Annotated in this window: 56 protein-coding genes and 3 tRNA genes (1 of these 59 only partly in view); 35 read left to right on the forward strand and 24 right to left on the reverse strand. The window is 67.4% G+C overall.

Features of this window, described 5'->3' with window-relative positions; all coding sequences use genetic code 11:
* From FS787_RS11305 to FS787_RS11315, 3 genes are all read right to left on the reverse strand, one after another.
* Positions 1-524: DUF3618 domain-containing protein (locus FS787_RS11305; protein WP_144672540.1), on the reverse strand; the 524-nt coding region annotated here is incomplete at its 3' end.
* An 18-nt stretch (positions 525-542) separates the two neighbouring features.
* Positions 543-956: a phage holin family protein gene (locus FS787_RS11310; RefSeq protein WP_186329176.1), complete on the reverse strand. Its 414-nt coding sequence runs from the start codon at positions 954-956 to the stop codon at positions 543-545.
* A complete protein-coding gene (locus tag FS787_RS11315; RefSeq protein WP_144672541.1) occupies positions 953-1,807 on the reverse strand; it encodes an ATP synthase F0 subunit B in 855 nt (284 codons plus the stop codon). The genes FS787_RS11310 and FS787_RS11315 overlap by 4 nt, the downstream gene beginning before the upstream one ends.
* A gap of 203 nt (positions 1,808-2,010) precedes the next feature.
* Here FS787_RS11315 and FS787_RS11320 point away from each other — a divergent pair, with 203 nt between their 5' ends.
* A complete protein-coding gene (locus FS787_RS11320) occupies positions 2,011-2,931 on the forward strand; it encodes a spermidine synthase (protein ID WP_144672542.1) in 921 nt (306 codons plus the stop codon).
* A gap of 28 nt (positions 2,932-2,959) precedes the next feature.
* Here FS787_RS11320 and FS787_RS11325 read toward each other — a convergent pair whose 3' ends face one another.
* Positions 2,960-3,874 (reverse strand): LysR family transcriptional regulator, encoded by a 915-nt coding sequence (locus tag FS787_RS11325; RefSeq protein ID WP_144672543.1) that lies wholly within the window; start codon positions 3,872-3,874, stop codon positions 2,960-2,962.
* Between the two features lie 142 nt (positions 3,875-4,016).
* On the opposite strand from FS787_RS11325, the gene FS787_RS11330 reads away from it, so the two are divergent.
* On the forward strand, positions 4,017-4,766 hold the full coding sequence (locus FS787_RS11330; RefSeq protein ID WP_144672544.1) for a 3-hydroxybutyrate dehydrogenase: 750 nt from the start codon (positions 4,017-4,019) through the stop codon (positions 4,764-4,766).
* 28 nt (positions 4,767-4,794) lie between these two features.
* Here the strand turns inward: FS787_RS11330 and FS787_RS11335 are convergent, their stop codons facing one another.
* From FS787_RS11335 to FS787_RS11350, 4 genes are all read right to left on the reverse strand, one after another.
* Positions 4,795-5,031 (reverse strand): helix-turn-helix domain-containing protein, encoded by a 237-nt coding sequence (locus tag FS787_RS11335; protein WP_144672545.1) that lies wholly within the window; start codon positions 5,029-5,031, stop codon positions 4,795-4,797.
* 17 nt (positions 5,032-5,048) lie between these two features.
* On the reverse strand, positions 5,049-5,306 hold the full coding sequence (locus tag FS787_RS11340; protein WP_144672546.1) for a hypothetical protein: 258 nt from the start codon (positions 5,304-5,306) through the stop codon (positions 5,049-5,051).
* Positions 5,307-5,496: 190 nt separating this feature from the next.
* Entirely contained in the window at positions 5,497-5,814 is a 318-nt protein-coding gene (locus FS787_RS11345; protein ID WP_260982515.1) for a hypothetical protein, read from the reverse strand.
* 11 nt (positions 5,815-5,825) lie between these two features.
* Complete coding sequence (locus FS787_RS11350) at positions 5,826-7,322, reverse strand: amino acid permease (protein ID WP_260982516.1); 1,497 nt, start codon at positions 7,320-7,322, stop codon at positions 5,826-5,828.
* A 281-nt stretch (positions 7,323-7,603) separates the two neighbouring features.
* Between FS787_RS11350 and FS787_RS11355 the strand changes: the two genes are divergently transcribed.
* The 5 genes from FS787_RS11355 to FS787_RS11375 all read left to right on the forward strand — a co-directional run bounded on the left by FS787_RS11355 (position 7,604) and on the right by FS787_RS11375 (position 13,905).
* A complete protein-coding gene (locus FS787_RS11355) occupies positions 7,604-8,443 on the forward strand; it encodes an IclR family transcriptional regulator (RefSeq protein ID WP_260982517.1) in 840 nt (279 codons plus the stop codon).
* A gap of 230 nt (positions 8,444-8,673) precedes the next feature.
* Positions 8,674-10,383, forward strand: a complete 1,710-nt coding sequence (locus FS787_RS11360) for a urocanate hydratase (protein WP_144672547.1) — start codon at positions 8,674-8,676, stop codon at positions 10,381-10,383.
* Positions 10,384-10,501: 118 nt separating this feature from the next.
* Positions 10,502-12,094 (forward strand): histidine ammonia-lyase, encoded by a 1,593-nt coding sequence (gene hutH, locus FS787_RS11365; RefSeq protein ID WP_144672548.1) that lies wholly within the window; start codon positions 10,502-10,504, stop codon positions 12,092-12,094.
* A 151-nt stretch (positions 12,095-12,245) separates the two neighbouring features.
* The gene (locus FS787_RS11370) at positions 12,246-12,488 is read left to right on the forward strand and encodes a hypothetical protein (protein ID WP_144672549.1); all 243 of its coding nucleotides are present in this window, start codon (positions 12,246-12,248) and stop codon (positions 12,486-12,488) included.
* A gap of 112 nt (positions 12,489-12,600) precedes the next feature.
* The gene (locus FS787_RS11375) at positions 12,601-13,905 is read left to right on the forward strand and encodes a sodium:proton antiporter (RefSeq protein WP_144672550.1); all 1,305 of its coding nucleotides are present in this window, start codon (positions 12,601-12,603) and stop codon (positions 13,903-13,905) included.
* A gap of 22 nt (positions 13,906-13,927) precedes the next feature.
* Here FS787_RS11375 and hutG read toward each other — a convergent pair whose 3' ends face one another.
* Together hutG and FS787_RS11385 are read right to left on the reverse strand one after the other, a co-directional pair.
* Positions 13,928-14,929: a formimidoylglutamase gene (gene hutG, locus FS787_RS11380; RefSeq protein ID WP_144672551.1), complete on the reverse strand. Its 1,002-nt coding sequence runs from the start codon at positions 14,927-14,929 to the stop codon at positions 13,928-13,930.
* Positions 14,930-15,078: 149 nt separating this feature from the next.
* Positions 15,079-16,521: an NCS2 family permease gene (locus FS787_RS11385; protein ID WP_144672797.1), complete on the reverse strand. Its 1,443-nt coding sequence runs from the start codon at positions 16,519-16,521 to the stop codon at positions 15,079-15,081.
* Positions 16,522-16,642: 121 nt separating this feature from the next.
* Between FS787_RS11385 and FS787_RS11390 the strand changes: the two genes are divergently transcribed.
* Positions 16,643-17,329: a copper resistance CopC family protein gene (locus tag FS787_RS11390; RefSeq protein WP_144672552.1), complete on the forward strand. Its 687-nt coding sequence runs from the start codon at positions 16,643-16,645 to the stop codon at positions 17,327-17,329.
* A gap of 6 nt (positions 17,330-17,335) precedes the next feature.
* Here the strand turns inward: FS787_RS11390 and FS787_RS11395 are convergent, their stop codons facing one another.
* Entirely contained in the window at positions 17,336-17,962 is a 627-nt protein-coding gene (locus FS787_RS11395) for an FAD-binding protein (protein WP_186329187.1), read from the reverse strand.
* A gap of 428 nt (positions 17,963-18,390) precedes the next feature.
* Between FS787_RS11395 and FS787_RS11400 the strand changes: the two genes are divergently transcribed.
* From FS787_RS11400 to FS787_RS11415, 4 genes are all read left to right on the forward strand, one after another.
* Complete coding sequence (locus FS787_RS11400) at positions 18,391-19,428, forward strand: universal stress protein (RefSeq protein ID WP_144672553.1); 1,038 nt, start codon at positions 18,391-18,393, stop codon at positions 19,426-19,428.
* 213 nt (positions 19,429-19,641) lie between these two features.
* Positions 19,642-20,805, forward strand: a complete 1,164-nt coding sequence (locus FS787_RS11405; protein WP_144672554.1) for a hypothetical protein — start codon at positions 19,642-19,644, stop codon at positions 20,803-20,805.
* A 7-nt stretch (positions 20,806-20,812) separates the two neighbouring features.
* Positions 20,813-21,829, forward strand: a complete 1,017-nt coding sequence (locus FS787_RS11410) for an ABC transporter ATP-binding protein (protein ID WP_144672555.1) — start codon at positions 20,813-20,815, stop codon at positions 21,827-21,829.
* A gap of 106 nt (positions 21,830-21,935) precedes the next feature.
* A complete protein-coding gene (locus FS787_RS11415) occupies positions 21,936-22,736 on the forward strand; it encodes an ABC transporter permease (RefSeq protein ID WP_260982538.1) in 801 nt (266 codons plus the stop codon).
* Positions 22,737-22,784: 48 nt separating this feature from the next.
* Here the strand turns inward: FS787_RS11415 and FS787_RS11420 are convergent, their stop codons facing one another.
* The 5 genes from FS787_RS11420 to FS787_RS11440 form a co-directional block, all read right to left on the reverse strand.
* On the reverse strand, positions 22,785-24,296 hold the full coding sequence (locus tag FS787_RS11420) for a C40 family peptidase (protein WP_144672556.1): 1,512 nt from the start codon (positions 24,294-24,296) through the stop codon (positions 22,785-22,787).
* Positions 24,297-24,513: 217 nt separating this feature from the next.
* Positions 24,514-25,434, reverse strand: a complete 921-nt coding sequence (locus FS787_RS11425; protein WP_144672557.1) for a cation diffusion facilitator family transporter — start codon at positions 25,432-25,434, stop codon at positions 24,514-24,516.
* A 10-nt stretch (positions 25,435-25,444) separates the two neighbouring features.
* Positions 25,445-25,891: a metallopeptidase family protein gene (locus FS787_RS11430; protein WP_144672558.1), complete on the reverse strand. Its 447-nt coding sequence runs from the start codon at positions 25,889-25,891 to the stop codon at positions 25,445-25,447.
* A 20-nt stretch (positions 25,892-25,911) separates the two neighbouring features.
* Entirely contained in the window at positions 25,912-26,907 is a 996-nt protein-coding gene (locus tag FS787_RS11435) for a DMT family transporter (RefSeq protein WP_144672559.1), read from the reverse strand.
* A gap of 98 nt (positions 26,908-27,005) precedes the next feature.
* Positions 27,006-27,887 carry an ArgP/LysG family DNA-binding transcriptional regulator gene (locus FS787_RS11440; protein ID WP_144672560.1) on the reverse strand — a complete coding sequence of 294 codons (882 nt, stop codon included), beginning with the start codon at positions 27,885-27,887 and terminating at the stop codon, positions 27,006-27,008.
* A gap of 69 nt (positions 27,888-27,956) precedes the next feature.
* Between FS787_RS11440 and FS787_RS11445 the strand changes: the two genes are divergently transcribed.
* The 17 genes from FS787_RS11445 to FS787_RS11525 all read left to right on the forward strand — a co-directional run bounded on the left by FS787_RS11445 (position 27,957) and on the right by FS787_RS11525 (position 41,675).
* Positions 27,957-28,559 (forward strand): LysE/ArgO family amino acid transporter, encoded by a 603-nt coding sequence (locus FS787_RS11445; RefSeq protein ID WP_144672561.1) that lies wholly within the window; start codon positions 27,957-27,959, stop codon positions 28,557-28,559.
* A 54-nt stretch (positions 28,560-28,613) separates the two neighbouring features.
* Positions 28,614-29,252: an FMN-binding negative transcriptional regulator gene (locus FS787_RS11450; protein ID WP_144672562.1), complete on the forward strand. Its 639-nt coding sequence runs from the start codon at positions 28,614-28,616 to the stop codon at positions 29,250-29,252.
* Between the two features lie 160 nt (positions 29,253-29,412).
* A tRNA-Glu gene (locus FS787_RS11455) sits at positions 29,413-29,485 on the forward strand.
* A 96-nt stretch (positions 29,486-29,581) separates the two neighbouring features.
* A tRNA-Asp gene (locus tag FS787_RS11460) sits at positions 29,582-29,655 on the forward strand.
* Positions 29,656-29,703: 48 nt separating this feature from the next.
* A tRNA-Phe gene (locus FS787_RS11465) sits at positions 29,704-29,779 on the forward strand.
* Between the two features lie 822 nt (positions 29,780-30,601).
* Positions 30,602-32,194: a glycoside hydrolase family 68 protein gene (locus tag FS787_RS11470; RefSeq protein ID WP_144672563.1), complete on the forward strand. Its 1,593-nt coding sequence runs from the start codon at positions 30,602-30,604 to the stop codon at positions 32,192-32,194.
* A 145-nt stretch (positions 32,195-32,339) separates the two neighbouring features.
* Positions 32,340-34,277: a glycoside hydrolase family 32 protein gene (locus tag FS787_RS11475; RefSeq protein WP_260982518.1), complete on the forward strand. Its 1,938-nt coding sequence runs from the start codon at positions 32,340-32,342 to the stop codon at positions 34,275-34,277.
* A 153-nt stretch (positions 34,278-34,430) separates the two neighbouring features.
* On the forward strand, positions 34,431-34,913 hold the full coding sequence (locus tag FS787_RS11480; protein WP_144672565.1) for an Asp23/Gls24 family envelope stress response protein: 483 nt from the start codon (positions 34,431-34,433) through the stop codon (positions 34,911-34,913).
* Entirely contained in the window at positions 34,910-35,101 is a 192-nt protein-coding gene (locus tag FS787_RS11485; RefSeq protein WP_024367397.1) for a hypothetical protein, read from the forward strand. The genes FS787_RS11480 and FS787_RS11485 overlap by 4 nt, the downstream gene beginning before the upstream one ends.
* Positions 35,098-35,478: a hypothetical protein gene (locus tag FS787_RS11490; RefSeq protein WP_144672566.1), complete on the forward strand. Its 381-nt coding sequence runs from the start codon at positions 35,098-35,100 to the stop codon at positions 35,476-35,478. Before FS787_RS11485 ends, FS787_RS11490 begins: the two co-directional genes overlap by 4 nt.
* A complete protein-coding gene (locus tag FS787_RS11495; RefSeq protein ID WP_144672567.1) occupies positions 35,475-36,149 on the forward strand; it encodes a DUF6286 domain-containing protein in 675 nt (224 codons plus the stop codon). The genes FS787_RS11490 and FS787_RS11495 overlap by 4 nt, the downstream gene beginning before the upstream one ends.
* Positions 36,146-36,757 carry a hypothetical protein gene (locus FS787_RS11500; protein ID WP_144672568.1) on the forward strand — a complete coding sequence of 204 codons (612 nt, stop codon included), beginning with the start codon at positions 36,146-36,148 and terminating at the stop codon, positions 36,755-36,757. The genes FS787_RS11495 and FS787_RS11500 overlap by 4 nt, the downstream gene beginning before the upstream one ends.
* A gap of 231 nt (positions 36,758-36,988) precedes the next feature.
* On the forward strand, positions 36,989-38,272 hold the full coding sequence (locus FS787_RS11505) for an ABC transporter substrate-binding protein (RefSeq protein WP_144672569.1): 1,284 nt from the start codon (positions 36,989-36,991) through the stop codon (positions 38,270-38,272).
* Positions 38,273-38,279: 7 nt separating this feature from the next.
* On the forward strand, positions 38,280-39,317 hold the full coding sequence (locus FS787_RS11510; RefSeq protein WP_144672570.1) for a carbohydrate ABC transporter permease: 1,038 nt from the start codon (positions 38,280-38,282) through the stop codon (positions 39,315-39,317).
* Positions 39,314-40,201: a carbohydrate ABC transporter permease gene (locus FS787_RS11515; RefSeq protein WP_144672571.1), complete on the forward strand. Its 888-nt coding sequence runs from the start codon at positions 39,314-39,316 to the stop codon at positions 40,199-40,201. The genes FS787_RS11510 and FS787_RS11515 overlap by 4 nt, the downstream gene beginning before the upstream one ends.
* A gap of 10 nt (positions 40,202-40,211) precedes the next feature.
* Positions 40,212-40,466, forward strand: coding sequence for a hypothetical protein (locus tag FS787_RS11520; protein WP_144672572.1), 255 nt, complete (start codon positions 40,212-40,214; stop codon positions 40,464-40,466).
* A 90-nt stretch (positions 40,467-40,556) separates the two neighbouring features.
* On the forward strand, positions 40,557-41,675 hold the full coding sequence (locus FS787_RS11525; protein ID WP_260982519.1) for a LacI family DNA-binding transcriptional regulator: 1,119 nt from the start codon (positions 40,557-40,559) through the stop codon (positions 41,673-41,675).
* 111 nt (positions 41,676-41,786) lie between these two features.
* Here the strand turns inward: FS787_RS11525 and FS787_RS11530 are convergent, their stop codons facing one another.
* Together FS787_RS11530 and FS787_RS11535 are read right to left on the reverse strand one after the other, a co-directional pair.
* Complete coding sequence (locus FS787_RS11530; protein ID WP_144672573.1) at positions 41,787-42,704, reverse strand: hypothetical protein; 918 nt, start codon at positions 42,702-42,704, stop codon at positions 41,787-41,789.
* 49 nt (positions 42,705-42,753) lie between these two features.
* Entirely contained in the window at positions 42,754-43,560 is an 807-nt protein-coding gene (locus FS787_RS11535; protein ID WP_144672574.1) for an exodeoxyribonuclease III, read from the reverse strand.
* 167 nt (positions 43,561-43,727) lie between these two features.
* On the opposite strand from FS787_RS11535, the gene FS787_RS11540 reads away from it, so the two are divergent.
* From FS787_RS11540 to FS787_RS11555, 4 genes are all read left to right on the forward strand, one after another.
* Positions 43,728-45,227 carry a CoA-acylating methylmalonate-semialdehyde dehydrogenase gene (locus FS787_RS11540; RefSeq protein ID WP_144672575.1) on the forward strand — a complete coding sequence of 500 codons (1,500 nt, stop codon included), beginning with the start codon at positions 43,728-43,730 and terminating at the stop codon, positions 45,225-45,227.
* Positions 45,227-46,312, forward strand: a complete 1,086-nt coding sequence (locus tag FS787_RS11545; protein WP_144672576.1) for an enoyl-CoA hydratase/isomerase family protein — start codon at positions 45,227-45,229, stop codon at positions 46,310-46,312. The genes FS787_RS11540 and FS787_RS11545 overlap by 1 nt, the downstream gene beginning before the upstream one ends.
* Positions 46,305-47,237, forward strand: a complete 933-nt coding sequence (gene mmsB, locus FS787_RS11550) for a 3-hydroxyisobutyrate dehydrogenase (protein WP_144672577.1) — start codon at positions 46,305-46,307, stop codon at positions 47,235-47,237. The genes FS787_RS11545 and mmsB overlap by 8 nt, the downstream gene beginning before the upstream one ends.
* A 113-nt stretch (positions 47,238-47,350) precedes the next feature.
* On the forward strand, positions 47,351-48,130 hold the full coding sequence (locus FS787_RS11555; protein ID WP_144672578.1) for an enoyl-CoA hydratase: 780 nt from the start codon (positions 47,351-47,353) through the stop codon (positions 48,128-48,130).
* Positions 48,131-48,271: 141 nt separating this feature from the next.
* On the opposite strand, the gene FS787_RS11560 is transcribed toward FS787_RS11555, so the two are convergent.
* Positions 48,272-48,700 (reverse strand): DUF1761 domain-containing protein, encoded by a 429-nt coding sequence (locus FS787_RS11560; protein WP_144672579.1) that lies wholly within the window; start codon positions 48,698-48,700, stop codon positions 48,272-48,274.
* A gap of 172 nt (positions 48,701-48,872) precedes the next feature.
* Between FS787_RS11560 and FS787_RS11565 the strand changes: the two genes are divergently transcribed.
* The gene (locus tag FS787_RS11565) at positions 48,873-50,267 is read left to right on the forward strand and encodes an MFS transporter (RefSeq protein WP_144672580.1); all 1,395 of its coding nucleotides are present in this window, start codon (positions 48,873-48,875) and stop codon (positions 50,265-50,267) included.
* 81 nt (positions 50,268-50,348) lie between these two features.
* Here the strand turns inward: FS787_RS11565 and FS787_RS11570 are convergent, their stop codons facing one another.
* The 3 genes from FS787_RS11570 to FS787_RS11580 are packed head-to-tail and all read right to left on the reverse strand — an operon-like array spanning position 50,349 to position 53,564.
* A complete protein-coding gene (locus FS787_RS11570; RefSeq protein WP_144672581.1) occupies positions 50,349-51,203 on the reverse strand; it encodes a LuxR C-terminal-related transcriptional regulator in 855 nt (284 codons plus the stop codon).
* Between the two features lie 48 nt (positions 51,204-51,251).
* Positions 51,252-51,791, reverse strand: coding sequence for a MarR family winged helix-turn-helix transcriptional regulator (locus FS787_RS11575; protein WP_144672582.1), 540 nt, complete (start codon positions 51,789-51,791; stop codon positions 51,252-51,254).
* Positions 51,792-51,827: 36 nt separating this feature from the next.
* A complete protein-coding gene (locus FS787_RS11580; protein ID WP_144672583.1) occupies positions 51,828-53,564 on the reverse strand; it encodes an AMP-binding protein in 1,737 nt (578 codons plus the stop codon).
* Between the two features lie 265 nt (positions 53,565-53,829).
* On the opposite strand from FS787_RS11580, the gene FS787_RS11585 reads away from it, so the two are divergent.
* A complete protein-coding gene (locus FS787_RS11585; protein WP_395940344.1) occupies positions 53,830-54,963 on the forward strand; it encodes an acyl-CoA dehydrogenase family protein in 1,134 nt (377 codons plus the stop codon).
* A gap of 39 nt (positions 54,964-55,002) precedes the next feature.
* On the opposite strand, the gene FS787_RS11590 is transcribed toward FS787_RS11585, so the two are convergent.
* Both FS787_RS11590 and FS787_RS11595 read right to left on the reverse strand, forming a co-directional pair.
* Positions 55,003-55,677: a response regulator gene (locus FS787_RS11590; RefSeq protein WP_144672585.1), complete on the reverse strand. Its 675-nt coding sequence runs from the start codon at positions 55,675-55,677 to the stop codon at positions 55,003-55,005.
* Positions 55,674-55,905, reverse strand: the 3' end of a protein-coding gene (locus tag FS787_RS11595; RefSeq protein WP_144672586.1) for a DUF4118 domain-containing protein. 2,444 nt of this gene lie beyond the right edge of the window; 232 of the gene's 2,676 nt are visible here — the last part of the coding sequence; its start codon lies beyond the right edge, outside the window — the gene reads right to left on this strand; the stop codon is at positions 55,674-55,676. The genes FS787_RS11590 and FS787_RS11595 overlap by 4 nt, the downstream gene beginning before the upstream one ends.

Raw genomic sequence — 55,905 nt, forward strand, 5'->3', positions numbered from 1 at the left:
GCCTTGACGTGCTCGGTGGCGTCGGCGGCGGTTGCCTTGACGTTCTCCATGGCTTCCTGGGCCGGCTCCCGGAGCCCCTCGGCCACGTTCTTGGCGGCCTCGGTGAGTTCCGTGGTGAGCGGTTCGGCCGCGGTCTTCAGGGCATCCGCGGCTTCGCGTTCCTTCTGGCTGGCCGGGATCAGGGAGGACACCAGCAGGCCGGCGCCGAAGGCGATCAGGCCTGCCGCCAGCGGGTTGCCCTGTGTTTTGGTCTTGACCTGGGCCGGGGCGTCCCCGATCGCGGTACCGGCGTCGCTCAGGTGCGTCCCGGCGCTGCCGGCGGCCGAGTGCATGGTGCCCGCGGTGTGGTCGGCAGAGCCCGTGACCTTCTCCTTCACACCGAAGACGGCGTCCTTGACCTTGTCAGTTTGGCGCTGGACGATGTGGGACGGGGTGACCTTGTCCGCGACGGCATCGACGTTCGTGCCCAGCCGCGCGCGGGTTGCTTCAATATCTGCTCGGATGACATCCGGGTTTTCACTCATCGTGTTTCCTCGCTGAACTTAAGTAGTGGGCTTGAGGGTGGGCGGGATTTCCTGAAGCGTCTCGGCGGTCTGGGGCATGCCTTTGATCGCGTTGAGTTCCTTGCGGCCCATGGCCGCCAGGATGGCTGCGACGACTCCCCAGATGACGGCGACGACGACGGCGGACCAGCCGAGCCCCATGAGAGTCCCGAGCGCCCACCAGAGCGCCAGGGACAGGAACAGGAGAACGAAGTGGCCTGCGACGCCGGCGCCCGCCAGCATCCCCGCGCCCTTGCCGGCACGGGTCGCGGACTGCTTGAGCTCCACCTTCGCCAGCTCGACTTCCTGCCGCATCAGGGTGGACATGTCCCGCGTGACATCACCCAGCAGATCACCGAGGGAGGCCGTTTCGGCCTTGGCGTGGGCCGCGGTGTGAGGCATTTCGCTGGTCATCGACGGCCACCGTCAAACGGATCATCCCGGAAGGGATCGTCGCGGAGCGGGTCCGTCGCCACGGGTTCGGAGTCCCAGCGGTCCTGCCGGCTGCCGTTGCCGAGCGGGTCGGCGTCGAGCGGACTGGGCGGGTAGGTGTCCGCCAAGCCCGCCGTCGTGGTTTCCGGTGCCGGCATCTGAACGGGCGGCGGCGGAACGGCCATCCCGGTGTCAGGGACCCGGGTGGCGGTGGTAACGCCGGTGGCAGTGGGTTCCGGCGCTCCGGCGCTCAGGCTCCGGCTGAGGCGTCCAGCCAGGACGCCGGCGCCGGCCGCGAGCAGGAGGAAGGTGCCGGGCCGCTGGCGGGCAAAGGACTTCACCTCGGTCAGCAGGGACCCCGGATCGCGGCCATCGAGCCAGGAGGCCACAGCGGAAGACCGCTCGGCGGCCTGGCGCACCAGGTCGGTGGCCACGCCGGGCTCCGTGGAAGCGGAGGCCATGCTGTGAAGCTCGCTGGAAACGGAGCGCAGCCCTTCAGCGACCTTCTGCTGCTGCGTGCCGGCCTGGTCAGTCAGGTCGGACTTGGCCTGCTGCAGGAGATCCTTGGCGTTCGTCTTGACCTCGGCGGCGACGTTGGTGGCTTCCGTCTTGGCCGTCTCCGCGACGGTCTGAGCGGAATCAGCGGCCTGGCGTTTGACGTCTGCGGCCTCATCCTTGGCCACATCGGTCCTGGAGGTGGCGCCGTCGTTGAATGTGCCTGAGTCGCTGCCGTTGGGAACCGGAGGGAAGGTGGATTCCGGTCGGAGGGGCGTCTGCTGGGTGGCCGTAGGCGTGCGGAAGCTGCCGTCCTGGGGCCATTGGTTCTCTGTCATCTTCGCTCTCTTTCAAGATCGGCTGCTGATCACGAACCAGCAATAACTGGGGAACTAATAGTAAGCATGATTACTATCAAATAGTAAGCACCCTTGGTTTTAATTCTCAAGGGTTGCCGGGAAGTCGGACCCGCCTGGCCGCTGCGGATGGCGCCGCGGCCGGTGAACTAGGCTGGAAACATGAGCAAAACGGTGCGTGGCTGATGGCGAACCGGCGCAGGGCTGCCGGCCGGAACAGCACCGAAAGGACGGCCGGAGTGGTGGACGTGCCGAAGGGCGGCCGCCCCGAGGGGCCTGTGGAGGGCATCTACTACATCGATACCGGTGACTGCGAGCTCATCGCTGACCAGGACAACTCCAGCGGCTGGCTGCTGCGGATCAACGGCGTCATGAGTTCGCATATCGATCTGGCGGATCCGCTGTTCCTCGACTTTGAGTACATGCGCTGGATCGCGGCCCTGGTGGAGTCGCGCTGGCCCCGGGAACTGCGGCCGAAGATGCGCGCCCTGCACCTTGGCGGGGGAGCATGCTCACTGGCGCGCTACTTCCACGCCGCCTACCCCGATGCCCGGCAGGTGGTGGTGGAACTCGACGGCAAGCTGGCCGAGTACGTCCGCGGCTGGTTTGACCTGCCGAAGGCGCCCCTTATGCGCCTGCGGGTGGGGGAGGCGCGCGAGGTGACCGAAAGCCTGACGCCGCAGACCCGTGACCTGGTCATCCGCGATGTTTTTGCCGGCTCGCTCACTCCACGGCCGCTCACCACCAGGGAGTTCAACGAGCACGCGCGGCGCGTTCTGGCCCCCGGCGGGATCTACGTGGTGAATTCCGGCGATGCCCCGGACCTGAAGAACGCCCGCGAGGACGCCGCGACCATTGCCGAGACTTTCAAACACACCGTGATTATCGCCGACCCGGCGATGCTCAAGGGCCGGCGCTACGGGAACATGATCATGGCCGGGAGCGATGTCCCGTTTGACGATGACCCCGGCCTGGCGCGGCGCCTGCTGGGCGGCGCAGTGCCCGCGCACATCTGGAACGACGCCAAGGTGCGGGCCTTCGCCGCCGGCGCCCCGGTCCGCCATGACCCGAAAACTGTGGACCCGGCGTCGTCGATTGCTCCGTAACGGCCCTTTTGGCGCCCCAAAACGGCGCCTACGGAGCAGCCGATGAGCCGCCGCGGCCCATGAGCGCCTCGCGGTGGGCCTTTGTCTGCTCGCGGAGCGCCTGCACCACCGCTGCGACGGCGGGGCGGCGCATGGAGTCGGGCCGCAGGACCATCCAATACGGCAGCAGTTCGGCGAACTCGTCCGGCAGGAGCCGGACCAGGTCCGGGTGCAGGTCCGCCGCGAAGCACGGCAGGAACCCGATGCCGGCGCTGGCGCGCGTCGCCTCCACATGGACGAACACGTTGGTGGAACTCAGGCCGTCCCGCATGGTCGGGACCAGCCGGCGCGGGGCGTCCAGGTCGTCCACCTGAAGCATGGAATCGACAAAGTACACCAGCGAGTGGGTGGTCAGTTCCTCGATTGTTGTGGGAGTGCCGTACTCGGCAAGGTAGTCGCGGGAGGCGTACATGCCGAGCATGTACTCGCCGAGCCGGGCCGCCGCAGCCCGGTGCACCTGCGGTTCACCCACCACCACCTCGATATCCAGCCCGGAACGCTGCTGGAGCGCCCGCCGGGTGACAGTGATGATTTCGACGCTCAGCCCGGGGTGGTCGCGTCGAAGCCTGGCAACCGCGGGGGCCGCAATGTAGGCGCTGAAACCGTCCGTCGCGGTCATCCGGACGACGCCGGTGATGGGGTCCGGGGTCCGGCCGGGCTGTTCGAGGCTCCGGATCGCCGCTTCCACCTGCTCAGCCACCTTCACCGCCTCCGCGCCCAGGTCCGTCAGCTCCCAGCCGCCGGACGCGCGGGACAGCACCCGTCCGCCCAGAGCCTTCTCCAGCGCGGCAATCCGGCGCGACACCGTGGTGTGGTTCAGCCCCAGGGACTGCGCCGCCGTGGTGAACTTCGCGGAGCGGGAGACCGCCAGAAGTACAAGCAGGTCATCGGGGTTCGCATTCATATCTGCAATTCTGCACATAAGGGGTGCTTGTTTGACCATTGAATCGCCCACTTTGTGCGGCAATACTCAGTGAAGCTGCTCAGTGCTGTGCATCGCACTTCCTCTGGGCCGTTTAAGACCGCGAAACTTGAGGAGTGCAGACATGGAGAGCAGCTTGAACGGGCGCAAGGCCCTGGTCACCGGCGGAGCCGGCGGGATCGGCGCTGCCAGCGTCCGCGCCCTCGCAGCACGCGGCGCCAAAGTGGTGATCGCGGATGTGGATGAGGCCGCGGCCTCAGCCCTCGCCGACGAAGTCGGCGGCACCTCCTGGGCGGTCAACCTGCTCGACGTCGAGACCCTCCAAGCGGTGAGCCTGGACTGCGACATCCTCGTCAACAACGCCGGCATCCAGCGGATCAGCCCGATCGAGGACTTCGATCCGGCGGACTTCCGCCGCCTCATCACACTCATGCTGGAAGCGCCGTTCCTGCTCATCCGTGCCGCGCTGCCGCACATGTACGCCAACAACTTCGGCCGGATCATCAACCTGTCATCCGTGCACGGGCTCCGCGCCTCGCCGTTCAAGAGCGCCTACGTCTCGGCCAAGCACGGGCTCGAAGGCCTGAGCAAAGTCACGGCGCTGGAGGGCGGCGCGCACGGCGTTACCTCCAACTGCATTAACCCGGGCTACGTCCGGACGCCGCTGGTCGAGTCCCAGATCGCGGACCAGGCCAAGGTGCACGGGATTCCGGAGTCCGAAGTGCTCAGCAAGATCATGCTGACCGAGGCCGCCGTCAAGCGGCTCGTCGAACCGGAGGAGGTCGCTTCCCTTGTCGCCTGGCTGGCTTCCGACGACGCCGGAATGGTCACCGGTGCCAGCTACACCATGGACGGCGGCTGGTCCGCGCGGTAGCGGCCCGGCCCGCCGGCCGGGGCGTCGGTCAGTCCGTCGTCTTGTCGTCGGTCTGGTCGTTGGTTGAGTCGTTGGTTGCCGGTTCGGTGGCGCGGCGGATGTAGTCGTTGACGGCCTCTTCCGGCACCCGGAATGAACGGCCCACCCGCACGGCCGCTATCGCATGCGATTTCACCAGCCGGTAGACGGTCATTTTGGACACCCGCATTGCCGCAGCGACTTCCGCGATGGTCAGGAAGTGGGAGGAAACATTCGCTGCGCTCATGTCGTCCGGCCCGTCCACTAGTCAGGGAACCGTAGTTGGCGGTAATCGTAGAACAGGACGTCCTCCGGTGTGTTGCCGGCCGTCCGGAGCCCGACGAAGGGGGCTTCGATGACTGCCACTGTGCCGAGGTGGCGGCCGTTGAACGGATCGTCCCCGATAAGCACCTGTCCCACCCGGAACGGAATCCGTGATGACCTGGCGCGGCTCGACCACTTCGACAGGAGGACGGCCGCGCGGCCTCGTTGGCGTTGCGCCTGCGGAGATGCTGGGGCCATCGGAACCACTCCTTCGAAACGAGCGCCAATCGGTATATCGGCGGCTCCGGACCAGCTGCGTGTGCTCCCCAGCCGGTGTCCGCGGCCGGTCCGGTACCGCCGTGAAGCAACTGTAGCCCTGCGCCCCTTTCGTCACACGAGTAACTTCTACGCCCGTCGGACGGGGCACCACTTGGGGCCGTTGTCCCGACTACTTGCCGGGCTGGGGCTCCGCCGCGTTCCCTGCGAGGGCAAGAAATCCGCCCAGCCCGATCATCATGGCCCCGCCGGTGGTGCCCAGGGCGGCGATCCGCCGGGGCGAGCTGGCAAACCAGCGGCGCGCCGTACCGGCAATCAGCGCCCAGCCGCTGTCCGAGACCAGCGCGATGGTCAGGAAGAGTGCCCCCAGCGTCGCCAGCTGCGCCGGAATGGCGCCCGCGGAATAGTCCACAAACTGGGGCAGCATCACCCCCACCCCCAGGGCGACAGCGCCGATCTGCAGCAGTTCCCCGACGGCGTTGCCCAGCACGCCCGGCGTCCTTACCTTCCCGCCGGAACCTGCGGGAGCTGCGCGGTTTCGTCCACGAGCTCGGCCCGGGCCCGGCCGTGGCCGCGCACCCAAAGCCGGTACCCGATCACAAGCAGTCCGAGCCAGGCGGCACCCACATACAGTGCCACGCGCGTGTCCTCGAACGCCCCCAGAATCACGATGACGAGGGCCATGAACACGATCGTCGCCACCGACGCCGCGGGCCACCACGGCGAGGGGAACTCGGACGCCGGCAGCCCCTTGCGGGCGATCTCGCGCTTCATCGCCACGTGGGAAGCCAGGATCATCACCCAGACCCAGACGGTGGCGAAGGTTGCGATGGAAGCGATCAGCAGAAAGACGTTCTCCGGGATGACGGCGTTCAGAACCACACCCACCAGCAGGATGCCCGCCATCATCACCACGGTCATCCACGGCACGCCATGGCGGGAGACCTTGCCGAAGCTCGCGGGGGCATGCCCCTGCCGGGACAGTCCGAACAGGATCCGGCCTGCTCCGAAGATGTCGCTGTTGATCGCGGACAGTGCGGCGGTGATGACGACGGCGTTGAGGATGTGGGGCGCCGCCGGGATGCCCAGCCCGCTGAAGATCTGCACGAACGGGCTGCCGTTGGTGCCAATCTCATTCCAGGGGAAGAGGCTCATCAGGACACCGAGGGTCAGCACGTAGAAAAGCAGGACGCGCACCGGGACGGTGTTGACTGCCTTCGGGATGACCTTCTTCGGATCCGCGGCCTCGCCGGCCGTGATGCCCAGGGTTTCGATGCCGCCGAAGGCGAACATCACGACGGCAAACGAGGCCAAGAGGCCTGCGAAGCCGTTGGGGAACAGCCCGCCGTGGTCCACGAGGTTGCCCAGGCCGGGCGCTACCGTGGCGCCGCCGGCCTGGAAACCGAACACGATGATGGCGGCGCCGCCCGCGATCATGGCGATGATGGCCACCACCTTGATCAGCGAGAACCAGAACTCGAGTTCGCCGAAGACCTTGACGCTGAGCAGGTTCAGCGCCGCCAGGAAGAAGATGATCGCCAGGACCCAGATCCAGCGCTCCACCTCGGGGAACCAGAAGCCCATATAGATACTGAAAGCGGTGACGTCTGCGATGGCCACGATCGCCATCTCAAACACGTAGGTCCAGCCCGTCACGAAGCCTGCCAGCGGGCCGAGGTAGCGGCTGGCGTACTGGCCGAAGGAACCGGACACGGGGTGGCGTACTGCCATTTCACCCAGGGCCCGCATCACCATGAACACAGCGGCGCCGCCGATCATGTACGCCAGCAGCACGGCGGGGCCGGCCTTCTGGATGGCCGAGGCGGAACCGTAGAACAGCCCGGTGCCGATCGCCGAGCCCAGGGCCATAAATCGGATATGGCGGACGTTAAGTCCGCGGTTCAGGACAGATTCGACGGCGGCGCTGGCAGCGCTGCCGGCGGTGCCGCCCGGTCCCGGAGCAGGCGTTGGCTTGATGTCCGTGGTGGCTTGTTGCATGCGAATACCTTCTCGTCTTTGGGAGGGGGATCGCTATCCAGCAGACCATGTTGGCCGGAGCTGTGATGAGCCTCACGGGCAGACGGTGTCTTCGATTTCAGACATCCCGGCCGCCACCCGGCTGCACGTGCCGCGGATGCCACCTGGGCGGTGCAGTCGGCTACGGAGAACGCGATGTCCGGGATTCCAGACAATTCGGGGCGGTCGGGGCCGTCCGGGGGCCCGGTCCGGGCGCATGCTTAAGTACGGGATACCGGACACCGCGTCATTGAAGAGGAATCATGCCAGCCACCAGCATCACCCTGCCTTCCACCACAACGGCTCCCAAGGCCGCGCGGGCAAAGGTGGCCTCCAAGGTTCCGGCGGCGGAGAATACCCTGCGCATCCTGAAACTGCTGGCCTCCAAACGGGGGCCGATGGCGGCGTCGAACATTGCCACTGCGCTGGGGCTGCCGCGCTCCAGCGTGTACCACCTGCTCGGGGTGATGGAGGCCAACGGGTTCGTCCTCCATCTTCATGAGGAGCAGCGGTACGGGCTCGGGATCAGTGCCTTCGAGCTCAGCTCGGCCTATTCACGGCAGGAGCCGCTCTCCCGCCTGGGCCGGCCGATGCTCGCCTCGCTGGTGGACGTGATCGGCGAAAGCGCCCATCTGGCCGTGCTGCACGGCCGCGATGTGCTCTACATTGTGGAGGAGCGGGCGAAGAACCGGCCCTCCCTCGTGACCGACGTGGGGGTCCGGCTCCCCAGCCACCTCACCGCCAGCGGGCGGGCGATCCTCGCGGCGCTGCCGAAGTCGCAGGTCCGGGCGCTGTACCCGAACGCGGCGGCCTTCAGTGCCCGGCACGAGACCGAGTCGCCCATCATGAAGTACTCGGCCCTGTCCTCGCACCTGGACCAGGTCCGGCAGCGCGGCTATGCGACCGAACACGGTGAGGTGACGCCGGGCTTCGGCTCGATCGCCGCCGCCGTCACGGACCACGTCGGCTGGCCCACCGCCGCCGTCGCCGTGACCTTCCTCGAGGAGAAACTGCCGGCCGGGGAGTGGCCGGCCCTCGCCGCGCGGGTCCGGAAGGTCGCCGACGAACTCTCCGTCCGGATCCACGGCCGCCCCTCCGCCTGACCCCGTCCCGCACCCCCGTTGCGCTGTCACCCTTGGTGCCTATACCCCCGCTTTAGGCACCAAAAGTGATGGCGCAACACGGGGCGGGGAAGCGAACGCGAGTGTCTGGAATCCCGGACAGCACCGGTCCGCAGGCCCTGTTTCCGCGGCTGCGGACAGGCTTTAGTTGATACAGAACCCATATCGCCGATCCACCGGCACAGAACCATCAAGACACAAAGGAGCCCCTCATGGCACCCGCCGATTTCACCACCGGTGCCCGCCCGGTCAAAGCAGCCCGCGGTACCGAGCTCACCGCCAAGAGCTGGCAGACGGAAGCCCCGCTGCGCATGCTGATGAACAACCTGGACCCCGAGGTCGCCGAGCGCCCCGACGACCTGGTGGTCTACGGCGGCACCGGCCGCGCCGTCCGCTCCTGGGCCGCGTTCGACGCGATCACCCGCACCCTGGAAACCATGGAGAAGGACGAGACCCTGCTGGTCCAGTCCGGCAAACCGGTAGGCGTCTTCCGCACCAACGAGTGGGCGCCGCGCGTGCTGCTGGCCAACTCCAACCTCGTCGGCGACTGGGCCACCTGGCCCGAGTTCCGCCGGCTCGAGGCCGAGGGCCTGATGATGTACGGCCAGATGACCGCCGGATCCTGGATCTACATCGGCACCCAGGGCATCCTGCAGGGCACCTTCGAAACTTTCGCCGCGATCGCCCGCAAGCTCACCGGGGACGAGAACGGCACCCTCGCCGGGACCCTGACCCTCACCGGCGGCTGCGGCGGCATGGGCGGCGCGCAGCCGCTCGCCGTCACCCTGAACGACGGCGCCTGCCTGATCGTCGACGTCGACGAAAGCCACCTGCGCCGCCGCGCCGGCAAGCGCTACCTCGACGAGGTGGAGACCGACCTCGACGCCGCCATAGCCAAAGTCCTGAAGGCCAAGGAAGGGCGCCGGGGCTGGTCCGTGGGCTACGTCGGCAACGCCGCCACCGTCTTCCCCGAAATCCTGCGCCGCCACCACGCCGGCGAGCTCACGGTCGACATCGTCACGGACCAGACCTCCGCCCACGACCCCCTGAGCTACCTCCCCGAAGGCATCACGGTGGAGGAATGGCACCGCGAGGCCGCGGCCGACCCGGAGGGCTTCACCAAGAAGGCCCAGGCCTCGATGGCCAAGCACGTCCAGGCCATGGTCGAGTTCCAGGACGCCGGCGCCGAAGTGTTCGACTACGGCAACTCCATCCGCGACGAGGCCCGCAAGGGCGGCTACAACCGGGCCTTCGAATTCCCCGGCTTCGTCCCGGCCTACATCCGCCCGCTGTTCTGCGAGGGCCTCGGCCCGTTCCGCTGGGTGGCCCTCTCCGGCGACCCCGAGGACATTGCGGTCACGGATGCGGCCATTAAAGACCTGTTCCCCGAGAACAAGCACCTGCACCGCTGGATTGACGCCGCGCAGGAACGGGTGGAGTTCGAAGGCCTGCCGGCCCGCATCTGCTGGCTGGGCTACGGCGACCGCGCCAAGGCCGGCCTGCTGTTCAACCAGCTCGTCAAGGAGGGCAAGGTCAAGGCGCCCATCGTGATCGGCCGCGACCACCTGGACTCAGGATCCGTCGCCTCGCCGTACCGCGAGACCGAGGCCATGGCCGACGGCTCGGACGCGGTGGCCGACTGGCCGCTGCTCAACGCCCTGCTCAACACTGCCTCCGGCGCCACGTGGGTGTCCATCCACCATGGCGGCGGCGTCGGCATCGGCCGTTCCATCCACGCCGGCCAGGTCTCGGTGGCGGACGGTACCGACCTCGCCGCGCAGAAGCTCGAACGCCTCCTCACTAACGACCCCGGCATGGGCGTCATCCGCCACGTCGACGCCGGCTACGACCGCGCCGTCGAGGTCGCCAAAGAACGCGGCGTCCGCATCCCCATGTCCGCACGGGCCCCGGAATCCCGCTAACCCAGGCCCCATCACCACGTCGATTGCTCCGTAAACGCCGTTTTGAGCCTTGAAAAGGGCCGATACGGAGCAATCGATGAGGAAACCCGGCTCAACCATCAGATTTAGGTAGATTTCAATGACTGTTACGACCCACGAACCGCTCACCGTTACCCTCGGCTCCAGCGGTGTCACCCCCGAAGACGTCGTCGCCGTCGCCCGCCACGACGCCAAGGTGACCATCGCGCAGGACGCCCTCGAGGCCGTCGCCAAGGTCCGGGCCCACATCGACGACCTCGCCCACAGCGAGGTCCCGGCGTACGGCATCTCCACCGGCTTCGGGGCGCTGGCCAACCGGCACATCCCCAACGACCTGCGCACCCAGCTGCAGAAGTCGCTCATCCGCAGCCACGCCGCCGGCATGGGTTCCGCTGTGGAACGCGAAGTGGTCCGGGGCATCATGTTCCTGCGCGCCAAGACCCTCGCCTCCGGCCGCACCGGCGTCCGCCCCGTGGTCCTGCAGACCATGGTGGACGTCCTCAACGCCGGCATCACCCCGGTGGTCCGCGAATTCGGCTCCCTCGGCTGCTCCGGCGACCTCGCCCCGCTGTCCCACTGCGCCCTGGTCCTGATGGGCGAGGGCGAAGCGGCGGGGCCCGACGGCGTGACGTACGGCGGGCGGGACGAGGAACCCGTCGCCGCACTGCTCGCCGCGCACGGGATCGAACCCGTCACCCTGGCCGAGAAGGAGGGCCTGGCGCTGGTCAACGGCACCGAGGGCATGCTGGGCATGCTGCTGATGGCCATCGCGGACATCCGCCAGCTGCTCACGACGGCGGACATCACCGCCGCGCTCAGCGTCGAGGCGCTGCTCGGAACCGACCAGGTGTTCCTTCCCGAGCTGCACGCCGCGCTCCGCCCGCACCCGGGCCAGGCGGCCTCCGCGGACAACATGCTGCGGGTCCTCTCCAATTCCCCGATCGTGGCTTCCCACCGGGTCAACGACACCAAGGTCCAGGACGCCTACTCCCTGCGCTGCGCACCCCAGGTGGCCGGGGCCGTCCGTGACACCGTGGACCACGCCGCCATGGTCGCCTCCCGCGAACTGGCGGCAGCGATCGACAACCCGGTGGTCCTGCCGGACGGCCGTGTCAGCTCCAACGGCAACTTCCATGGCGCCCCCGTGGCCTACGTGCTGGACTTCCTGGCCATCGCCGTGGCGGACCTGAGCTCCATCGCCGAGCGCCGCACCGACCGGATGCTGGACCCGGCCCGCTCGCACGGGCTGCCGGCGTTCCTGGCCGCCGACCCCGGGGTCGACTCCGGCCTCATGATCGCGCAGTACACCCAGGCGGGTCTCGTCTCGGACAACAAACGGCTTGCCGTCCCGGCATCAGTGGACTCCATCCCGAGTTCCGCGATGCAGGAGGACCATGTGTCGATGGGCTGGCACGCGGCCCGCAAGCTGCGCCGCGCCGTGGAGAACCTGCGCCGGGTCCTGGCGATCGAACTCGTCACCTCAGCGAGGGCGCTCGATATCCGCACCCAGCTCTCCGGCGGCGAACTGGTGCCGGGTCCGGCGGGAGCCGCGGTGATCGCGGCGCTGCGCGGCGTCGTCGACGGTCCGGGAACGGACAGGTTCCTCTCCCCGGAGCTGGAGGCGGCCGACGTCCTGGTCGCGTCGGGCAAGGTCAGGGCAGCGGCCGAATCCGCCGTCGGAAATCTCGCCTGAGGGAAAACAAAATGCGGTTCCGGTGAACAATTCCCGGCGCCCCCGAAATACTGGGCAACACGGTCAGCGGGGGCGCGGGAACTGTAGTACAAATGGAAAGTCACACCAACGAAGTTGTGACGAAGAACATATACAAAGGGGTAGAAGTTCAATGAAAGCACGCGGGACGGTAATGTCCAGGCGCCTGGCCTCGGCCACGGCGGTTTCCGACTGGCGGAGCCTCAAGGCCGGCGATCGGATCGAAATCCTCAAGCATGCACAGGTTCTGGCGGCCGGTGAGGTCGAAGAAGTCTCACTGAGCGGCAATGTTCTCTGGCTGGTCCCGGCGGAATCGTCCGGCGCGGAGAACGGGCTTTTCCTGAAGTCCGACGGCGTGGAGGTGCGGCGCAGCTAGCCGCGCACGGTTTTCGCGCTGCACGCGCGTATTGTGGTGAAGGGGCGCCGTTCCGAAGGGACGGTGCCCTATTCATCCCCGGGCATCGGGGTCCCGGCAGGAGGCATACGCAGTGTTCGAGGCGCCCAGCATTGTTTTCGCCGCGGCAGGCCTGGCCGTGTTCGCCGCCGCCCTATTGCCCAAGCTGCTGCGCAACGCTCCGTTGTCGATGCCGATGGTCTTCCTGGCCGCCGGAATGCTGGCCTTTTCCTTCATCCCGGAGCTGCCGGACCCGGATCCCCTGCAATACGGGGAGTTCACCACGCACCTGACGGAAATCTGCGTCATCATCTCGTTGATGGGCGCCGGCCTTGCGCTCGACCGCCCTGTGGGACGACGCACCTGGTCCACCACCTGGCGGATGCTGGGGGTGGCCATGCCGATCTGCATTATCGCCCTGACACTCCTGGGGCTCTGGGTGCTGGGGCTGGGGCTTGGAGCGGCGCTGCTGGTCGCAGCCGCGCTCGCCCCCACCGACCCCGTGCTGGCCTCTGAAGTGCAGGTGGGCGAACCCGCCGACGACGAGGACGAAACCGAGCGCGGCGAAGACGAAATCCGGTTCGGCCTCACCTCCGAGGCAGGCCTGAATGACGGGCTGGCCTTCCCCTTTGTCTACCTGGCCATTGCCATCAGCCTGTTCGGTCCTGCGCCGTCCGGGTGGTTTGTCCCCTGGTTCTTCACCGATGTCCTGTGGCGGATCGGCATGGGCCTGCTGGTCGGCTGGCTGGCAGGGAAAGCGTTGAGCCGGCTGTTCTTCTCTGCCCGTGACAGCGTCCGGCTGTCCAGCCACTCCGAGGGCTTTGTGGCGCTGGCAGCGACGTTCCTCGCCTACGGGATGACCGAAATGCTGGAAGGTTACGGGTTCATCGCCGTCTTTGTATGCGCCGTGACCATCCGGGCCGCGGAACGCACGCACGGCTTCCACCGCGTCATGCACTCCTACGTCGAGCAGCTCGAACGTCTCATGACGGTGGTCATTCTGGTGCTGCTGGGAGGCGCGATAGCCCGGGGCCTGCTCGCCGGCATTGGCTGGCCGGAGATCCTGGTGGCGCTGGCGTTCCTGCTGCTCGTCCGTCCGCTCGCCGGCTGGATCGGCCTGGCCCGGGGCAAGACCGGTCCGCGGGAACGGATTGCCATTGCCTTTTTCGGCATCCGCGGCATCGGCTCGCTGTACTATCTCGCGTACGCGCTCAGCAAAGGTGACTTCAACGCCCAAGCAGAGGAACTGTGGGCGTTCATCGGCCTGGTGGTGGCAATGTCCATCGTGCTGCACGGGGCCACCACTGCTCCCGTCATGAACCGGCTGGACCGGCTCCGCGAACGGAAGGCCGTGCAGCAGCACGGCGACGAGGGCAAGGCGCCGAAAACACCCATCTGACGTTGTGCCGTTGCTGCCCCGGCTACCCCAGCAGCGTATTAATCAGCCGGGCGGCGACCCTGGCGGTCCGGCCGTCGACGTCGAACTCCGGGTTCAGCTCGGCCACATCCAGGTGCAGGAGCTTCCCGCTCGCGGCCACCTGGCGGCAGACGGCGCTGATGACCGGCAGCGGCACGCCGAACGCGGCGGGCGCGCTCACCCCGGGGGCCACCGAGGCCGGCAGCACGTCCAAATCGATGGTCAGGTACAGGGCGTCCACCTGCGCCAGGAATGCCGCCACAAACGTGTGCGCGGCCTCCGCCGAGCAGTCCTCGTCCAGCAGGTAGTCCACGCCAAGTTCCGCGGCGGTGCGGAACAGCGCCCGGGTGTTGTTCGGCTCGGAGATCCCGACGACGGCGTACTGCAGTTCGCGGCCCGCGGCGGCTTCCGCGCGGGCCATCTGCAGGAACGGGGTGCCGGAACTGGGCCGGGACTCATCGCGGAGGTCGAAGTGGGCGTCCAGGTTCAGCACGCCCACGCGCAGGCCCTCACGGACCGCCGCCGAGCCGGCCACGCCCAGGTAACCCGCGAACGCGGTCTCGTGGCCGCCGCCCAGCACAACGGGCAGCTGGCCGGCGTCGAGCAGGGTGCTGATCGCCAGCCCGGCACGCGCCTGCCCGGCTTCCAGGGCGTCCCCGGCCACAGTGACGTCGCCGGCGTCGTGCAGGTCCCGGCCCAGGTGGAACGCGAGGGGCCCGAGGGCGGCGCGGATGGCGGCCGGGGCTGCGGCGGCGCCCGGGCGGCCCTTGTTACGGCGCACCCCGGCGTCGCTGCCGAAGCCGAGAATGACAGCCGGGCGGGAGGCGCCGGGCCGGGCCGAGGGCGCGCCGGGGCCAACGAAGGAGGGCGCGGTGGGGGAGTGGGAGCGGTGCGGGGCGTACGGGCTGACCGCCTGCCACCAGCGGCGGTGATCGGGGCCGTCGCCGTCGAACCGTCCAGTCCAGGGCTGCGGCGGGACATCAACGGCGGGAGCGGAGGAAACCATGCCCCTAGCTCACCGCAGCCAGGGTCGGAAAACCAGCCGCGCCGCCGTCGCGCTGTCCGAAATCCCGGAAACTGTCCTTGAAACGCCGCCGAGGTGAGACTTCGCGCCCATGGTTTGGGCGCGAAGTCTCACCTCGGCGAAGAATGGGGTTAGTTCATCCCCAGGGCGGCCTCGATCGGGCCGATCGCGAAGAACAGCAGGAACGCCGCGGCCACGGCCCACATCAGCGGGTGCACTTCGCGTGCGCGGCCCTGGAAGGTGCGGATCAGGACGAAGGTGATGAAGCCGGCACCCAGGCCGTTGGCGATTGAGTACGTGAACGGCATCAGCGTGAAGGTCAGGAACGCCGGGATCGCGATGCCCAGGTCCTGCCAGTCGATCTTGCCGACCTGGGAGACCATCATGAAGCCGACGATGACGAGCGCCGGGGCCACTGCCTCGAACGGCACGAGGTTGATCAACGGGGTGAAGAACATGGCCACCAGGAACAGCAGGCCCGTGACGATGGAGGCCAGCCCGGTCCGGGCGCCCTCCCCGATGCCGGCGCCGGACTCGACGTAGATCTGGTTCGAGGAGACGGAGGCCCCGCCACCGACGATCGCGCCGAGCGCGTCCACCTGCAGTACGCGGTCTACGTTGGGGATGTTGCCGTCCTTGTCAATGCTGCCGGCCTCGGTGGCCAGGCCCACCATGGTGCCCATGGCGTCGAAGAAGATGCTCAGCAGGATCACGAACGCCAGCAGGGTCGCGGCCACAAAGCCCAGGTGCTCGAAGGCGCCGAACGGGTTGGCCTGGCCGATCAGCGACAGGTCCGGTGCCGCCCATTCGGAGAACGCCGGGGCCACCAGCGACCAGCCTTGCGGGTTGTACGTTTTACCGTCGAAGCTGGGGCCGATGTGCAGCGTGAATTCCAGGATCACGGACAGGATGGTCGAGGCGACGATGCCGATCAGGATCGCGCCTTTGACCTTGCGGACCACGAGGGCGATGGTGAGGATCAGGCCGAAGACAAAGACGAGCGTGGGCCAGCCCGTCAGCTTGCCGTCGAAGCCCAGGCCGACCGGAACGGTGGTGCCGGCGACATCCGGGATGCGGCGGACAAAGCCGGCGTTCACGAGCCCGATCAGGGCGATGAACAGGCCGATGCCGACCACGATCGCCGTCTTCAGTCCCTCCGGCACCGCCTTGAAGACGGCGGTCCGGAAACCGGTGAGGACCAGGATCAGCATGGTGATGCCGGAGAGCATCACCAGGCCCATCATGTCCGGCCAGGTCAGGCCGGGGTTGGTGGCCACCGTCACGGCGACGAAGGCGTTGACGCCGAGGCCGGTCGCCATCGCGAAGGGGTGCTTGGCCCATGCGCCCATCAGGATGGTCAGGATGCCGGCCACGAACGCGGTGACAGCGGCGACGGCGGGAAAGCCGAGGGTGGCGCCGGTGGAATCCGGGCCGGAGAGGATGAGCGGGTTCAGCACCACGATGTAGCTCATGGCGAAGAACGTGGCGAAGCCTCCCCGGATTTCCCGCGAGATGTTCGACCCCCGTTCGGATATCTTGAAATACCGGTCGAGTGCGGAGCCCTGCTTGAGCATTAGGTCTTGCATTAGTCCTCCGGGGGTGATGGGTGTTACCTCAAGCTTATTGGGCGTCCGGCGGCCATCCGTGCGTTTTCGCCTAGTCTGTAAGGAAGACAACACTAGGAGCAGCACTTCCATGCGCCTCATCCGACAGCTTTTGACTGCCCTCCTGGGCGCCGCGATCTTCGCCGCCGCCCTGCTGGGTGCCGTTGCCCCGGCCTCGGCCCACGACGCCGCCGAGTCCACCAGCCCGGCCACCGGCACCACCGTGGCAACGCCGCCGGAGACGGTGTCGGTCACGTTCAACAAGAACCCGCTCGCGCTCGGTTCGCAGATGCTGGTGAACGATGCCGCCGGCACCAATTGGGCCGACGGCGCGGTGGAGATCGTGGACAACGTCGCCTCGCAGAAGCTCAAGCCGGGGGCTCCGGCCGGGACCTACACCGTGGTGTGGCGGGTGGTCAGCTCGGACTCGCACCCGATCGAGGGCACCTTCACGTTCACTGCCACCGCAGCAGCCGCGGGCTCGACGGCGGCCGCCGCGGTTCCCACCATGGGAACCGCCCAGCCGGGCACCACGCAGGAGCCGGCCGCGCCGGCCGACTCCTCCGAGCCTTTCCCGTGGAGCATTGTCATCTTCGTTGGCACGGCGATCGGCATTGTCATCGCCTTGGGCGTGATGGCCAGGCGCCGCCTCGCGGCCCGCGAGGACTCCGACGGCGAGGACTCCGACGGCGAGGACTCCGACCGCGTTTCCGACAGCGGTAACCCGGACAGCCGCTCCCACAACGGCGCGGGCCGCGCAGGCGACACCGGGAAGTAGCGCAGCCTAAGCCGGTGCGGCGAGGGCATATCCCCCGGGCAGGACGGCGGGGAAGCCGTCGGGGTAGACCTTGGCGGAAATCGCCTGGCCCACCACCTTGGCCTGGCGCAGCACTTCCTTCGGTGTCGGGGTGATGAGTTCGCCCACGCCCACGAGGTACATTCCGAGGGCGTGCATGGCCGCCATCAGGTTGTGGCCCGCGGCCATACCGAGTTCCGAGAGCATCCGGCGCAGCTGACTGTGGGCGCAACGGGTTAGGACGAGGTGGTCCGCCAGGAGGACGCCGCCCGGCGTGCGGACCGCCCACTGCTGGGTGGGTCCGGTGGTGCCGGCGTCGAGGTGGTCCAGCTGCAGGGCTCTGATGTTGTTCCGCACGTCCAGTTTGTGGCTGGTGGCGTAGTTGCGCAGGTGCCGGAGGATCTCGTTGCGTTCCCGCAGGCTGGCGGCGTCAGCCGCATCGCAGCGCTGCAGTGACGAGGTGTTGGCGGGTTGCCCGGCGCCCAGCAGGTCGAGGCCGTCCACAATGATGGAGTCCACGCCGCGCCGCTGCAGTTCGCTGGCGACCGCCAGGCCGGACAGCCCGGTGCCGATCACGACGGCGGCGGTTCGTTCGATACCCCCGGACATTGGCATGCTCGACACTGCAGGGCCCTCCTCGAATGGTGCAAGTCGCGGGGCCGATGCCCCGGACGCGTTCTGAAACACGAGTCTCGGTTCAGCAACGCCTCGAAGAATACCCAACATTTCCCGCCTTGGATAGAGCAGATGGAACATTGGCGGGTCCCGGCATTTCCGGGCTTTCCGGACGGGTCAGCCGGCCCGAATCCGCGGGTATTCAGGACCTAGGGATGCCGTATAAACACTGCGTAAAACCTGGGTGAAGCCCACCCTCCCGGCGGCGTCCGCTCCGCTTGCTTGTTCCCAGCAATCCGAGAATAGTTGGGAAGATCAGGGGTTCGACCCCGCAGATTCTTCGGGCGCATCGCCGTTGGACGGTACACCCGGACGCGTCTGGCAGAATAGCCGCAACATCAGGCAAGAATCGCGAGGAGGCGGACCCCATGGGCCGAGAACAGGTGAATCCGGATCCGGCAGGGGAAGTCCCCGGCGGGTCCGCGGCTCCCCGTGGGATCGTGGTCGGCGTCGACGGTTCAGACCACAGCAAGTGCGCCCTGGTGTGGGCCGCGCGCGAAGCCGAGCGCCGGCGTCGTCCGCTGCACATCGTGACCGCCTACTCAGTGCCGATCTTCGCAGCATCCGGGCTCGACGGCGGGTACGCCACCGTGGATGATTCGGTCATCCGGGAGGGCGCGGAGGCCATCCTGCAGCAGGCGGTGCACAAGGTCGCCGGGTACCTGATTGACGTTGACGCCTCCGTCGAGAACGGCGATGCCTCCGGAGTCCTGCTGGAAATGTCCGAAACCGCCGAGCTGCTGGTCTTCGGCACCCGGGGCCGGGGCGGATTCGTCGGCCGGCTGCTGGGCTCCGTTAGCAGCGCCCTGCCCGCGCACGCCAAATGCCCCACGGTCACCGTGCCCCTGATCTGCTCGGACCGCCTGGGCGAAACCACCGACGACAAGCACGTCCTGGCGGAGCGCGCGAAGTCCGGGCACGTGCCGGTCGAAAACGTTGTGGTGGTGGGCGTCGACGGCTCCGAGCAGGCCCGTGTGGCGGTGCTGGAGGCGGCGGCGCAGGCCGAGCGGCTCTCGGCGCCGCTGCGGGTGGTGTGCGCCGTTCCGCAGTACAGCGGGTCGCTGGCCTGGGTGCCTGCGCCGATGGACCGTGATGCGCTCTTCGCCGACATCAGGGACCAGCTCCAGGCCGGCAGCGCGTGGATCAGGAGCCATTATCCCCACCTCACAGTGGAGACCCAGCTGGTGGACGGATCGCCCGTGGACATCCTCGTCGAGGCCAGCAGGCATGTGGAACTGGTGGTTGTCGGCACCCGCGGACGCGGCGGGTTCACCGGGATGCTGCTCGGGTCCACTTCGGACGGCATCCTGCACCACGCGAAGGGTCCCGTCATGGTGGTCCCGGACCGGGAAGATCCACGGCTGGCGGACCGGGTGAACTTCGGCCCCATCCTGGGTGACTCGTAACCCGGACTGGACCCGGCCCAGACCCGGACCAGGGCGGGCGTTGACGGGAGGGCGCGCTCCTGCCCGGCGCGGTCGAGTGACGCTGCATGTCTTCGCTTAGCTTCCCCTCCGGGAGTGGGCTTCAGCGGGCTGCCCGCCGGGGGGGGGGGGTGAATCGGGGCTCTTCCAGGCGTACTGTTGGATCATGAGCTGCAAGGTTGGAGCGCGGTCGCAATGATGCGCAAATGGCTGCGTTGGATGCCCGCCGTGGCGGTGCCTGCCGTGATCGCGGCCGGTGTCCTGTCCGGTTCCCTTCCCGCCAGCGCCGGGGACCCGCTGCCGGAGAAGACGCCGCAGCAGGTGCTGCTGATGATGGCCCAGCACGGCGAGAAATCCCTGTCCGGGACGCTGGAGCAAAGCTCCGAGATAGGCCTGCCGGAACTTCCGAAGACCGGCCCCGCAGCGGCGTCCGCGGAAACCGCGTGGCTGGAGCTGCTGACCGGCCCGCACACCGCCCGCGTCTACCTTGACGGACCCGGCAAGGCCCGGGTGCAGGTCATGGACCGGATGGCCGAACGGAACGCGGTCCGGAACGGCGACGAACTCTGGTTCTACAACTCCAAGGACAATACTGCCGCCCACGCCCAGCTTCCCGCAGACGCGGCCACCCGCCATGACAACCGCCCCGGAACCGTGCCGACGCCTGAAGACGTGGCCGACAAGTTCCTCGCCAAACTCGACGCGAGCACTGAGGTGACCGTCGGTCCGGACGTCCAGGTCGCCGGACGGGCAGCCTACAATCTGGTGCTCACGCCCGCGTCGGAGGTCACCCTGGTGGAGTCGGTCGCCATCGCGGTCGACGGCGCCAGCGGACTTCCGCTTGGCGTCGAAGTGAAGGCCCGCGGACAGGCCGAGCCGGCGTTCAGCGTCGCCTTCACGGCTCTCACGCTTGAAACCCCGGATTCCGGCATCTTCAATTTCACCCCGCCGCCCGGTGCCACCGTCGAAGAGATCCCGCTGCCGGCGCATCACGAAAAGGCCGCTGTGGCGCCGTCGGACGCCGCCGCTGCGAAGGCCGCGAAGCGGCCCACCGTCACCGGAACCGGCTGGGAATCCGTGCTGGAGTTCCCCGCAGGAGCCGTAGCTCTTCCCGGCCAGACCCCGCCGCAGACCGAAGTTCCGGACCCTGCGGCCGCCAACCCGCTGCGGCCCGACCCCTCCGTCGCGGGAGGAACCTCGTCCGGCGCCGCTGCGCTGCTGGAACAGGCTGCGGTTGCCGTGCCGGGCGGACGGCTGGTGTCCACCTCGCTGGTGAATGTCCTGATCCTCGACGACGGGCGGATCCTCGCCGGTTCGGTGCCCTTGGAGCGGCTCCAGGCCGCAGCCACGCAACGGTGACCGCAGCGTGACCGCCGCCGGGGCGGCGACGGAACCCCACGTGGCGGATCTGTGCATCGAGACCACCGGCCTCAGCAAGCGCTTCGGTCAGCAGTTAGCCGTCGACGGCGTCGACCTCGCCGTGCCGAGGGGCTCCGTCTTCGGCTTCCTGGGTCCTAACGGCTCCGGGAAAACCACCACCATCCGGCTGATGCTCGGCCTCGCCGCGGCCAGCAGCGGCTCGGTCCGGCTCCTCGGCCAGGAGATGCCGGGGCAACTGCGCGAGGTGCTGCCGCGCGTGGGCGCCCTGGTGGAGGGACCGGCCTTCTACCCTTTCCTCTCCGGCGCGGCCAACCTGTACCGCTTCGACGCAGCGGACCCGCGAGCTCCCGCCGCCACCCGGAAGTCCCGGGTCCATTCGGCGCTGGAGCGGGTGGGGCTGACGCATGCCGCGGACAAGAAAGTCCGGGCCTACTCGCTGGGCATGAAGCAGCGGCTGGGCATCGCCAACGCACTGCTGGCGCCCCGCGAACTCCTGGTTCTGGATGAACCCACGAACGGACTGGATCCGCAGGGCACCCGGGAGGTCCGCAGTCTGGTGCGCTCGCTCGCGGCGGACGGCGCCACTGTGTTTGTCTCCAGCCACCTCCTGGCCGAGGTGGAACAGATCTGCACGCACGCGGCCATCATGAGCGCGGGCCGGCTGGTGGCCCAGGGGACGCTCGCGCAGTTGCGCCAGGACGGACAGGCCCGGATCCGGGTGCTGACGCCCGACGCCGGCGCTGCGGCCAAGGTGCTGGCCCGGCTGGGCCTGAGCGCAGCGGTGAGCGGACCCGCCGGGTCCAATGGCGCCGGCGACGTGCTCTACGCGCCGCTTCCCGCCGGGCCACCTCCCGCGGGCGCTGACGGAGCGGTGGCACCGGAGGCGGTAGTGGCCGCCCTGGTGGCGGCCGGCGTCCGGGTCCGGGGATTCGCGACCGAGCAGGTCAGCCTGGAGGAGCGTTTTGTGGCGCTGACGGGGGAGGGCTTCGACGTTGTCCAGTGAAAAATCCGGTCCCAGTGTTATCTCCGGTGCCGGTGTTGGCCGAGGCCCCACCCCAGGGGACGCTGCCGCTGCGGAGACCGTCCGGAGGGGCGGCCGTGGCCGCGGCCTGCTGGCGTCCGAACTTGGTGTGCTGTTCCGGCGCCGCCGGACCTGGGCCATGCTGTGTGCGCTGGCGGCCATCCCCGTGCTGATTGCCGTGGCGGTGCGGCTGTCCTCCGCGGTGCCGCCCGGCCGGGGTCCGGCGTTCCTGGACCGGATCACCCAGAACGGTTTGTTTGTTGGCGTAACCGCCATGCTGGTCTCCGTTCCGCTGTTCCTGCCGCTGACCGTGGGCGTCGTGGCGGGTGACACCGTGGCTGGCGAGGCCGGGCTGGGAACCCTGCGGTATCTGCTGGTCGCGCCGGCGGGCAGGGTCCGGCTGCTGCTCGTGAAGTACGCCGGCGCGGTGGCATTCGCCGTCGCGGCGCCGCTGGTGGTGGCGCTGGTGGGGGCTGCGATCGGAGCGGCGCTCTTCCCGGTGGGGCCGGTCACCCTGCTCTCAGGGGACTCGATCGGGGCGGACGAGGCCATGCTGCGGCTCCTGCTGATTGCCGCCTACCTTGCCGTGTCCCTGATGGGCCTCTCCGCGATCGGGCTCTTTATGTCCACGCTCACGGACGTTCCTGTGGGGGCGATGGCCTCCACTGTCGTGCTCGCAGTGGTTTCGCAGGTCCTCGACGCTCTGCCGCAACTGGAGTGGCTGCACCCGTGGCTCTTCAGCCACTACTGGCTGGACTTCGCGGACCTGCTCCGCCAGCCGGTCGCCTGGGATTCCTTCCTGACGAACTCGCTGCTGCAGGGCGGCTACGTCGCCGTCTTCGGTGCGCTCGCCTACGGCAGGTTCATCACGAAGGACGTGCTCTCCTAAGGGACGGTTCCCGGCAGGGGCCGGTCAGATGTATGCCGATGGAACGGCTCAGTACCGGGCCGCGACGGGGTGGAGCTTCATTCCGGACATGAACGCAAGGTCCGTCACAGTGATTCCGGCGTCCTCGTTCAGCGCCTGCACCACCCGGCCGCCGCCGAGGTAGATCGCCACGTGATAGAACCCCGGTGCCGATCCCCAGACCAGCAGGTCACCCGGCTGGGCCTGGGAGAGCGGAACGTGCACGGGTGCCTGGGCGAACTGCTGGGACGCCGTGCGCGGCAGATATTTTCCGGCTGCGGCGAACGCGTTCTGCACCAGGCCGGAGCAGTCGAAACCGCGGGCGCCCGTGCCGCCGTATTGGTAGAAATAGGGCGCGCCGACCTTGCCGAGAGCCACCGAGATCGCTGTGTTGTTGGAACCGCCAGGAGCAGGAGCAGGAGCAGGAGCAGGAGCCGGAGCAGGAGCAGGAGCAGGAGCAGGAGCCGGAGCCGGAGCAGGAGCTGGTGCAGGAGCTGGGGCCGGTGCAGGAACGGGCGCGGGCGGTGCAGGTGCCGGCGCAGGAGCTGGGATGACGGGCGGAGCAGGGGCGGGTGCTGGAGCCGGCGGCGCCGGAACGGGCGCCGCGGGTGCCTGCGGATCCTGGTTTCCCGGGGAGGGGTTCCCGGTGTCCGGCCGGACTGCTGGAGGAGGTGTGCCTGGAAGGGTGTCTGAACCGGGGTCTGGCCGCGGGCCGGGCGTTTGACCCTGGCCCTGCGCGGCGGCGGCCGTCACTGCCGCCAGCCGGTCCTGCTGGCGCTGCCGCTCCAGGGCATCCACGCGGGCCGATTCCAACGCAACGGTGGTGTTCTTGAGCGTCGCCAGCTGGCCCACCAGCACGGTGCGCTGCGCCCGGGCTGCGGACACTGCCTCCCGCTGGGCGTTGTTGGCGCGCTCGGCGTCGAGCTTGCGCTCCTCCGCTGTCTGCGCGGCCTCATCGGCGGCCCGGTTGGCGTCGGCGGCGGCTGCCGTCAGCGACTCCGCGGCCGCGGCTGCGGTCTCGGCCGACTGGAACGCCCGGGTGCGGCCGGCAGTCACGGCCTCCAAAGTGGCGGCCTGCTGCAGGGCGTTGCCGCTGCCGCTGACAAAGCTGCTCAGCGCGGGATTCAACCCGCCGTTGCGGTACAGATCGCCGGCGAGCTGGCCGATCTGCTTGCGCGTCTTCTCCTGCTCCAGCCCGGCCGACGAAGCCCTGGCGGCGGCAACCTCAGCGGCATCGCGCCGGAGCTGGAGCTCCACGAGCGCCTCGCCGTACGCATTGTTGGCCTGCAGGGAGGCCTCAAGGCTTGCGTCCTGGGCCGCCGAGGCGTCCGCCAGGAGCCCGTCAATGGCGCTGACCTGTGCCGCCGTCGCGCTTTCACTGGACTTGGCAGCGGCAATCTCGTCCGGAGAGGGGATCTGGACAGCCGGGATGTGTACAGCCTGCGCCGGCGGTGCGGCGTGCGCCGGTAAGGCCAGTGTTCCCAGGAGCACGACGGCGGCGCACAGCGCGGCGGTCTTTCGGCCGGAACCGGTCCAAGTCATGGTCAAACCTCGCTGCAGATGTCGGGCTGGAGCGGGCGAGCATGGATTCCGGCGCATGGCAACGCCCGGCTGATCCCCCAGCACGGTCGAGGCTACGTGCCAGTGGCCACTTTGGCAACACTGGTCACATCAATAACATAAACAACAACAATGTCATTTGGTCACACGTTAACGGGGTGTGTCGCCCGGCGCGGCGGACAGTCCGGACGTTCCGCGCCTAGGCGTGCTGGTGTGATTCGTGCTCCGCGTGGGAGGCGGGTTCCAGCTGGAAGGTGCAGTGCTCCGTGTCGAAATGCGAGCCCAGGCAGCTCACGAGTTTGTCCAGGACCTGATCGGCGCCGCGGGCGCCCAGTGCCGCATCCTCCACCACCACGTGGGCGGAAAACACCGGCACGCCGGAGGTAATGGTCCAGATATGGATGTCGTGTACCGACACCACACCCTCCACGGCCAGGATGTGCTCGCGGATCAACTGCACGTCCACCCCTTTGGGGGTCGCCTCGAGCAGCACATCTACCACGTCGCGGAGCAGGTGCCAGGCCCGGGGCAGGATCATCAGCGCAATCACGATTGAGGCGATGGTGTCCGCCGCCTGGAATCCCGTGACCATAATGACCACTGCCGCGGCGATGACCGCGAAGGAGCCGAGCAGGTCGCCCAGGACCTCGAGGTAGGCCCCCCGGACGTTGAGGCTTTCCTTCTGGGCGCCGCGCAGGATCAGCAGCGACACGAGGTTGGCGAGGGCGCCCAGGACGGCCGCGTAGAGCATGATGTCGGTCTGGACCTCGGGAGCGGAGCCAAGCCGGCGGATGGCCTCCGTGAAGATGACTACTGAGATGACCATCAGCACCAGGGCGTTGGCCAGGGCGGCCAGCACTTCGGCGCGCTGGTAGCCGTAGGTGCGCTGGTCGCTCGCCGGCCGGGCGGCGATCCAGGCGGCCAGGAGGGCGATAAAGACGCCGGCCGCGTCGGACAGCATGTGGCCGGCGTCGGCCAGCAGGGCCAGGGAACCGGAAATCAGGGCTCCGACGATCTGGATCAGGACGACGGCGAGGGTGATGGCCAGGACGGCGACCAGGCGCTTCCGGTGCCTTCCGGTGGCGGTGATGCCGTGCGAGTGGCTGTGGTCGTGTCCCATGCCTACAAGGCTAGCCCCAGCCGAGCTCATGCAGCCGGTCGTCGCTGATGCCGAAGTGGTGCGCGATCTCGTGGACCACGGTGATCGTCACTTCCTCAATGACGTCCTCGCGCGACTCGCAGATGTCCAGGATCGGCTGGCGGTAGATGGTGATGCGGTCCGGCAGGGAGCCTGCGTCCCACCAGGCGTCCCGTTCGGTCAGGGGCACGCCTTCGTAGAGGCCCAGCAGCACGGTGTCGGGGTCCTCGCCCGGCTGCGGTGTGTAGTCGTCCTCGATGAAGATGGCCACGTTGTTCATGGTCTGCGCCAGCTCCGGCGGGATCCGGTCCAGGGCGTCGCTCACGGCGGCTTCGAAGTCCGGTTCGGACATCGGGAACGGGGCGTGAGTGTGGCCGTTGCCGCCGTCGTCCGGGCCGTCCGGAATGATGGGCAGGCCTGGCGGCAGGGAAGCGGGCATAGCTGAACTCTAGCGCCGAATCAGCGGGACCGGCGCCGGGTCAGCCCCACCCCCACGAGGCAGATCACCCCGCCGATCAGGCCCCAGACGGTGGGGATCTCGCCGAGCACCAGCCAGGAGATCAGGATTGTTGTGCCGGGGACGAGGTAGGTGGTGGCGGCGAGGCGGCCGGCGTCGATCAGGGACAGTGCGTAGGCCCAGGTGGTGAACGCGATCGCAGTCGGGAAGATGCCGAGATAGACCAGCCCCAGCGTCGCCGGCAGCGGGGCCGCCTGCAGCTCGGAGACCAGCTGGCCGCTGAAGGGCAGGCAGCAGAGTGCGCCGACCATGATTCCGTACCAGGTGGCCTGGGCCGCGGGGAACTTCCGCAGGACCGGCTTCTGCACGATCACACTCACCGCGGCGAGGGCCGCCGCCAGCAGGCACAGCAGCACCCCGGAGACGTCGGCCGTGGACCGCTGCCCGGAACCGAGCGCGATCACCGCGACACCGGCGAACGCGACAAGGCTGCCGATGATCAGCCAGCGGGGAAAGCCCTCCTTGAGGATCACCCCGGCCATAATTGCCACCAGGATCGGGTTGACGTTGATCAGCAGGGCGGCCGTTCCGGCGTCGAGCAGGTGTTCGGCGGCGTTCAGGGCGACGTTGTAGCCGCCGAACCACATAACGCCGTAGGCCAGGATGGGCAACCATTCGCGGCCCCGTGGGAGGTTGGGGTTCTTCCGGATTTGCGGCAGCACCACCAGGCCCAGTACGACGGCGGCAATCGCCAGCCGGCCCAGGGTCAGGGAGCCGGGGGAGAAGCTGGGTCCCACGGCCCGGATGCCCACGAAGGCGGACGCCCACAGCACAACGGTGACCACCACGGCGGCGATGCCGAGGCGGCTGATCCGGGCCGGCGGAAGGGACTGGTTTGCGGAGCGGGGGACGGGCGGCACGTCGTGGGTGCTGCCTTGTCTGTTATTCGAGTGCGCGCTGTCCGGTTGGGGGGAGCCTGTCTGGGCGGTTGTTGCCATGCTGCCAATCTAGCCGCTGCGGCGGCCCGGGGACTGGCGGAAATCGGTCACGTCTGCGCGAGTTTCTGCCAGCTGCGGTGCGCCCGTCCCCGGCTGGCTCACCGGAGGGGGCGGGCGGCAGCTAGGACGGCGGCCGCGACCTCGTCCAGGGCAGCCGACCCGTAGCGCCATTGCTGCCAGTGGAGCGGCACATCCACGTGCGCCGCCGGATCCAGGGAGACCATGGTGCGGCGCTTCAGTTCGTCCGAGACCTCGATTTCGGGGAGCAGCCCCCACCCCATTCCCCACCGGATGGCTTCCCCGAACTCGTGGGCGGCCGGGACATAATGCCGCGGGGGCTGGAGGGTCCTGCGGCTCACGCCCCGCAGGTAGCGGTCCTGCAGGTCGTCCTTGCGGTCGTAAATGATGACGGGCGCGACGGCGAGCGTGTCCGCCGTCGCGCCGCCCGGAAACCACCGGGCCGCGAAGCCCGGCGTGCAGACGGGCAGATAGCGCATCACACCCAGGCGGCGGGAGGAGCAGCCCGGCGCCGCCTTGGCTGTGGTGGTGATGGCGGCCGCCGCGGCGCCGCTGCGCAGGAGCTCAAGTGAATAGTCCTGGTCCTCGCGCAGAATTTCCAGCTGGACCTTGCCCGCCACCGAGGCCAGGCCGGGCATCGCCCACGTGTGCAGGGAATCACTGTTGATAACTAGGGTCAGCCGGACGCCGGCTGGGCGGGCTCCGGGCTGAAGCTCTTCGGCCAGATCGGCGGAGAGCATGTCCAGTTGCCGGGCGAAGCGCACCACCGCGTGGCCGGAGGCGGTGAGTTCGATCGGGCGGGTCCTTTTGAGCACCGGCCGGCCGACGGCCACTTCGAGGGCGCGGACGCGCTGGCTCACCGCTGACGCCGTGACCATGAGGTGGCCGGCGGCAGCCTCGAAGCTTCCGTGCGCCACGATCGCCGCGAGGGTCCGGGCCTGGTCAGGATGAATGTCCATCATTAGCCAATCTTATGTTGGCCCAGAATTATTAACTGGTTTCATGCTGCCCAGCCCTCTAGCGTGGAACCCGTGATCCTCTCCCTCCTCTCGGGCCTCGCCAGCGGGCTGTCCCTCATCGTCGCCATCGGTGCGCAGAACGCCTTCGTGCTCCGCCAGGGCGTCCAGCGCTCGCACGTTCTCCTGGTAGTTGCGGTGTGTGCGTTGTCCGACCTTGTGCTGATTGTGCTCGGTGTGGCCGGGGTGGGTGTCCTTATCGAGCAGGCGCCGGGCGTTCTCGAGGTGGTGCGCTGGGCCGGTGCCGCTTTCCTCCTGGCATACGGCCTGATGGCTGCACGGAGGGCCATTCGCGGAACGCAGGCGTCCCCGCTGTCCACCGGGCAGCAGGGAACGTGGGCCGCCGCTTTGGGGACCTGCCTGGCGCTGACCTGGCTGAACCCCCACGTCTACCTGGACACCGTGCTGCTGCTGGGGTCCCTGGCCGGCACCCACGGAGCGGACGGACGGTGGTGGTTTGCGGCCGGAGCGGGAATCGGCAGCGTGGCGTGGTTCGCCGCGCTGGGCGCCGGAGCCCGGCATCTCGCACCGTTGTTCGCCCGGCCCGGCAGCTGGCGCGTGCTCGACGCCGGGATCGCCTTGGTCATGGTCACACTCGCTGTCATGCTCGTAGCCTGAGATGGTCAGCCGTCCGCGCCCCACTGCAGAACACAACCGACAAAAGGAACCGCCATGTACGTCCCCTCGCACTTCGCCGCCGACCAGGACGCCGTCAGGGATCTGCTGTCGAACCCCGGGGCGGCCAACCTGGTGACATCGACCGAGGACGGCCTGCTCGCCACGCTGGTGCCGTTCGTGTTTGACCCGGAGGCGGGCGAGCACGGATCCCTGCAGGGGCACCTGGCCCGCAACAACGACCAGTGGCGGCTCCCGGCGACGGGCGAATCCCTGGCCATCATCCAGCGCTCCGACGCCTACATTTCCCCGTCCTGGTACGCCACGAAGGCCGAACACGGCCGGGTTGTCCCGACCTGGAACTACACCACCGCGCACGTCTATGGCCGCCTCGTCGTCCACGACGACCCGGCCTGGGTTGAGGGCCTTGTCCGGCGGCTGACCACGCTGCATGAAGCAGCAGCCGAACACCCCTGGACCGTGGACGATGCGCCCGCGCGTTACATCGCCGGGCAGCTCCGGGCGATCGTCGGCGTCGAGCTTGTCATCACGCGGGTGGAAGCGAAACGCAAGCTCAGCCAGAACAGGCCGGCGGCCGACATTGAGGGCGTCGTCGCGGGCTTGCGGGCCAGCGGCGACGTGGATTCGGCCGACGAGGTGGAGCAGGCGCACCACGCCCGGGCGGAGCGCAGCTGAGCGCCGCCAAAATCGCGGCGTCCCGTCGATTTTGGATAATCCGGGGGTCTGCCCTTATAGTTTTATAGTCCAGTTCGGAGGAACCCGAAAGGACGAAAACGGAAGGCTTCGGCCCTTAATTTTTGCCCTTGATTCAGTGGTTTAGCCGAACGGCGTCCTGGCCCCCATCGTCTAGCGGCCTAGGACACCGCCCTTTCACGGCGGCGGCACGGGTTCGAATCCCGTTGGGGGTACGCAAGGAACTGGTCAAACCGGGTGTGAAAGTCTGGTAGGCTAAAGGCCTTGAAAAATTGCGGTAGCGATACTGCAGAGAAGCAAGAAAATAGCAAGGCCCTGTAGCGCAGTTGGTTAGCGCGCCGCCCTGTCACGGCGGAGGTCGCGGGTTCAAGTCCCGTCAGGGTCGCTCTGATTGCCGGAAGAAGTTCCGGTTCTCATGGTGACATGTCACCTAGGCTCTGTAGCTCAGTTGGTAGAGCGTTCGACTGAAAATCGAAAGGTCACCGGATCGACGCCGGTCGGAGCCACCACTGGGAAGCATCAGTTCTTCGGAACTGGTGCTTTTCTGCTTTAACTCCATCGACTGCTCCGCAGCTGCCCTTCTGGCGGGCCACAACGGCGGTTGCGGAGCAACCGATGCTCTCGCCGGACGCGGACGAAATCCCGCCCCGGTAGAGCTCCCCGGCGGCAAACTTCCCCCCCGTCTGTCCTGGTGGACCGTTGAGCGCTGGAAATCTTTCGGCGGCCCCCGACGGCTGTTCCCCTGGCGTCGTCGACTGCTCCGTAACGGCCCTTTTGAGGCGCCACAACGGCCGTTGTGGAGCAACCGATGCCCGCCGGGCGTCCGGGCGCTGCCCCGCGTGCTTCGGGCGGCTGGCCCTACCCGGGTCACCTGCACCTCGACGGTTTAGACGGCCGGGCAATGTCTGAGGAGGTGCCGATCACCGGCTCGAAAGCCATCCGCGGGTTGCGCCGGGAACGGTGAACCACGGCCACCGGCACGGTGACATTTCACACTAAATCTGATTTTTGAGGCATTACTTGACGCGCGAATCTGCGTGTGGCACGCGCGCGGAATGAGTAATGTAAGCGCTTGCACCAACGCGGCAAGGTTTGGTTTTTTGGCCTCGAATCACGGTTTGATAAGCAGGCTTCGCCTTGCATAGCGTGGAAAACGGCACCGGAAAGTAGCCCTTTCCGAATCGCCAATCCGGGGCTCTACCGAAGCCCCGTCCTCCGACACGATGGCGTCCTCGATGATGCCTGTGGTGTTGTCGGGGCTGTCGGCATGTCGGGACATGAGGGCACCCGCCCTTCCACGAATGGTCTCAACTCCGCGAGAAGAGCAGTAAATGCACAAGCACCCCACCGCACCCCGCGGCCGGCTACGGCGTTCAACCGCCGCCGCCGTTGTCGCCGCCGTTGCAGCCTCGGCGTTCCTGGCCGCACCCTCGGCCCACGCCAACGAGCCTGCGGACCCGCCGGCAGCGCAGATGCCGGCGCCGACCCCCGGTTTCCCGCTTCCGACCAAGCACAGCCAGCAGGCCTACGATCCGGCGTCGGACTTCACCTCCAAGTGGACCCGCGCCGATGCCAAGCAGATCATGGCGCAGAGCGACCCCACTGTGGCTCCCGGCGTGAACTCCATGAGCCCCGACGTCACCATGCCGGAAATTCCCGAGGACTTCCCCACCATGAATGAGGACGTCTGGGTCTGGGACACCTGGTCATTGACGGACGAGAACGCGAACCAGATCAGCTACAAGGGCTGGGACGTCATCTTCTCCCTGGTCGCTGACCGCGACGCCGGCTACGGCTTCGACCAGCGCCACTGGAATGCACGGATCGGCTACTTCTTCCGCAAGACCAACGCCGACCCGGCCAAGGACAAGTGGAACTATGGGGGCCACGTCTTCGCCGACGGCGCCTCGATCGGCAACACTGAATGGTCCGGTTCCACCCGCCTGATGCAGGGCAACCAGGTCAACGTCTTCTATACGGCCACCACGTTCTACGATGTGGCCGAGCGCAACAACGGCGGCGGCGGCATCGCCCCGGACGCTGCCATCGCCAAAGCGCTGGGCAAGATCCACGCCGACAAGAACGGGGTCACCTTCGACGGGTTCCAGCACACCAAGCTGCTGGAACCGGATGGCACGATGTACCAGACCAAAGCCCAGAACCCCGGCTTCGCCTTCCGCGATCCGTACACCTTTGCGGACCCAGCCCACCCGGGCAAGACCTTCATGGTCTTTGAAGGCAACACCGGCGGCACCCGCGGACAGTACGAGTGCAAGGCCGAGGACCTGGGCTATCAGCCCGGTGATCCCAATGCCGAAAACGTGAACACCGTCAACAGCAGCGGGGCCTACTTCCAGACCGCCAATGTGGGCCTCGCCGTTGCGGACAACAAGGACTTGACCAAGTGGTCCTTCCTGCCCCCGATCCTCTCGGCCAACTGCGTCAACGACCAGACCGAGCGTCCGCAGATCTTCATCCAGAATGAAAACGGGAAGAACAAGTACTACCTGTTCACCATCAGCCACCAGTTCACCTACGCCGCCGGCATGCGCGGCCCGGACGGGGTCTACGGCTTCGTCGGCGACGGTGTCCGGTCCGACTACCAGCCGATGAACAACAGCGGCCTGGCCCTGGGCTCACCGACGGACCTGAATCTTCCGTCCGAGTCCCCGGAGGCCCCGACACCGAACCAGAACGGCCGCCAGTTCCAGGCCTACTCGCACTACGTGCAGCCCGGCGGGCTGGTGCAGTCCTTCATTGACAACGTCAACGGCGTCCGCGGAGGCTCACTCTCGCCCACCGTCAAGATCAACTTCCGCGACGGCGTTTCCGCGGTGGACCGCACCTTCGGCCAGAACGGCCTCGGTCCGTTCGGCTACCTCCCCACCAACGTTAAAGTCGGCGGGGCCGGCCACTACAAGTAGTTCATCAATGAAGCAGTAACAGGGGGAGGCGCCCGGGAGTCCGGGCGCCTCCATCCTCGTATGTGCAGGCCTTAGCCGACGGCGTCGCATCCACCAGAATCAGGAATGTTGAATTGTGAGAGACCTTGTCCGATTCCCTCAAGGAATGCTGAGCCCCAGAGCGATCTGGATCGTTGTGGCGGCAGCGGCCTTGGCGGTTCTCGTCGCGCTGGCCCTGGTCCCGACGGCGGGAACCCGCCCGGCTGCCGGCGACCACGCCGCGAAGGCACTCATGAACATCGCCGACGCCCAGGCTGAAGCCATGGTGTCCCAGAGCCGTTATGGCTCCTACTGGCTCAGCGGTGGTGATCGCACCCTGGAGAAGCTGACGGATCCGATCAGGACCGAAGGCGTGGCGGATCTGCGGAGCATCGAATGCGCTCATGGGTGGGTGGCAGCCGCACGGGTTGGAGATGACGTCGCGATCAGGTCCAGCGTGGAAGACCGGGTGGTCCGTGCAGGAACAGGTGAAGTGGTCCGCCCGGCGTGCATGTCATCCGAAGCAGTCGCGTCCATGCTCTCGGATCTGGGCGTGCCGCGGGAGGCGTCGTCGCCGCCGGCTTCAGCGTTCGACCGGCCCGACGGGGCGTCCAGGTTCCGGCCGAGCTATCACATCACGCCCGGGAAGAACTGGATGAATGATCCGCAGCGTCCGATTCTGGTGGACGGGCTGTGGCACTACTACTACCTCTATAACGCCGGGTATCCGCAGGAAAACGGCACCGAGTGGTACCACCTGACAAGCACAGACCTTGTGCATTGGAAAGACGAAGGGGTGGCGATCGCCAAGTACAAAAACGGGCTGGGCGACATCGAGACCGGAAGCGCCGTGGTGGACCATGAAAACTCTGCCGGCTTCGGCGCAGGTGCCGTTATCGCGGTCATGACGCAACAGGACCAGGGCATCCAGCGGCAATCCTTGTTCTATTCCACCGACAACGGTTACTCGTTCGCCGAGTATGAAAAGAACCCCATCATGGAAAACCCCGGCCAACCGCACTGGCGGGATCCGAAGATCATCCGCGATGAAGCCCACGGCCAATGGGTGATGGCGCTGGCCGAAGGCGGGAAAATCGGCATGTACACCTCGACGGACCTCAAGGCCTGGCAGTACGCATCGGGCATCGAACGTACCGGTCTGGGCACCCTGGAGTGCCCGGAGCTCTTTCAGCTGGATCTCGACGGGGATCCGTCCAAGCGCACCTGGGTCCTCGCCGCCAGCGCCAACGGGAGCGAGGAGGGATTCACCACGGGCGTTGCCTACTGGACCGGCACGTGGGACGGAACACGGTTCACAGCCACTGACGAGGCGCATCAGTGGCTCGATGCCGGCTCTGACTTCTACGCCGCCGTGACGTGGGACGATCCCAGGCTGACCGAAAGCCAGCGGATGTCCTCACGGCACGCCATCGGGTGGATGAACAACTGGGCGTACGCGCGGCAGCTCCCTACGGAGGACTGGCACGGCGGCGCGGACTCGATGGTTCGCGACATCAGCCTCAAAACGATCGGGGGGAAGCCGACCCTGGTGTCCAGCCCCACCGCCGCGATGAAGTCTCTTGAAGGACCGGTGGCAACGGTCGGGGAACGTCGAATGACGCAGGACGGCGCCGGGCAGCTCCCGGTTCCGGAGGGCGGGGCGTACAGGCTCGATGTGACGCTTGAACGCACGGCAGGCGACGACGGTTCCGTTGCGAGGATCGAGCTTGGAAGCGAACAGGGGACGTTCGCGACGGTCGGATATGACTTCGAGAGTGAATCGGCCTTCATTTCCCGCGAGGAGGATGCCGCCGCCGGCAATGCCGAACTCCACCCGGATTATCGGGCATCGCGGCGCACCGCCAGCCCCCCGCGCGAAGGGAAAGTCGAGCTGACCATATTCGTCGACTATTCCTCAATAGAGGTTTTCGTCAACGGCGGGGAAAAGACCATGACGTCACTCGTTTTCCCAACCGCGGGGGCGCCGACTATCAAGGCGGTCACCGCGGAGGGGTCCCTGAAGCTCAAGTCCTTCAGCTACAGACGGCTGGCCTCGACACACTGACCAGTTCGGTCGCCCCTGGGGAGGGCCATTTCCGGTGACTCGAGCCGGCGAGGCCCCGGGCCGGGCCCCCACCGAGTCTGCGGCGCTGGGCCAACCGGCCACCTTGTCGCTGGCAGGTACTAGGGTGGTGACAAAGAGAAGGGGGAGTGCCTCATGGAATACCAGAATCCTCAGCCCGTAGCGGTCCCGGACCCGGGGCAGGCCGCGGCCGCACCGCTGCCCGGTGGTGCGCCGCTGCCCGGCGCCGGCCGCACCGTCATTTCCGAAAACGCCGTCGCGAAGGTCGCGGGTATCGCAGCCCGCTCCGTCCCCGGCGTGTACTCCCTGGGCTCCGGCCCGTCCCGTGCGCTGGGTGCCTTCCGTGACGCGGTGGGCAGCTCGGACCACGCCGCTGGCGTCCGCGCCGAGGTGGGCGAAACCCAGGTGGCCGTGGACATCGACCTGGTGGCGCTCTACGGCACGCCCCTTCACGCCCTGGCGGACCAGATTCGTGCCGCCGTGTATGCGGCGGTCGAGGAGCTCGTTGGGCTCCAAGTCATTGAAGTCAACATCGAAATCAACGATGTCTACGTGCCCGGACCGGCAAAGCCCGGCACCGCGGCCGAGACCCGGCCCGCGAGGGAGGCAACCCAGTGAATCTGACCGTGGTGGGGATCGCAATGGGCGCCTTCGTGGCGTTTATGTCCTTCCAGTTCGGTGTCTGGGGATTCCTGGGCGCCCTGCTGTTTATGGGGATCGGAGCCCTGCTGGGCCGCGCCGCGGAAGGAAAACTGGACCTGCGCAGCGTGCTTGATGCCCTCACAGGCCGGCGTTCCTCCTCATGAGCGGCACGGCAGGCCCTGTCCGCGCCGCTGAGATGGCAGGGCACACCCGGATCAGCACCCAGGCGTTGACCAGTGTGGCCCGGGCCGCCGCGGCGGAAGCCCTCGGCGTCACACCGCATGAGGTCCGGGCGGAATGGTCCGACGACGACGGGCTGCTGGCGCTGTCCCTTGTCGCACCCATCGCAGCCCCGGCGCTGACCGCCGTCCTGCGGGACCCCGGACGGGTCGCGGGCTTCGGTGGAACCATGTGGGACCGGGCCGTGGCCGCCAGGACCGACATCCTGCAGCGCGTGACCGAGCTGAGCGGTGCCCGGCTGAGCCGGGTGGACATCCGCATCAGCGGCGCCAGCATGAGTGAAGGAGGACGCGTCCGTTGAGTCACGCCACCCACCGTAATAATGCCGGCCGCGGGAGCTACGTCCCGTCCGCCTCCGGCGCCGCGCTTTCGGCCGGCGACGACGCTGCGGGGACCGGCGGCGCGGCCCGGGAAGAAATCCTCAAGCGCGAAACCCATTCCTCACGGGCCGTTGCCTCGATTATCGCCGCCGGGCTAATCATTGCACTGTGCATCTTCGCACTCCTGGAAACCGCGGTCCGGGCCGTCGGTCAAGAGCCCTGGATCGTGGATCCGCAGACTGCTGCGGAACAGGTGGTGGCGCTCCCGGAAGGGGTCCCGCCGCTCTTGCTTGGCGTCCTTGGCGCGGTGCTGGTGATGGCGGGGCTGTACTTTTTCCTGAACGCCGTACTGCCCGGACGCCGTGCCCGGCACGTGCTGCCGGACCGCCGCGCCGCCGTCGTTGTCGATGACGAAGTCATTGCCTCCGCGCTGGCGCGGCGGACACGGCTGGCCGCCAACGTGAGCCAGGAACAGGTGATGGTGACCGTGTCGAGACGCCAGGTCGACGTCAGCGTCAGGCCCACTTCCGGCGTGCCGCTCAGCCCGGACGCCGTCCTGGCCGCGGTCAAGGATGAGCTCCGGGAAATGGGGCCTGTTCCCGCACCGGAAGTCAGGATCAATGTGACAACAACCGGGGTGGTCGGCGCATGAACGGCACCCCCAGAATCCTCAACCGCGTCCTGATCGGCGTCCTCGGCTTCAAGCTCCTCGCCATCGGGGTCCTTCTTATCCTGCTCGCGAGTGTGCCGGCCGTCGGCGTGTGGTGGCAGAGTTGGGCCGCCGGAGTCTGGAGCCTCTGGCGCGATCTCTTCGAACGCACGCGCTTCCCGGGGCGTGCGGAGAGCTGGCTCTGGATCGTGGCGGTTCTGGTGCTGCTCCTGGTGATTGGCGCCATGGTGGCGTGGATCGCCCAGCAAGGCAAGGGCCGGGCCAACCTGCTCGTGTCCGAGGAGGACCCGGGCGACGTGCCCGGGAACGTCCGGATCGGCAGCGGCGTGGCCGAGCAGGCGCTCCGGACCGCCTTGGCGGACCGTCCGGACCTGGCAGGTGTCACCGTCGCCACCTACGAATTCCGCGGTGAACCCGGCCTGAGGATCAGGATCCAGCCCCGCCAGGGCGTGGCGCCCCACCGGCTCGCGGCCGAGGTGTCCGCTCTCGTGGAAGCCCTCGATGGTGCGCTCGGCAAGCGCACCCCGGTGCTCATCCATGTTGCCTCCGGTGCGCGGTCGAGATTTGGGCGGGCCGATCGGGTCCGCTGACACGGGGGTGAGCTTTCGGCAACATTGCGCGCCACGGGACGGCCCTTCGCCCGGCCGCCGGCCCTGAAACGACGCGGAATGACGCGTCAGGCACCGGCGGCCCCGACGGTCTCCTTTTCGTAAAGGTGTGTGTAAACGCTTGCATTCTTCACCGGGTGTTTATTAGTGTGATGGGCACCACAGCAACGCACCGCCGTTTTTTGTCCGGTACTCAGCGAGGAGACCTCCAGTATGAAAACACCGAAGTTCCTACTTCCCATCGCCACAGCAGGCGTTCTAGCCCTCACCCTCTCCGCGTGTGGCGGCGGAGGCGGCGGCAGTACGACAGCCGGCGGCGACGCCGAGCAGGGCCTCGACGGCCGCGGTCCCATCACCTACGTCCAGGGCAAGGACAACAGCAACGTGGTCCGCCCGCTGATCGAGAAGTGGAATGCGGCCCACCCGGACGAGAAGGTCACGTTCAAGGAACAGACCGACCAGGCCGACCAGCAGCACGATGACCTGGTCCAGAACTTCCAGGCCAAGAACGCCAACTACGACGTTGTCAGCGTCGACGTCGTGTGGACCGCCGAATTCGCCGCCAAGGGCTGGCTCCAGCCGCTCAAGGACAAAATGGCGCTGGATACCTCGGCGATGCTGAAACCGACTGTTGAGAGTGCCTCGTACAAGGGCACGCTCTACGCGGCCCCGCAGAACTCCGACGGCGGCATCCTTTACTACCGTAAGGACCTCGTCCCCACGGCACCCAAGACCTGGGACGAGATGATGGGCATGTGCTCCATCGCCAAGGAAAACAACATCGGTTGCTTCGCTGGCCAGTACGCCAAGTATGAGGGCCTCACGGTGAACACGTCTGAGGCCATCAACTCCGCCGGCGGCTCCGTCCTCGACGCGGAAGGCAAGCCGAGCCTGAACACCCCCGAAGCCAAGGCCGGCCTCGAGACCCTGACCAAGGCGTACGCCGATGGCAGCATCCCGAAGGAAGCCATCACGTTCCAGGAGGAACAGGGCCGCCAGGCTTTCCAGAACGGCAAGCTCCTGTTCCACCGCAACTGGCCGTACGTCTACAACCTGGCCAAGACGGAAGGCTCCTCGAAGGTCAAGGACGTCCTCGGCATGACGGCGCTGACCGGCACCGACGGCCCCGGCGCATCGACACTGGGCGGCCACAGCGCCGGCATGAGTGTCTACTCGAAGAACAAGGCCACCGCCCTGGACTTCCTGAAGTTCCTCACCTCCGAGGAAACCCAGAAGTTCTACGCCACGCAGGGCTCCCTGGCTCCGGTACTCGGCGCGCTTTACGACGACAAGGAACTCGTCGCCAAGCTGCCCTACCTCCCGGTGCTGAAGACCTCGATCGAGAACGCCGTGCCGCGCCCTGTCACTCCGTTCTACCCGGCCGTCACCAAGGCCATCCAGGAAAACGCGTACGCAGCCATCAAGGGCGAAAAGACCGTAGACGCGGCCTTGTCCGACATGCAGGCGTCCATCGAGTCCGCTAGCGCGGGACAGTAGTTTAGCCATGGCTACCGAATTGGGCCCGACGCCGGTCAAGGAACCGGCGTCGGGCGGTACCCCGATCCACCACGGGCCCAAGGGTGTGGGGGAGGATAACGCGATAGCGAGCCAGGGCAAGTGGGCCTCATGGCTGCTGGCGCCCACCATCGTTGCGCTGGGTATCGTGATCGTCTACCCGATCATCAGTGCAATTGTGATGTCGTTCCAGAAGGATGCCGGCCTTGACCCCGTCACGGGGCTCTTCACCGAGGGCGGCCCCGCCGGTTTCTCGAATTACACCAACTGGCTTTTCCAGCAGTGCGCCGCCCCGGGCGGCGGAACCGTGGCCTGCCCGCCGGGTACCCTTGGCTCGCAGTTCTGGTCCGCCACGGGAACCACTTTCTACTTCACCATCGTCACGGTGACGCTGGAGACGATCCTGGGCTTCTGGATGGCTATCATCATGGCCCGCACCTTCCGGGGCCGCAGCCTGGTCCGCGCGGCCGTGCTGGTGCCGTGGGCCATCCCCACCGCCGTCACGGCCCAGCTGTGGCTGTTCATCTTCGCTTTTGAGGGCATCGGCAACAAGCTCTTCAACACCACCATCCTGTGGACGGGCAGCGAGATCCCGGCCCGGTGGGCGGTCATCATCGCCGACACCTGGAAAACGACGCCGTTTATGGCGCTGCTGATCCTGGCAGGGCTGCAGATGATTCCGGCCGAGGTCTACGAAGCTGCCAAGGTTGACGGCGCCTCTGCGTGGCAGCGGTTCCGGATGATCACGCTGCCGCTGGTGAAGCCGGCGCTGATGGTCGCCATCCTCTTCCGGACGCTGGATGCCCTGCGGATGTTCGACCTCCCGTACATCCTGACGGAGGGATCCAACAACACCACGACGCTTTCCATATTGGTGGTCAACCAGATCAGGCAAGGCTTCAACTCAGCCGCTGCCTTGTCCACCATTACGTTCATCATCATCTTCATTGTGGCCTTCATCTTCGTCCGCTTCCTTGGAGCGAACGTTGTGGAGCAGCAGACCGGTGCAGGTAAGGGGAAGAAATGACCGCCGCGACCGAACTCCGGGCCGAGCAGGACCGCGGCCGCAAGGCGGCCCAGAACCGGGAGAAATGGGCGAGCGTCCGCACGTACATCAGTGCCGCCGTGATCTTGTTCTGGTGCCTCGCCCCGGCCTACTGGATGGTGGTGACGGCGTTCCGCGATGTGGGCTACACCTACGACACCTCGCTGCTGCCCACCCACATCACGCTCGACAACTTCCGCACCGCCTTCGATACCTCGTTCGGCAACAGGTTCGGCCAGGCGCTGCTGAACAGTGTGTTCATCGGTGTGACGGTAACGGTGATCTCGCTGGTCCTCGGCGTGTTCGCGGCCTACGCCCTGGCCCGGTTGAACTTCCGGTTCAAGTACCTCGTGCTGGGCTTCATCCTGGGGGCTTCCATGTTCCCCGGCGTCGCGCTCATCACCCCGCTGTTCCAGCTGTTTACGAACATCGGCTGGATCGGAACCTACCAGGCGCTGATCATTCCGAACATCTCCTTCGTCCTCCCGTTGACGGTCTACACCATGACGTCGTTCTTCCGGGAAATGCCGTGGGAGCTTGAGGAGGCGGCCCGTGTGGACGGCTGCACCCAGGGGCAGGCGTTCCGGCGGGTGATCATGCCGCTGGCTGCTCCGGCCATCTTCACGACGGCGATCCTGGCGTTCATTTCCTCGTGGAATGAGTTCCTGATTGCCAGCCAGCTCTCGAACGACGCAACCCAGCCGGTGACGGTGGCCATTGCCAACTTCGCCGGGGCCCAGCCCCAGCAGATTCCGTACACGGCCATCATGGCTGCCGGAACTATCGTCACAATTCCGCTGGTCATCCTGGTGCTGGTTTTCCAGCGTAAGATCGTCGCTGGCCTCACCGCCGGCGCCGTGAAGTGATGGCCCGGCAGTGAACGGCAAACCCCACCGTGGTCTCGTCCGGAGCGAACACCGTCGTGTCCGCTCCGGCGAGGACTTCGACATCATTATCGGGCTTCTCGGTTTCTGGACGCTGGTGCTGTTCGTGGTCACCGTCTGGATGGAAGTGACCGGCCAGCCCGCGCTTGGCTGGGCCCTCGGCCTGCTGGCCATGGTGCTGGCCCTGTACGGATTGATCCGGCTGCGCCGCCGCCTTCCCGAGAGGACGGCAACCAGACGCAAGTGAGGACCGGCGCGGCGGGCGCTGTTGCCGTGGGGGAGGCGAGCAAGGAACTCCTGCGTCCGGGCATCAGGCAGCAGCAGACAAGGGGACATGGTGGCAAAGACAACAGACAGGGCGCAACGCGGAGGCCACTCCGGCGTCAGCATCGAGGATGTGGCCCTCGCCGCCGGAGTGTCCACCGCCACCGTGTCCCGCGCCGTCCGCGGCCTGCCCAGGGTCTCCCCGGCCACCCGGGAGAAGATCCTGGGCATCGCCGAAGCCCTGGGCTACGTCGCCTCCTCCTCGGCATCCGGGCTGGCAACCGGCCGCACCAAGACCATCGGCGTGCTGGCCCCGTTCGTCAGCCGCTGGTTCTTCTCCAAGGCCATCGAGGGCGCGGACCGGGAACTCCATGCCCGGCAGTACAACCTCTCCTTATTCAATCTGGGCGGCCACGGCAGCCACCGTGAGCGGCTCTTCAGCAAAACGATGGTCTACAAACAAATCGATGCTCTGTTGGTGCTGTGTATGGCGCTGACGCACGAAGAAATCGAGCACCTCCAAAAGATCGATATCCCGTTGGTCGTCGTCGGCGGCCACGTCGAGGAATGCCCCTACATCGGGATCGACGACTACGCCGCCGCTGCGACGGCCGTGCGGCACCTGATCGGGCTGGGGCACACGGAGATCGCGCTGCTGCACGGCGACGACGAAACCGACCTCAACTTCGACGTCCCCCGGGTCCGGATCAAAGCTTTCCAGGACGTGATGGCCGGCGCCGGCCTGAACGTCCGCGAGGAATGGGACGAATGGGGGGATTTCACGGTACTCAGCGGCCAGAATGCCTTCCATCGGCTGTGGGACAGGCCCGGTCCGAAACCCACGGCAATTTTCTGCGCCTCCGATGAAATGGCCATGGGGATCATCTTCGAGGCCACCCGGGCCGGGGTGCAGGTCCCAGCGGACCTCTCCGTGATCGGAATCGACGACCACGACTTTTCCGAGGCCATGGGGCTCACCACCGTCCGGCAGCGCCCGGACGAGCAGGCGGAAATGGGCACCAAAATGCTGCTGGACGAGCTCGACGGGATCGCCGGGTCGGTGCGCTCCATGGTCGCCCCGCACGAACTGATCGTCCGCAGCACCACGGCGCCGCCGCGGCGCGCCGGCGTCGTAACCCGGACCGACGCAGCGCCGGGTGCCATGACCGCTGGCGCAGCGCCGGGTGGCTGACCGCCAGCAGCACGCTTAGCCCGGACTGCCGGCCGGCGTCCGGCGTCCGGCGCGCGCACCGCAAGCGCGGCAAGCAAGTCGCGGCAAGCAAATTAGAAGAGCGTTGGGACCTCAGGACGCGCGGGCCAGCTGCCGGATCGGAATCCAGCGGGACGCCAGGCGCCGGTACGCGGCAGCCGCCCCGGTCATGTCCCCTTCGGCCAGGCACTCAATGCCAAGCCGCACATCCATGGGTGAGTCATCCGGATAGACCTTGTCCGCCACGGCGCCGTAGTCCAGCTCCACCACCGACTCCGGGTGGAAGAGCTCCAGCCATTCGGTGAGCTGCGTCAGGTCCTCCAGCATGTCCAGGTCCGGGGCGGCGAGGGCCAGGTGGGCCACCGCATACCGGACCCGCTCCAGGGCTTCGCCGATCGTCGCCCGGATCCGCACGGTGACAATGTGCCCCTCGGATTCCACCACGTCCGTGGGGTCCGATTCCTGGAACAGGCAGAACCAGCTGAACGGGATGCCCCACGTGGAGGCCCGGGTGTGCACCCGGCCCAGCCCGGCATGCGCCCGCACGTCATCGATGCGCTCCTGGTGCCTATCGCGCTGCTCCTCCGGGATCAGCAGCTGCGCCAGGGGGCCGTGGATGCCTTCCATCAGGGCGTTGGCAGCCAGTCCGGCGCGGAGCACCAGCTGGCTGGGACAGTACAGCAGGTTGTCCTGTTGCCCGGCGTCGGCATTCCCGGCTCCGGGGGTAACTGTGCCGCCGTCGCCGGCCGGGGGCGCGCTGTTCGCGGGTGCCGCGAGGACGCGGACCAAGTCCGTCGCGCCCGTGGGGAACGGGTCCCCGCCCTGGCGCGTGATGCGGCCCAGCGAGGCGAGCAGCTCGGCGTTTTCGACCGCCGCCCGGGAAACGCTCCGCGCGCCCGCAGCGCGCAAGGCGCCCTGCTGCTCCGCCGGGAACGCCGCCAGGGGCTCGTAGACCCGCAGTGCTGATGAGAACGGCAGCCCGGCCTGTCCGCGGTAGAGGTTTCCTGTCACAGGACCACGCCGCTTCCCTGGACCGCGGCGCCGCGCTGGGCGGTGCTCATCAGTCGCTCAACTCCACGATCACGGGGGCATGATCCGAAGCGCCCTTGCCCTTGCGTTCCTCACGGTCAATCGCCGCGCCGGTGACCCGGGAGGCCAAAGCGGGGGAGGCCAGGACAAAGTCGATCCGCATCCCCTCTTTCTTCGGGAAGCGCAGCTGCGTGTAATCCCAGTAGGTGTACACGCCGGGCCCGGGGGTGTGCGGGCGGACTACGTCCTGGAAGCCGGCTTCCTCGAAAGCGTGGAAGGCTGCCCGTTCGGGGTCGCTGACGTGGGTGAAGGCGTTGGCCCGGAAGTAGTCGATGTCCCAGACGTCGTCGTCCTGCGGGGCAATGTTCCAGTCGCCCATCAGGGCGATCTGCGCCTTGGGGTCGTCCCGGACCCAGCCTTCGGCATGGGTCCGCAGGGAGTCCAACCAGCTGAGTTTGTACGGCATATGCTCATCGTCGAGGGCCCGGCCGTTGGGAACATAGAGGCTCCAGACCCTGATGCCGCCGCAGGTGGCGCCGATCGCGCGGGCCTCCTGCACGGCGTCCTTTCCGTTCTTGCCGAAGACCGGCTGGTCAATGAAGGTGCGTTCAACGTCGTCGAGCCCCACCCGGGAGGCGATCGCCACGCCGTTCCACTGGCTCAGCCCGAAGTGAGCCACCTCGTAGCCCATGTTCTCGAACAGCTCCCAAGGGAAGTTGTCGTCCTTGCACTTGGTTTCCTGGATGGCCAGGACATCACAGTCGGTGCGCTGAAGCCACGCTTCAACACGGTCGGCGCGGGCACGGAGCGAATTCACATTCCAGGTAGCTATCTTCACAGTCCCTAACTTACCGAACTTGGCTGCCGGACGAAGCTGCCCGCCGACAGCAGGCCCTCTGGAATTTAGTAGGAAGTCCGAGTATATTCAGGGGCAGAAGATGATGTGGGTCACAGGCGGCCTGGCCGTCACCACGTCAATCACACGGTGCAAAGGAGCATTCCATCATGGTTCGCGAACTATCCCACTACATTGACGGACAGCATGTTGACGGCACCTCCGGGCGCTTCAGCGATGTCTACGATCCGTGCACGGGCGAGGTCCAGGCGCGGGTGCCGCTGGCCAGTACCGAAGAGGTCCGCAACGTGGTCTCCAACGCGGAGAAGGGCCAGCTCGAGTGGGCGGCCATGAACCCGCAGCGCCGCGGCCGGATCCTGCTCAAGTTTGTCGATCTGGTCAACCAGAACCTGGACGAACTCGCCACCCTCCTCTCCTCGGAACACGGCAAGACCTTCCTCGACGCGAAGGGTGACATCCAGCGCGGCATCGAGGTGGTGGAGTTCGCCGCCGGCGCCCCGCACCTGCTCAAGGGCGAGTTCTCGGACAGCGCCGGAACCGGCATCGACGTTCACTCGCTGCGCCAGCCGCTCGGCGTCGTCGCCGGGATCACCCCCTTCAACTTCCCGGCCATGATCCCGCTCTGGAAGTCCGGCCCGGCCCTCGCCGCGGGCAACTCCTTCATTCTCAAGCCCTCCGAACGCGACCCCTCCGTGCCGTTGCGTCTCGCCGAGCTCTTCACCGAGGCCGGCGTTCCGGCCGGCGTCTTCAACGTGGTCAACGGCGACAAGGAAGCCGTGGACGCGCTGCTGGAGGACCCCCGCGTCCAGGCCATCGGCTTCGTGGGCTCCACCCCGATCGCCCAGTACATCTACGCCACCGCCGCCGCCAACGGCAAGCGCGCCCAGTGCTTCGGGGGCGCCAAGAACCACATGGTGATCATGCCGGACGCGGACCTGGACATGGCCGCGGACGCCCTGATGGGAGCGGGCTTCGGCTCCGCCGGCGAACGCTGCATGGCCATTTCGGTGGCCGTGCCGGTCGGCAAGGCCACCGGCGACGCTCTCGTCGCCAAGCTGGAGGAGCGGATCGCGAATCTCAAGGTGGGCCACAGCCTCGCCAAGGACTCGGACTTCGGCCCGGTGGTGGCCGCGTCCGCCAAGGAACGGATTGAAGGCTACATCCAGGCCGGCGTCGACGAGGGCGCCACCCTGCTGGCCGACGGCCGCGGCCTCAAGGTGGAGGGTTACGACGGCGGCTTCTGGGTCGGACCCACGCTGTTCGACAACGTCACCAAGGACATGACCATCTACAAGGAAGAGATCTTCGGCCCGGTGCTGAGCGTGCTCCGCGCGGAGAACTACGACGAGGCCCTGCGCCTGTGCAGCGAGCACGAGTTCGGCAACGGCGTGGCCATCTTCACCCGCGACGGCGACTCCGCCCGCGACTTCGCCAGCAGGGTCCAGGTGGGCATGGTGGGCATCAACGTCCCCATCCCGGTGCCGATCGCCTACTACACCTTCGGCGGCTGGAAAGCCTCCGGCTTCGGCGACCTCAACCAGCACGGCGCCGACGCCTTCCGGTTCTACACCAAGACCAAAACCGTCACCACCCGCTGGCCCTCCGGCATCCGCACCGGTGCCAGCTTCGTGATGCCGGAAGGCAGCTGATGGCGGGGAAGCACTCCGGGGATTCCCCGCCCGCTGAGGTGCTGTTCGAACGGCGGGGACGGCTCGGCGTGGTCACGCTCAACCGGCCCAACGCCGTCAACGCGCTCACCGCGGGCATGGCGTCCGCCATGCTGGAGCAGCTCACGCTCTGGGCCGACGACGACGCCGTGGCCGCCGTGCTGGTCCACGGCGCCGGTGACCGGGGGCTGTGCGCCGGCGGCGACATCGTGGCCATCTACCGGGACATGCAGGGCGGCGGCGATGCGACCGCCGGATTCTGGGCTGAGGAGTACCGGCTGAACCTGCTGATTTCCGAGTACCCCAAGCCGTATGTGGCGTTTATGGACGGCCTGGTCCTCGGCGGCGGGGTGGGAATCTCCGCCCACGGCTCGGTCCGGATCATCACCGAAAGCACCCGGATGGGCATGCCGGAGACCACCATCGGGTTTGTGCCCGACGTCGGAGGAACCCTGCTGCTCTCCCGCTCGCCGGGCGAGTCCGGCACCCACGCAGCCCTCACCGGAGCGCACCTGAGCGGCGCCGACGCCGTGTTCCTGGGGCTCGCGGACCACTTTGTGCCGTCAGCAAACCTCCCCGCGCTGGCGGAAGCGCTCGAAAACGAGCCTGCGGACGCCGCCGTCGCGCGCTTTGCCGGGGAAGCCCCGGATTCGGTACTTGCAGCGCAGCAGGAATGGATTGACGCCTGCTATTCGAGCGACGACGCCGAAGAGATCGTGCGGCGGCTCCGAGCCTTCGCTGGAGAGGGAGCCGGGGAAGCTGCGGACGCTGCCGACACGATCGAAACCAAATCGCCGACCGCCGTGAAAGTTGCGCTGGCATCCCTGCGGCGGGCCTCGGGCCTGAGCCTCGAGGAAGCCTTGGAGCAGGAATACCGGGTGGGACTGCGGTTCCTGACCGGCCCCGACTTCCGCGAAGGCATCCGGGCGCAGGTGGTGGACAAGGACCGCGACCCGCACTGGCAGCCGGCCACCTTGGCGGAGGTCAGCCGTGACGACGTCGAATCCTACTTTGCGCCGCTGGGCGACCGGGAACTGAAGCTTTCGAAGGAGCGGGACAATGTCTGAAACAGCGGGGCCGGCCCAGGCCGGCACCATCGCTTTCCTGGGCCTCGGCCACATGGGCGGACCGATGGCCATCAACCTGGTCAGGGCCGGCTATGCGGTGACCGGCTTCGACCCAGTGCCCGCCGCACTGGAAACAGCCCGGGCACATGGCATCACCACCGCGGACACGGCCATCGAAGCGGTCGCCGGCGCTGGCGTTGTGCTGACCATGCTGCCCAGCGGCAAGCACCTCCTGGACGCCTACCGCGGCAGTGGCGGCCAGCCGGGCCTGCTGGACATTGCCCCTCCGGGGACACTCTTCCTGGACTGTTCCACGATCAACGTGGATGAGGCCCGCGAGGCTGCCGACCTGGCCGTCGCGGCCGGCCACCGGGCCGTTGACGCTCCGGTATCCGGCGGCGTTGTGGGCGCGGAGGCCGGCACCTTGACGTTTATGGTGGGGGCACTCCCGGAGGATTTCGCGGCCGTCAAACCCCTGCTGGAAGTCATGGGCAAACGGGTGGTGCACTGCGGGGAACACGGTGCCGGGCAGGCCGCGAAGATCTGCAACAACATGATCCTCGGCGTCTCAATGATCGCCGTCAGTGAGGCCTTTGTGCTCGGAGAGAAGCTGGGCCTCACGCACCAGGCCCTGTTCGACGTCGCTTCCGCAGCCTCGGGTCAGTGCTGGGCGCTGACCACCAACTGCCCCGTCCCGGGCCCGGTTCCCACCAGCCCGGCCAACCGCGACTACCAGCCCGGCTTCGCGGGGGCGCTGATGGCCAAGGACCTCAAACTGGCCCTCAACGCCCTGGAAAGCACCGGCGTCGCCGCCCGGCTGGGGCCGCTCGCCTCCGAAATCTACGATAGCTTTGCCGCGGAGGGCGGGGCAGGCCGGGACTTCTCCGGCATCATCACCGACATCCGGGACAAGTCCGGCCACTAGCCGGGCGACGAGCAGACATTTCTGAACAGCAAACATTTCTGACGAGCAACATTTTCTGGACAGTCAACTTTTCTGAACAGCAACATTTCTGAACAGCAGCCGAGGGGACAGGCATGACGGAGCAGTACACAAACATTCTGGTGGAGCGGCGCGGCCGGGTGGGGCTCGTGACGCTCAACCGGCCCGAAGCGCTGAACGCCCTCAACAAGGCCACCATGGACGAACTCGTGGCCGCCGTGTCCGCCATGGACACCGATCCGGACGTCGGCGCCGTGGTGGTGACCGGCTCCGCCAAGGCCTTCGCCGCGGGCGCGGACATCAAGGAAATGCAGTCCAAAGGCTACATGGACATGTACGCGGCGGACTGGTTCCGGGGCTGGGAAGACTTCACACGGCTGCGCATCCCCGTGGTCGCGGCAGTATCCGGCTTCGCCCTCGGCGGCGGCTGTGAGCTCGCGATGATGTGCGATTTCATCATCGCCGGGGACAACGCCAAATTCGGCCAGCCGGAAATCAACCTGGGCGTGCTGCCCGGGATGGGCGGCTCGCAGCGGCTCACCCGCGCCGTGGGCAAATCCAAGGCGATGGACATGATCCTGACCGGGCGCTTCATGGACGCCGACGAAGCCGAACGCGCCGGCCTCGTGTCCCGCGTGGTGCCGGCCGCCGACGTCGTCGAGGAGGCCCTGAAGGCCGCCGAGGTGATTGCCTCCAAGTCCAAGCCGGTGGCGATGGTGGCCAAAGAAGCAGTCAACGCCGCCTTCGAGACCGGGCTGGCCCAAGGGGTGCTGTTTGAACGCCGCGTGTTCCACTCGCTGTTCGCCACCGAGGACCAGAAGGAAGGCATGGCGGCCTTCACCGAAAAGCGCCAGCCGGACTTCACGCACCGCTGAGCAGGGGAGCGCGAGCCTTCCTGCGCTGCGGCTAACGCTCCACGACACGCAAAAGCCCTGACGCCACGTTATTGCGTAGCGTCAGGGCTTTTGCGCGTCGCGGCGCAGTATCCGCCGCGTCAGACCGCGACAGACGCCCTGTCAGGCCGCGCTGATCCCGAACAGGCCGATGATGAGGGCCATCACCGCCAGGGTCACCAGTTCGTGGGCGCAGTTCAGCACCGTCAGCCCGGCAGGGCGGCCCTCGAAGGCGTCGTGGGTGATGAACCGGGCCGCCGTGAAACCGGCCCAAAGGATCACTGCCGTGACCAGGGTGTTGGCCAGGAAATTCCCGCCGTAAAAGTGCTGGGAGATGGCGGCGGCTCCGGCCAGGACCGCGGCGCTGATGAAGCTCACCACCAGGGTGATCAGGATTGGTTTCACGGCGTCCTTCGCCTCACCGCTGGGCGTGACCTTGGCGACGCGCATCCAGTAGTTGCCGAACACCTTCGGCGTGTACCAGACGGACCCGACCACCATGCTGGACAGTGTGGCCAGCAGTACCGCCCAGATGTTGATCTCCGGAATCATTGCGCTCCTCCAGTTTCAGGTTTGGGTTCTTTCCGAAGTCTAGGTGACCGCCCGGGGGCCCCGACGCTGATTCCCGTTACCTCTTTTAGGAGGTAGTTGGATGTCCACGCTTTGATTACGGTGAGCTGAGTCACAAAGCACTGCACCGAGTCTGACATCAAAGGAGATCGCCATGACTTCAGTTTCACCGAGTTCGCCGGCCGGGCTGCAGGCGCCGCCCAGCCGGAAGACACTCCGCAAGGTAGCCTTCGCCAGTTTCGCCGGGACCACCATCGAGTTCTACGACTTCTTCATCTACGGCACCGCGGCCGCACTGGTCTTTCCCGTCGTGTTCTTCCCGGCGCTCGGCACTGCGGCCGGCACCGTCGCCTCCTTCGGCACCTTCGCCGTCGCCTTCTTCGCCCGCCCTGTGGGCGCCATCATCTTCGGCCACTTCGGGGACCGGATCGGCCGGAAGAAAACCCTCATCACCACGCTGCTCATGATGGGCATCGCCACCGTGCTGATCGGATTCATCCCAGACGCCAACACCATCGGCGTGGCCGCCCCGATCATCCTGGTGGTGCTGCGCTTTGTGCAGGGCCTCGCCGTGGGCGGAGAGTGGGCCGGCGCCACCTTGCTGGTCGCCGAATACGCGCCCAAGGGCAAGCGGGGGCTCTTCGGATCCTTCCCGCAGATTGGGCCGTCGGTGGCCTTTGCCCTGGCCAGCGGCACATTCCTGATCACCAACCTCACCCTCGGGGACAAGTCCGAGGCCTTCATCTCCATCGGATGGCGCGTGCCGTTCATCCTCAGCGCAGTGCTGGTGCTCGTGGGCCTGTGGGTCCGGCTGAGCATCGAGGAAACCCCTGTTTTCAAAAACGCCGCCAACACCGTCCACACGTCCACCAAGCTTCCCGTCCTCGAATCGATCAAGCGCCAGCCGCGCGAGATCCTGCTCGCCGGCGGCTCCCTGACCCTGCTGTTCGCCTTCTTCTACATGGGCACCGCCTACCTCACCAGCTACGCCACGAGCCCCACTGGCATGCAGCTGAACCGGGTGGAGGTGCTCAGCACCGGCATGGTCGCTTCTGTTTTCGTCGCGGCCGCCACCCTCGCGTCCGGCATTCTCTCGGACCGCTTCGGCCGCAAGAAGGTCATCGCCACCTCCTGCATCCTCGCTGTGCCGTGGTCCCTGGCGCTGTTCCCGATCCTGAGCGCGAACACCGTCTTCGCGTTCGCCGTCGGCCTGACGGTCACCCTCGTCATTTTCGCCATCGCCTACGGTCCCGCCGGGGCGCTGCTGCCCGAACTGTTCGAGACCCGCTACCGCTACACCGGCGCCGGAATGGGCTACAACCTCGCCGGCGTGGTCGGCGGCGGCATCGTGCCGCTCGTGGCCGCCCAGCTGGCCGGCACGTCCGGGGCGTGGTCCGTCGGATTCCTGCTCGCCGGGATCGGCGTGTTCAGCGTGCTGTGCACCTTCGCCCTGCCCAACCGCGAAAAGCAAGGACTGGAAGGCGCGACGCCGGCCGCGTCCTCGCCCGCAGACGGCACGGAAATCACCGAGCCCGCCTCCCGGCACTAGGGGATTCGAAGCCCAGGGATCCTGTTGAAGGAGACCTGCCATTGGGGGAGCGGGGTTGCCGGCCAAAACGGCAACCCCGCTCTACGGGATGAGTCCCAGCCGGCGGGCCGCAGACACGGCCTCGAGCCGGTTGTGCGCGGACAATTTGGCCATCGCATTCTGCAGATAGCTCTTCACGGTCACGGCTTTCAGCCCGAGGCGTTCCGCGGTTTCCTGGTACGAACAGCCGAGGGCCACCTGCGCCAGCACGTCGAGCTCACGGCGGGCCAGCCGGGGTGCCGGGTGGTCCCCGTCCGCGGCCGGCGGCGCCAAGTGGCTGCCGATGGCATCCAACTGCCGCGCCAGGTGGGGATCGGACACCGTGCCAGCCAGGGACCGCAGTTCGGCGTGGGCCTCGCGGACGTGCTCCAGCCAACTCTGGTCATGGGTCAGGGCGGGTGCGGCCCGCGCCGTGTTGATAATGGACACCCTGCGGTCCACTTCGTCCCGGACGCGGAGTTCCCCGGCGATCTCGGCGGCGGCCGCCATCGCCTCACACACGGCGCTTTCCCCCATTGGCGCACTGTCGCGGCTCGCGATGTACAGAACCGCCCGCGACGTGCCCTTGACCACCACGGGGACGGCCGCCATCGAGGTCAGCCGTTCCCGCCGGACGGCGAGGTCATACTCATGGGTGATTCCCTCGGAGGCGATGTAGTCCTCCACCAGGAACGGCCGGCGCTGGGCGAAGACCCGGCCCCCAAGACCGGCCCCGGGGACCACCACCACCTGGTGCAGGCTGGACGTCGCGGTGCCCAGGAAATCCGTCAGCTGCAGCTGCTCGCCGCTGGCCAGCCCGGCGAAGAGCACCGCGGGCCGGAACCTGCCGGAGAGCAGGCGCAGGGATGCGCGGAGCAGCTCCCGGTCATCGGGGCGGGAATAGGCGTTCGGCTGCATGAGTCGTCTCCTGGTGCCGCGAGCCCGTCACTGCAGTGTGACGGGCGGTCAGTGGTGGTCCGGCCATTCAGCCCGGGCGGGTTCGTCGCTGAAGTCGCCGGCATTGCGGCGGAAAGTGCCCAGGATACGGATCAGCTGGTCGACATCCTGCTCTGCAAAGCCTGACTGGGCGAACACCTCGGAGTTGAGTGCCGCCGTCGCGCGTTTGGCCAGTGTCCGCCCCTCCGGGGTGAGCTCAATGAGGGTGGTGCGCCCGTCCGTGGGGTGCGGCGAGCGGAGGACCAGCCCCGCCTGCTGGAGCCGGTCGACGGCGTTCGTCACCGAGGTGGGATGGACCTGCAGCAGCGCGCTGGCCTTGTTCATGGGCAGCGCGCCGCTGCGGGCGAAGCTCAGCAGGGCGAGGAGCTCGTAGCGGGCGAACGTCAGCCCGAACGGCTTCAGGACTCCCTCGATCCGGGCCAGCAGGAGCTGCTGGGTCCGCATGATGGCGGTGATGGCGGCCATGGGCGCGGCGACGTCGGACCAGCCGTGCCGTTCCCAGTTCAGCCGGGCGTCGGCGATCGGATCACGCGGCAGGGGCGTTGCCACGGTACCCCCAGCTTCTCGTCCTGAGTTTCATGGGGTTCAGCCTAGCTTTTCGGCCGGGCTTTTCAGCCCCGGGAAGTCCGCTTCGGAGTACTCCGTGCCGAGACCCGCCGGGACCGTCCCGCCGCCGTGGCGCAGTTCTTCGCTGTGCCGCAGCTCCACGCGCCGGATCTTGCCCGAGATCGTTTTGGGCAGCTCGGCGAATTCCAGCCGGCGGATCCGCTTGAACGGTGCCAGATGGTCGCGGCAGTAGCGCAGGATGTCCTCGGCCAGCTCCGGACCGGCCTCGTGCCCGGCGGCCAGGACCACAAACGCCTTGGGCACGGAGAGCTTGACCGCGTCCGGGGAGGGGACGACGGCGGCCTCGGCCACCGCCGGGTGCTCGATCAGCACGCTTTCCAGCTCGAACGGGGAGAGCCGGTAATCGGAGGATTTGAAGACGTCGTCGCCGCGGCCCACGTACGTGATGATGCCGCGCTCGTCCCGGCTTGCCATGTCGCCCGTGTGGTAATAACCGTCGCGGAACGCGTCCGCCGTCTTCTCGGGGTCGCCGTAGTAGGCCTTCATCAGGCCGGCGGGGCGGGGGTCAAGGCGCAGGCAGAGCTCGCCGTCGTCGCCTTCCGCCCCGGTGGCGGGGTCCACGAGGACCACGTCGTAACCCGGCAGGGGTTTGCCCATGGCGCCGATCTTGATCGGCTGGCCCGGGGTGTTCGCGATCTGCACGGTGGATTCGGTCTGGCCGAAGCCGTCGCGGATGGTCTGGCCCCAGGCGCGCTGGACCTGGTCGATCACTTCGGCATTGAGCGGCTCGCCGGCGGACACCACCTTGGTGGGCGGGTTCTTGAGCAGGGTCAGGTCGGCCTGGATGAGCATGCGCCACACCGTGGGCGGGGCGCAGAAGCTGGTGACCGACTCGCGGTCCATCTGCTCCATGAGCGCCTTGGCATCGAAGCGCTCGTAGTTGTAGATAAAGACGCAGGCTTCGGCGATCCACGGGGTGAACACGTTGGACCACGCGTGCTTGGCCCAGCCCGGGGAGGCCACGTTCAGGTGCACGTCGCCGGGTTCCATCCCGATCCAGAACATGGTGGACAGGTGGCCTACCGGGTACGAGGTGTGCGTGTGCTCCACCAGCTTGGCCTTGGACGTGGTGCCCGAGGTGAAATAGAGCAGCAGGGTGTCGTCGGCCAGGGTGGGCGCGTCCGGCGCGAACTCTTCGCCCGAAGCGGCAGAGTCCGCGTACTGCAAGGCGTTTTCATCGGCGGCCGCGGCACCGATTTCGATCAGTGTGTAGTCTCCCGGGACCTCGGCGAACTTCCCGATATTGGCGCTTCCGACGGCGGCCCAGTTCGCGCCGCCGCGCTCCACGCGGTCCTTCAGGTCGGCCGGCCCCATCAGGGTGGTGGTGGGGATCATGACGATGCCCAGCTTGATCCCGGCGAGCATCAGTTCCCAGAGTTCCACCTGGTTGCCGAGCATGATTATCATCCGGTCGCCGCGCCGCACACCCTGCCCGCGCAGCCAGTTGGCCACCTGGGCGGAGCGCCGGGAAAGGTCTGCGAAGCTGCGCCGCGTGGCGGAGCCGTCCTGCTCGACGATGACGAGGGCCGGTTTGCCGGCTTTGGCCGGGTCCGCCGCGATCTGGTCGAACCAGTCCAGGGCGAAGTTGAAGTGCTCAAAACGCGGCCACTGGAATTCGCTGCGCGCCGCCTCGTAGTCCGTGCGGAGCTCAAGCATCCGGTCGCGTGCTGCGCGGAATTCCTCAGTGACTGTCATGGTGCACCTTTCGACGTCTGGTGGCGCAGCCGTTTCAGGCCCGGCGCCGTTGCCCGGAGATCCACCGTTATCTAGTGATCCCCATCACTGTGCAATATACTAGGACATCCAAGGGTTTGGAAGAACCGGACCGGTTCATGAACGGTTCACTACGAAGGGATACATGCCCGTGCAGCCACAAGGACGTGCCAGCGGACAGAAGGTCACCGGGGGCGAATCAGCGCTGGAAAGCGTGGCGGCGCCGCCCTTCCCGGACGCCGACTTGATGTACATCGTGGATCTGCTGCCTCCGGCGGAGCAGGCCCGCTACCAGGAAATCCGCGATTTCCTGCAGTCCCGGATCCGGGCGGCATCGATCGACTACTGGAACCGCGAGGAATTCCCCTTCGGGCTGCTCGCCGAACTCGGCAAGTACGGCCTGGGCGGCCTGCAGACCGACGGCACCTCCAAGCTGTTCAAGGGACTGATGTATGTCGAGGTGGCACGGGCCGATGTGTCCCTCTCGGCCCTTGTGGGGATCCACAACGAACTGATCGTCGGCATGATCGACCAGCTCGGCTCCGAGGAGCAGAAAGCACGCTGGCTCCCTGGCCTGACGGCCCTGACCCAGATCGGCGCCTTCGCGCTGACCGAGCCGGACCATGGTTCCGACATCGCCGGCGGGCTGGCGACGACGGCCCGGCTGGAGGGCGGTGAATGGGTGATCAGCGGCGCCAAGCGCTGGATCGGCGCCGGGACCATTGCGGACTTCGCCCTGGTCTGGGCGCGGGATGTGGCGGACCAGCAGATCAAGGGCTTCATCGTCGAGACGGACCGTCCCGGCTACACCGCCACCAAGATCGCGAACAAGATCGGGCTGCGGATCATGCAGAACGCGGACATCGTGCTGGACGAGGTCCGCATCCCGGAATCCAACCTGCTCCCGGGCGCCACGGACTTCTCCAAGGCCAACGAACTGCTCCGCGATTCGCGCGCCTGGGTGGGCTGGCAGGCGGCCGGCATCCAGCTGGCCGCGTTCGACGTCGCGCGTTCCTACTCGCTGGAGCGGAAGCAGTTCGGCAAGGAACTGGCACGCTTCCAGCTGATCCAGCAGCAGCTGGCCGAAATCCTGGGCAACGCGTCCGCCTCCCTGTCGCTGATGGCGCAGCTGGCCAGGATCCAGGAGGACGGCAAGCTTGAGATGGTCCAGGCCGCGATGGCCAAGTCCACCACCACCCGGCTTGCCCGGGCGTCGGTGGCGATGGGGCGCTCGCTGATGGGCGGCAACGGGATCAGCAGCGACTACGAAATGGGCAAGCTCTTTGGCGACGCCGAAATCCTGTACACGTACGAGGGCAGCTACGAGATCAACTCGCTGATCGTGGCCCGGGCCGTGACCGGCAAGTCCGCGTTCGTGTAGGGCCGGGCCCGGGTCCGGGCCGCTGCGCCCCGGGCCGCATCACGGCAGGAACCGGTAACCGATCCCCGCCTCGGTGACAAGGTGCCGCGGGCTGGATGACTCCGGTTCCAGCTTGCGGCGGAGCTGGGCCATATACACGCGCAGGTAGTTGGTTTCCTTCGCGTAGGCCGGACCCCAGACCTCGGACAGGAGCTGTTGCTGGGTGACGAGTTTCTCCGGATTCCGGACCAGCACTTCGAGCATTTTCCATTCGGTCGGAGTGAGCTTGATGTCCTGGCCGTCCCGCGTGACACGGTGTTTTTCCAGGTCCACGGTGAACGCATCTGTCGTGACTACGGGTTCCTGATCCGGGTCGGTACTGCGGCGCAGCAGCGCACGCAGCCGGGCCAGGAGTTCATCCAGGCCGAACGGCTTCGTGATGTAGTCGTCGGCTCCGGCGTCAAGGGCCTCTACCTTGTCCTCGGAACCGTGGCGGGCGGACAGCACCAGAACGGGCACCCGGCTCCAGGTGCGGAGTTCCCGGATCACGGAGGTGCCGTCCAAGTCCGGCAGGCCGAGATCCAAAATGACTAGTGCCAGCGGGTGCTGGGTGGCCGCCAGCAGGGCCGAATGGCCGTCCGCCGCGGTGGTCACATCGTAGCCGTGGGCTTGCAGTGTGATCCGCAGGGCCTTGAGCAGATGCGGATCGTCGTCGACCACCAGGACGGCCGTCATCCGGCGTCCGGTCCGGTCGCACTGAGCGGTATGGTGTGGCGCCGCCGGTCCATAGCCGACTGCGGCTCCAGGGGGGCCTGTTGGCGGCGCGCCTCGAAAGGCACGCCGGTGGACAGCGGGAGCCGGATGACCATGGTCAGGCCGCCACCCGGTGTTGCTTCGGCGGTCAGGCTTCCGCCCATGGCGTCCGTGAACCCCTTGGCCACGGCCAGGCCCAAGCCGATGCCG

This window comes from Arthrobacter sp. U41, from assembly GCF_007679325.1.
Lineage (GTDB): Bacteria > Actinomycetota > Actinomycetes > Actinomycetales > Micrococcaceae > Arthrobacter.

Excerpts from the sequence above, each read along its gene's own strand:
- FS787_RS11370 (WP_144672549.1), top strand. The coding sequence starts at position 12,246 with ATGAAAGCACGCGGGACGGTAATGTCCAGGCGCCTGGCCTCGGCCACG.
- FS787_RS11430 (WP_144672558.1), bottom strand. The coding sequence starts at position 25,891 with ATGCCCGCTTCCCTGCCGCCAGGCCTGCCCATCATTCCGGACGGCCCG.
- FS787_RS11480 (WP_144672565.1), top strand. The coding sequence starts at position 34,431 with ATGGAATACCAGAATCCTCAGCCCGTAGCGGTCCCGGACCCGGGGCAG.
- hutG (WP_144672551.1), bottom strand. The coding sequence starts at position 14,929 with ATGGTTTCCTCCGCTCCCGCCGTTGATGTCCCGCCGCAGCCCTGGACT.
- FS787_RS11355 (WP_260982517.1), top strand. The coding sequence starts at position 7,604 with ATGCCAGCCACCAGCATCACCCTGCCTTCCACCACAACGGCTCCCAAG.
- FS787_RS11425 (WP_144672557.1), bottom strand. The coding sequence starts at position 25,434 with ATGGGACACGACCACAGCCACTCGCACGGCATCACCGCCACCGGAAGG.
- FS787_RS11350 (WP_260982516.1), bottom strand. The coding sequence starts at position 7,322 with ATGCAACAAGCCACCACGGACATCAAGCCAACGCCTGCTCCGGGACCG.
- FS787_RS11490 (WP_144672566.1), top strand. The coding sequence starts at position 35,098 with ATGAGCGGCACGGCAGGCCCTGTCCGCGCCGCTGAGATGGCAGGGCAC.
- FS787_RS11390 (WP_144672552.1), top strand. The coding sequence starts at position 16,643 with ATGCGCCTCATCCGACAGCTTTTGACTGCCCTCCTGGGCGCCGCGATC.
- FS787_RS11340 (WP_144672546.1), bottom strand. The coding sequence starts at position 5,306 with ATGGCCCCAGCATCTCCGCAGGCGCAACGCCAACGAGGCCGCGCGGCC.
- FS787_RS11555 (WP_144672578.1), top strand. The coding sequence starts at position 47,351 with ATGACGGAGCAGTACACAAACATTCTGGTGGAGCGGCGCGGCCGGGTG.
- FS787_RS11590 (WP_144672585.1), bottom strand. The coding sequence starts at position 55,677 with ATGACGGCCGTCCTGGTGGTCGACGACGATCCGCATCTGCTCAAGGCC.
- FS787_RS11515 (WP_144672571.1), top strand. The coding sequence starts at position 39,314 with ATGACCGCCGCGACCGAACTCCGGGCCGAGCAGGACCGCGGCCGCAAG.
- FS787_RS11325 (WP_144672543.1), bottom strand. The coding sequence starts at position 3,874 with ATGAATGCGAACCCCGATGACCTGCTTGTACTTCTGGCGGTCTCCCGC.
- FS787_RS11395 (WP_186329187.1), bottom strand. The coding sequence starts at position 17,962 with ATGCCAATGTCCGGGGGTATCGAACGAACCGCCGCCGTCGTGATCGGC.
- FS787_RS11540 (WP_144672575.1), top strand. The coding sequence starts at position 43,728 with ATGGTTCGCGAACTATCCCACTACATTGACGGACAGCATGTTGACGGC.
- FS787_RS11570 (WP_144672581.1), bottom strand. The coding sequence starts at position 51,203 with ATGCAGCCGAACGCCTATTCCCGCCCCGATGACCGGGAGCTGCTCCGC.
- mmsB (WP_144672577.1), top strand. The coding sequence starts at position 46,305 with ATGTCTGAAACAGCGGGGCCGGCCCAGGCCGGCACCATCGCTTTCCTG.
- FS787_RS11405 (WP_144672554.1), top strand. The coding sequence starts at position 19,642 with ATGATGCGCAAATGGCTGCGTTGGATGCCCGCCGTGGCGGTGCCTGCC.
- FS787_RS11320 (WP_144672542.1), top strand. The coding sequence starts at position 2,011 with ATGGCGAACCGGCGCAGGGCTGCCGGCCGGAACAGCACCGAAAGGACG.
- FS787_RS11475 (WP_260982518.1), top strand. The coding sequence starts at position 32,340 with ATGCTGAGCCCCAGAGCGATCTGGATCGTTGTGGCGGCAGCGGCCTTG.
- FS787_RS11440 (WP_144672560.1), bottom strand. The coding sequence starts at position 27,887 with ATGATGGACATTCATCCTGACCAGGCCCGGACCCTCGCGGCGATCGTG.
- FS787_RS11385 (WP_144672797.1), bottom strand. The coding sequence starts at position 16,521 with ATGCTCAAGCAGGGCTCCGCACTCGACCGGTATTTCAAGATATCCGAA.
- FS787_RS11335 (WP_144672545.1), bottom strand. The coding sequence starts at position 5,031 with ATGAGCGCAGCGAATGTTTCCTCCCACTTCCTGACCATCGCGGAAGTC.
- FS787_RS11580 (WP_144672583.1), bottom strand. The coding sequence starts at position 53,564 with ATGACAGTCACTGAGGAATTCCGCGCAGCACGCGACCGGATGCTTGAG.
- FS787_RS11315 (WP_144672541.1), bottom strand. The coding sequence starts at position 1,807 with ATGACAGAGAACCAATGGCCCCAGGACGGCAGCTTCCGCACGCCTACG.
- FS787_RS11560 (WP_144672579.1), bottom strand. The coding sequence starts at position 48,700 with ATGATTCCGGAGATCAACATCTGGGCGGTACTGCTGGCCACACTGTCC.
- FS787_RS11420 (WP_144672556.1), bottom strand. The coding sequence starts at position 24,296 with ATGACTTGGACCGGTTCCGGCCGAAAGACCGCCGCGCTGTGCGCCGCC.
- FS787_RS11565 (WP_144672580.1), top strand. The coding sequence starts at position 48,873 with ATGACTTCAGTTTCACCGAGTTCGCCGGCCGGGCTGCAGGCGCCGCCC.
- FS787_RS11545 (WP_144672576.1), top strand. The coding sequence starts at position 45,227 with ATGGCGGGGAAGCACTCCGGGGATTCCCCGCCCGCTGAGGTGCTGTTC.
- FS787_RS11360 (WP_144672547.1), top strand. The coding sequence starts at position 8,674 with ATGGCACCCGCCGATTTCACCACCGGTGCCCGCCCGGTCAAAGCAGCC.
- FS787_RS11505 (WP_144672569.1), top strand. The coding sequence starts at position 36,989 with ATGAAAACACCGAAGTTCCTACTTCCCATCGCCACAGCAGGCGTTCTA.
- FS787_RS11500 (WP_144672568.1), top strand. The coding sequence starts at position 36,146 with ATGAACGGCACCCCCAGAATCCTCAACCGCGTCCTGATCGGCGTCCTC.
- FS787_RS11450 (WP_144672562.1), top strand. The coding sequence starts at position 28,614 with ATGTACGTCCCCTCGCACTTCGCCGCCGACCAGGACGCCGTCAGGGAT.
- FS787_RS11400 (WP_144672553.1), top strand. The coding sequence starts at position 18,391 with ATGGGCCGAGAACAGGTGAATCCGGATCCGGCAGGGGAAGTCCCCGGC.
- hutH (WP_144672548.1), top strand. The coding sequence starts at position 10,502 with ATGACTGTTACGACCCACGAACCGCTCACCGTTACCCTCGGCTCCAGC.
- FS787_RS11330 (WP_144672544.1), top strand. The coding sequence starts at position 4,017 with ATGGAGAGCAGCTTGAACGGGCGCAAGGCCCTGGTCACCGGCGGAGCC.
- FS787_RS11435 (WP_144672559.1), bottom strand. The coding sequence starts at position 26,907 with ATGGCAACAACCGCCCAGACAGGCTCCCCCCAACCGGACAGCGCGCAC.
- FS787_RS11470 (WP_144672563.1), top strand. The coding sequence starts at position 30,602 with ATGCACAAGCACCCCACCGCACCCCGCGGCCGGCTACGGCGTTCAACC.
- FS787_RS11310 (WP_186329176.1), bottom strand. The coding sequence starts at position 956 with ATGACCAGCGAAATGCCTCACACCGCGGCCCACGCCAAGGCCGAAACG.
- FS787_RS11510 (WP_144672570.1), top strand. The coding sequence starts at position 38,280 with ATGGCTACCGAATTGGGCCCGACGCCGGTCAAGGAACCGGCGTCGGGC.
- FS787_RS11585 (WP_395940344.1), top strand. The coding sequence starts at position 53,830 with ATGTACATCGTGGATCTGCTGCCTCCGGCGGAGCAGGCCCGCTACCAG.